The 57,671-nt window shown below is 61.1% G+C and carries 42 protein-coding genes (2 of these 42 only partly in view); 37 read left to right on the top strand and 5 right to left on the bottom strand.

Annotation, left to right across the window (positions count from 1 at the left end):
- Both IHQ71_RS23145 and IHQ71_RS23140 read right to left on the bottom strand, forming a co-directional pair.
- Positions 1 to 695: the 5' portion of a MurR/RpiR family transcriptional regulator gene (locus IHQ71_RS23145; RefSeq protein ID WP_258158764.1), read on the bottom strand. Its footprint begins 163 nt before the window's first position; 695 of the gene's 858 nt are visible here — the first part of the coding sequence; the start codon lies at positions 693 to 695; its stop codon lies off the left edge, out of view.
- A 58-nt stretch (positions 696 to 753) separates the two neighbouring features.
- Entirely contained in the window at positions 754 to 1,803 is a 1,050-nt protein-coding gene (locus IHQ71_RS23140; RefSeq protein ID WP_258158763.1) for a spermidine/putrescine ABC transporter substrate-binding protein, read from the bottom strand.
- Positions 1,804 to 1,968: 165 nt separating this feature from the next.
- On the opposite strand from IHQ71_RS23140, the gene IHQ71_RS23135 reads away from it, so the two are divergent.
- Genes IHQ71_RS23135 through IHQ71_RS23120 form a run of 4 tightly spaced genes read left to right on the top strand, consistent with a single transcriptional unit; the run spans position 1,969 to position 5,923 of the window.
- Entirely contained in the window at positions 1,969 to 3,060 is a 1,092-nt protein-coding gene (locus IHQ71_RS23135) for an ABC transporter ATP-binding protein (protein WP_258158762.1), read from the top strand.
- Positions 3,060 to 3,959 carry an ABC transporter permease gene (locus IHQ71_RS23130; RefSeq protein WP_258158761.1) on the top strand — a complete coding sequence of 300 codons (900 nt, stop codon included), beginning with the start codon at positions 3,060 to 3,062 and terminating at the stop codon, positions 3,957 to 3,959. Before IHQ71_RS23135 ends, IHQ71_RS23130 begins: the two co-directional genes overlap by 1 nt.
- A 10-nt stretch (positions 3,960 to 3,969) precedes the next feature.
- Positions 3,970 to 4,800 (top strand): ABC transporter permease, encoded by an 831-nt coding sequence (locus IHQ71_RS23125; protein ID WP_258158760.1) that lies wholly within the window; start codon positions 3,970 to 3,972, stop codon positions 4,798 to 4,800.
- Position 4,801: 1 nt separating this feature from the next.
- The gene (locus IHQ71_RS23120) at positions 4,802 to 5,923 is read left to right on the top strand and encodes a P1 family peptidase (protein ID WP_258158759.1); all 1,122 of its coding nucleotides are present in this window, start codon (positions 4,802 to 4,804) and stop codon (positions 5,921 to 5,923) included.
- Here IHQ71_RS23120 and IHQ71_RS23115 read toward each other — a convergent pair.
- Positions 5,865 to 6,800, bottom strand: a complete 936-nt coding sequence (locus tag IHQ71_RS23115; RefSeq protein WP_258158758.1) for an AraC family transcriptional regulator — start codon at positions 6,798 to 6,800, stop codon at positions 5,865 to 5,867. The genes IHQ71_RS23120 and IHQ71_RS23115 overlap by 59 nt on opposite strands.
- A gap of 95 nt (positions 6,801 to 6,895) precedes the next feature.
- Between IHQ71_RS23115 and IHQ71_RS23110 the strand changes: the two genes are divergently transcribed.
- From IHQ71_RS23110 to IHQ71_RS23100, 3 genes are all read left to right on the top strand, one after another.
- On the top strand, positions 6,896 to 8,458 hold the full coding sequence (locus IHQ71_RS23110; RefSeq protein ID WP_258158757.1) for a 4-hydroxyphenylacetate 3-hydroxylase family protein: 1,563 nt from the start codon (positions 6,896 to 6,898) through the stop codon (positions 8,456 to 8,458).
- Between the two features lie 10 nt (positions 8,459 to 8,468).
- Positions 8,469 to 8,981, top strand: a complete 513-nt coding sequence (locus IHQ71_RS23105) for a flavin reductase (RefSeq protein ID WP_258158756.1) — start codon at positions 8,469 to 8,471, stop codon at positions 8,979 to 8,981.
- An 81-nt stretch (positions 8,982 to 9,062) separates the two neighbouring features.
- The gene (locus tag IHQ71_RS23100) at positions 9,063 to 9,851 is read left to right on the top strand and encodes an SDR family NAD(P)-dependent oxidoreductase (RefSeq protein ID WP_258158755.1); all 789 of its coding nucleotides are present in this window, start codon (positions 9,063 to 9,065) and stop codon (positions 9,849 to 9,851) included.
- Here IHQ71_RS23100 and IHQ71_RS23095 read toward each other — a convergent pair.
- On the bottom strand, positions 9,842 to 11,320 hold the full coding sequence (locus IHQ71_RS23095) for an aldehyde dehydrogenase (protein ID WP_258158754.1): 1,479 nt from the start codon (positions 11,318 to 11,320) through the stop codon (positions 9,842 to 9,844). The genes IHQ71_RS23100 and IHQ71_RS23095 overlap by 10 nt on opposite strands.
- A gap of 237 nt (positions 11,321 to 11,557) precedes the next feature.
- Between IHQ71_RS23095 and IHQ71_RS23090 the strand changes: the two genes are divergently transcribed.
- From IHQ71_RS23090 to IHQ71_RS23065, 6 genes are read left to right on the top strand one after another with little or no spacing between them, the layout of a single operon-like run.
- Complete coding sequence (locus tag IHQ71_RS23090) at positions 11,558 to 12,343, top strand: IclR family transcriptional regulator (RefSeq protein WP_258162929.1); 786 nt, start codon at positions 11,558 to 11,560, stop codon at positions 12,341 to 12,343.
- Positions 12,343 to 13,608 carry a Tm-1-like ATP-binding domain-containing protein gene (locus tag IHQ71_RS23085; protein WP_258158753.1) on the top strand — a complete coding sequence of 422 codons (1,266 nt, stop codon included), beginning with the start codon at positions 12,343 to 12,345 and terminating at the stop codon, positions 13,606 to 13,608. Before IHQ71_RS23090 ends, IHQ71_RS23085 begins: the two co-directional genes overlap by 1 nt.
- 2 nt (positions 13,609 to 13,610) lie before the next feature.
- The gene (locus tag IHQ71_RS23080) at positions 13,611 to 14,255 is read left to right on the top strand and encodes an HAD family hydrolase (RefSeq protein ID WP_258162928.1); all 645 of its coding nucleotides are present in this window, start codon (positions 13,611 to 13,613) and stop codon (positions 14,253 to 14,255) included.
- 12 nt (positions 14,256 to 14,267) lie between these two features.
- Complete coding sequence (locus tag IHQ71_RS23075; protein ID WP_258158752.1) at positions 14,268 to 15,626, top strand: aspartate aminotransferase family protein; 1,359 nt, start codon at positions 14,268 to 14,270, stop codon at positions 15,624 to 15,626.
- 1 nt (position 15,627) lies between these two features.
- Positions 15,628 to 16,911, top strand: coding sequence for an aspartate aminotransferase family protein (locus tag IHQ71_RS23070; RefSeq protein ID WP_258158751.1), 1,284 nt, complete (start codon positions 15,628 to 15,630; stop codon positions 16,909 to 16,911).
- A 3-nt stretch (positions 16,912 to 16,914) separates the two neighbouring features.
- Complete coding sequence (locus tag IHQ71_RS23065; RefSeq protein WP_258158750.1) at positions 16,915 to 17,904, top strand: phosphotransferase enzyme family protein; 990 nt, start codon at positions 16,915 to 16,917, stop codon at positions 17,902 to 17,904.
- Positions 17,905 to 17,909: 5 nt separating this feature from the next.
- On the opposite strand, the gene hpaR is transcribed toward IHQ71_RS23065, so the two are convergent.
- Positions 17,910 to 18,401: a homoprotocatechuate degradation operon regulator HpaR gene (hpaR, locus tag IHQ71_RS23060; protein WP_374989907.1), complete on the bottom strand. Its 492-nt coding sequence runs from the start codon at positions 18,399 to 18,401 to the stop codon at positions 17,910 to 17,912.
- Positions 18,402 to 18,514: 113 nt separating this feature from the next.
- Here hpaR and IHQ71_RS23055 point away from each other — a divergent pair, with 113 nt between their 5' ends.
- From IHQ71_RS23055 to IHQ71_RS22940, 24 genes are all read left to right on the top strand, one after another.
- Positions 18,515 to 18,907 carry a 5-carboxymethyl-2-hydroxymuconate Delta-isomerase gene (locus tag IHQ71_RS23055; RefSeq protein WP_258158749.1) on the top strand — a complete coding sequence of 131 codons (393 nt, stop codon included), beginning with the start codon at positions 18,515 to 18,517 and terminating at the stop codon, positions 18,905 to 18,907.
- 69 nt (positions 18,908 to 18,976) lie between these two features.
- A complete protein-coding gene (gene hpaE, locus IHQ71_RS23050; RefSeq protein ID WP_258158748.1) occupies positions 18,977 to 20,491 on the top strand; it encodes a 5-carboxymethyl-2-hydroxymuconate semialdehyde dehydrogenase in 1,515 nt (504 codons plus the stop codon).
- A 50-nt stretch (positions 20,492 to 20,541) separates the two neighbouring features.
- The gene (gene hpaD, locus IHQ71_RS23045; RefSeq protein ID WP_258158747.1) at positions 20,542 to 21,522 is read left to right on the top strand and encodes a 3,4-dihydroxyphenylacetate 2,3-dioxygenase; all 981 of its coding nucleotides are present in this window, start codon (positions 20,542 to 20,544) and stop codon (positions 21,520 to 21,522) included.
- Positions 21,523 to 21,533: 11 nt separating this feature from the next.
- Positions 21,534 to 22,403 carry a fumarylacetoacetate hydrolase family protein gene (locus tag IHQ71_RS23040; protein ID WP_258158746.1) on the top strand — a complete coding sequence of 290 codons (870 nt, stop codon included), beginning with the start codon at positions 21,534 to 21,536 and terminating at the stop codon, positions 22,401 to 22,403.
- Positions 22,400 to 23,209, top strand: a complete 810-nt coding sequence (hpaH, locus tag IHQ71_RS23035; protein WP_258158745.1) for a 2-oxo-hept-4-ene-1,7-dioate hydratase — start codon at positions 22,400 to 22,402, stop codon at positions 23,207 to 23,209. Before IHQ71_RS23040 ends, hpaH begins: the two co-directional genes overlap by 4 nt.
- Positions 23,210 to 23,216: 7 nt before the next feature.
- Entirely contained in the window at positions 23,217 to 24,029 is an 813-nt protein-coding gene (hpaI, locus tag IHQ71_RS23030) for a 4-hydroxy-2-oxoheptanedioate aldolase (RefSeq protein WP_258158744.1), read from the top strand.
- A 195-nt stretch (positions 24,030 to 24,224) separates the two neighbouring features.
- Positions 24,225 to 25,274, top strand: a complete 1,050-nt coding sequence (locus IHQ71_RS23025) for a peptidase M29 (protein ID WP_258158743.1) — start codon at positions 24,225 to 24,227, stop codon at positions 25,272 to 25,274.
- 23 nt (positions 25,275 to 25,297) lie between these two features.
- Positions 25,298 to 26,608 (top strand): acyl-CoA dehydrogenase family protein, encoded by a 1,311-nt coding sequence (locus tag IHQ71_RS23020; protein WP_258158742.1) that lies wholly within the window; start codon positions 25,298 to 25,300, stop codon positions 26,606 to 26,608.
- Positions 26,609 to 26,612: 4 nt separating this feature from the next.
- Positions 26,613 to 27,908 carry an alpha/beta fold hydrolase gene (locus tag IHQ71_RS23015; protein ID WP_258158741.1) on the top strand — a complete coding sequence of 432 codons (1,296 nt, stop codon included), beginning with the start codon at positions 26,613 to 26,615 and terminating at the stop codon, positions 27,906 to 27,908.
- Entirely contained in the window at positions 27,905 to 28,582 is a 678-nt protein-coding gene (locus IHQ71_RS23010; RefSeq protein ID WP_258158740.1) for a TetR/AcrR family transcriptional regulator, read from the top strand. The genes IHQ71_RS23015 and IHQ71_RS23010 overlap by 4 nt, the downstream gene beginning before the upstream one ends.
- A gap of 2 nt (positions 28,583 to 28,584) precedes the next feature.
- Complete coding sequence (locus IHQ71_RS23005; protein ID WP_258158739.1) at positions 28,585 to 29,928, top strand: glutamine synthetase family protein; 1,344 nt, start codon at positions 28,585 to 28,587, stop codon at positions 29,926 to 29,928.
- A gap of 4 nt (positions 29,929 to 29,932) precedes the next feature.
- Positions 29,933 to 30,448, top strand: a complete 516-nt coding sequence (locus tag IHQ71_RS23000) for a flavin reductase family protein (protein WP_258158738.1) — start codon at positions 29,933 to 29,935, stop codon at positions 30,446 to 30,448.
- A 128-nt stretch (positions 30,449 to 30,576) separates the two neighbouring features.
- On the top strand, positions 30,577 to 32,019 hold the full coding sequence (locus IHQ71_RS22995; protein ID WP_258158737.1) for an APC family permease: 1,443 nt from the start codon (positions 30,577 to 30,579) through the stop codon (positions 32,017 to 32,019).
- A 668-nt stretch (positions 32,020 to 32,687) separates the two neighbouring features.
- Entirely contained in the window at positions 32,688 to 33,662 is a 975-nt protein-coding gene (locus tag IHQ71_RS22990) for a helix-turn-helix domain-containing protein (protein WP_258158736.1), read from the top strand.
- A 148-nt stretch (positions 33,663 to 33,810) separates the two neighbouring features.
- Positions 33,811 to 35,217 (top strand): aldehyde dehydrogenase family protein, encoded by a 1,407-nt coding sequence (locus IHQ71_RS22985; protein WP_258162926.1) that lies wholly within the window; start codon positions 33,811 to 33,813, stop codon positions 35,215 to 35,217.
- 3 nt (positions 35,218 to 35,220) lie between these two features.
- The gene (locus IHQ71_RS22980; RefSeq protein ID WP_258158735.1) at positions 35,221 to 36,816 is read left to right on the top strand and encodes a GMC family oxidoreductase; all 1,596 of its coding nucleotides are present in this window, start codon (positions 35,221 to 35,223) and stop codon (positions 36,814 to 36,816) included.
- A gap of 91 nt (positions 36,817 to 36,907) precedes the next feature.
- On the top strand, positions 36,908 to 38,164 hold the full coding sequence (locus IHQ71_RS22975; protein ID WP_258158734.1) for an ABC transporter substrate-binding protein: 1,257 nt from the start codon (positions 36,908 to 36,910) through the stop codon (positions 38,162 to 38,164).
- A 12-nt stretch (positions 38,165 to 38,176) separates the two neighbouring features.
- Positions 38,177 to 39,049, top strand: coding sequence for a branched-chain amino acid ABC transporter permease (locus IHQ71_RS22970; RefSeq protein WP_258158733.1), 873 nt, complete (start codon positions 38,177 to 38,179; stop codon positions 39,047 to 39,049).
- Entirely contained in the window at positions 39,049 to 40,068 is a 1,020-nt protein-coding gene (locus tag IHQ71_RS22965; RefSeq protein WP_258158732.1) for a branched-chain amino acid ABC transporter permease, read from the top strand. Before IHQ71_RS22970 ends, IHQ71_RS22965 begins: the two co-directional genes overlap by 1 nt.
- A complete protein-coding gene (locus tag IHQ71_RS22960) occupies positions 40,065 to 40,781 on the top strand; it encodes an ABC transporter ATP-binding protein (protein WP_258158731.1) in 717 nt (238 codons plus the stop codon). The genes IHQ71_RS22965 and IHQ71_RS22960 overlap by 4 nt, the downstream gene beginning before the upstream one ends.
- The gene (locus IHQ71_RS22955) at positions 40,778 to 41,485 is read left to right on the top strand and encodes an ABC transporter ATP-binding protein (protein WP_258158730.1); all 708 of its coding nucleotides are present in this window, start codon (positions 40,778 to 40,780) and stop codon (positions 41,483 to 41,485) included. The genes IHQ71_RS22960 and IHQ71_RS22955 overlap by 4 nt, the downstream gene beginning before the upstream one ends.
- 8 nt (positions 41,486 to 41,493) lie before the next feature.
- On the top strand, positions 41,494 to 41,949 hold the full coding sequence (locus IHQ71_RS22950) for a hypothetical protein (RefSeq protein ID WP_258158729.1): 456 nt from the start codon (positions 41,494 to 41,496) through the stop codon (positions 41,947 to 41,949).
- 497 nt (positions 41,950 to 42,446) lie between these two features.
- Positions 42,447 to 53,888, top strand: coding sequence for a hypothetical protein (locus IHQ71_RS22945; protein WP_258158728.1), 11,442 nt, complete (start codon positions 42,447 to 42,449; stop codon positions 53,886 to 53,888).
- Positions 53,885 to 57,671 carry the 5' portion of a hypothetical protein gene (locus tag IHQ71_RS22940; RefSeq protein ID WP_258158727.1) on the top strand. Its footprint extends 3,533 nt past the window's final position, so only the first 3,787 of its 7,320 coding nucleotides appear in the window; its start codon is at positions 53,885 to 53,887; its stop codon lies off the right edge, out of view. The genes IHQ71_RS22945 and IHQ71_RS22940 overlap by 4 nt, the downstream gene beginning before the upstream one ends.

Genomic DNA, 57,671 nt, shown 5'->3' with positions numbered 1-57,671 from the left:
ACGAGGGCGATGTCGGAGGCTTCTTCGGCCCAGGGGCAGAATTCGTCGGTGAGCAGGATGACCTTGACGCCGGCGCGGCGCGCTTCTTCAGCCAGTGGGCGAGCCTTGGCGGCGAAGCGGCGGACGTCGTGCAGGAAGAGGACGCGGCCTTCGACCGAGCCGTCGAGCAGTTCGGCATAGGTGCCGTTCAAGCCATCCATGAACTGGACGCGCGACCTCGTGTAGGAAAGCTGAGACGCGAAATATTGGGCGATGCCGCGGACATTCTGGTAGGCGGCGACATAGATCTCGCTGGCGGAAATCAGAGCTTCGATCGTTTTCTGCCATTCGGGCGAGGTCGTCAGCTCATAGATGCGGCCGAGGTTTTCGACCTGCTGCTGCAGGAGGCCGGCGAGGAACTTGCCGTCTCGGAGGTCCTGCTGGAACCGGTCCATCGATCCCTTGACCTGCCAGGCAGGATTGGAACGGTTACCGCGGCGGAGTGCCGCCTTCATCTCGTCGAGGCCATCGAAGCCGAGGCGGCGGAGATAACGCCCGACCGTCATCTGGGAGATTTCCAGCCGCGCTGCGATGGACTTGGCGGTCTCGAAGGGAAGCTCGGCGAGGTTGCGTTCGAAATAATTGGCGATCAGCTTGTCGGATTTCGACTTGCGCATATCCGCGTCTTGCAGGCGCTTGTGAAGTTCCTTCGACAATCTGGTTCTCCGGGAAACTCTCCGCCCGGTGGCGCGGGCAGAGAGGCCATGATTTTGCTTACTGTGCGGTCTTGACCTTGGTCCAAGCGCGGTCGACCTGACGGAGGCCGGCGCCGATATCCTCGAATATCTGCAGCCGCTTCATCGTGTCGTCCGTCGGATTGATTTCCTTGCTATTCTTGATGTTATCGGGCGTCAATTGGCGTCCCGGCACATTGGCTGTGCCATTGGTCTGCTGCGAGACATTGAGCGCTGCGATTTCCGGCTTGGTGTAGAATTGCATGAACTTGATCGCATTCTCCTTGTTCGGCGCGGTCTTCAGAACGCACATGTCCTCCTGATACATGGTGGCGCCTTCCTCGGGGATCACATAGCCGAGATCCTTGGGGTTGCCGAATACATCGACCATCGCACCAACGAAGAAGTGGGCTGCGGCAACATCCCCGGATTGCACCATCGGCCGCGAATCATAGGTGAACGCCGCGACATAGGGTTTCATGGCGATGACGGTATCGGCCGCCTGCTGCAATTCGGCCGGATCGGTGGAATTGACCTTGTGGCCGTTGAGCATCAGGCCGACGCCCAGCACTTCGCGCATGTCGTCGAGCAGGGTGAATTTCAGATTCTTCGCCTTGACCGTCTCGATCAGGTCCTTCCAGCCTGTGATGTCCTTGCCGAGCACCTTGCGGTTATAGAGAATGCCGACCGTGCCGAAGGCGTAGGGCAGGCAATATTCGCCATTAGGGTCGCTTTTCGCGCGCAGGAATGTCGGGTCGATATTCCTGAAGCCTTCATAGGTGTTGATATCGGTCTTCTCGAGCAGCTCGAGCTTGGCCATGATGTCCTGCATATGCACCGACGGGAAGACGATATCGTATCCCGTCGCGCCGCCCTGGATCTTGGCCAGCATCTCCTCGTTGGAGGAGTAGGTCGAGAGGTTGACCTTGATCTTGGTCTCTTCCTCGAATTTCTTGAGCACCGCGGGATTGATGTATTCGCCCCAGTTATAAATGTTGAGTTCCTGGGCGACCACGCTGCCGGCGGGCAGGATCAGTGCGCTGATCGCAAGAATGCGGAGGCGCCTGATGGCGCCTTGAAAAATCGTCATGTCGGTTCCCCTTGTCGGAATTTTCGTCCCGTCGGGTCCTCGCCATCCAGCGTCTTGGAACACTGAAACAGCGTGCCGTCCGGGCGTTGACTTGTACGAAAAAATGATATCAACATATCCAAATCGCGCAAGAGTTAATTTAATAACATTTTTGGGGAACGACTTATGCGAGATGCGATCGTGCGGCTGGTCTCGGCCGCCAAAGCTTTTTCGACGCCCGAAGGACGGCAGGTTACAGCGCTTGACGGCGTCGACCTCGATATCGGCCGCAATGAATTCATCACGCTGCTTGGGCCTTCAGGATGCGGTAAAACCACGCTTCTGCAGGCGATCAGCGGCTTTGTCGATCTCGACGCCGGCAGAATCGAGATCGACGGCGAGGACATGACTGACCGGCCGCCCTATCGCCGCCCGGTCAATACGGTGTTCCAGAACTACGCGCTGTTTCCGCATCTCACGGTGGGCGAGAACGCGGCCTATGCGCTGGATGTGGCCGGCGTCGCAAAGGCCGAACGGACCGAGCGAGTGCGCGCGGTTCTCCAAATGGTGGGTCTCGACGGTATGGAGGGACGACTGCCGCGACAACTCTCCGGCGGCCAACAGCAGCGCGTGGCGCTCGCCCGCGCCATCGTCGCGCGGCCGAAAGTGCTATTGCTCGACGAGCCGTTGTCGGCGCTCGACAAGAATCTGCGCGAGGCGATGCAGCTCGAACTCAAAACGCTGCAGCACGAACTCGGCATCACCTTCATCTTTGTGACACATGACCAGCAGGAAGCGCTGACTATGTCGGACCGCGTCGCGGTGTTGGCCGATGGACGTATCCAGCAACTCGACGCGCCGCGTCATGTCTATGACAAGCCGGTCAGCACCTTCGTCGCGAGCTTCATCGGGGCTAGCAATCTTTTCGAGGGACAGGTGGATGGACAGGATTTCAGAACCGCCGAGGGCGTGACCATACGGCACTGGCCCGCTACCGCAGGCGCCGCAACCGGGGCCACGGCATTGATCCGGCCCGAGCAGTTCTCCCTGGCGTCACCTACCGACGATGCGCCGTCGCTCGATGTTACCGTCGAGCAGGTGGTCTTCGTTGGCTCAGCCTTTGAGCTTTTCGGTCGCACAACAGGCGGGCGCAGGCTGATGGCGCAGGTGCCGGCGTCGCAAAGCAATGCTGTCGGCGCCATCGAAACCGGCCAGTCGGCGCGCTGGTATTACGATCCCGCGACCGTCCACATCATCACTGAGAGGAAGGCTGCCTGATGGGTATCGCCAGCCAAAGGCGTCTGCAGCTCGGAATCCTGCTCGGCCCGGTTTCGCTGTTCCTTCTCGTCTTCTTCGCCGTGCCGCTCGGCATCATGGTGGTCACCAGCTTCCTGGCGCCAGGCCTCTATGGCGGCGTCGAATGGACCTGGTATCCGCACAATTACGGCCGCATCCTCGGTTTCGCCGATCCGGCCTTCGAGGAATTCGATCCGGTCTATATCGCGATCTTCCTGCGTTCGGTGAAGATCGCGGTCCTGACGGTGATCTGCACGCTGCTGGTCTGCTACCCCGCGGCTTTCCATATCAGCCGGTTGCCCGAGAAATGGAAAAATTTCTGCCTGTTCCTGATCACACTGCCCTTCTTCTCGAGCCTGATCGTGCGCCTCTTCGTCTGGGTGATGATCCTGCGTCCCACCGGCCTGGTCAACGAGACGCTGATGTCGGCTGGTGCGATCTCGCGGCCGCTGGAGATGATCTATACAGACGGCGCAATCATCCTCGGCATGGTCTATGTCTTCATCCCCTTCATGTTCATGCCTGTTTATGCCAGCATCGAGAAGCTCGATTGGCGGCTGGTGCAGGCCTCGCTCGATCTCGGCGCCGGCCCGATTCGCACGTTCTCTCGCATCGTGCTGCCGTTGACGACGCCAGGCATTGTCGGCGGTTCGATTATCGTCTTCATTCCTGCACTCGGAAACTTCGTCGTGCCAGCCGTGCTCGGGGGCGCCAAGGTGATGATGCTCGGCAATCTCATCGAGGCGCAGTTTCTGTCGGCGCGAAACTGGCCCTTCGGCTCGGCGCTGGCCATGATGGTCATGGCTGTCATGCTGGTACTGCTCTTCGCCCATGTCATCCTTTCCGGCCGGCGAAATGCCACCGCGGCGCTTGCGCGATAGGGGGGTGGGGATGAAATTTTCACGTGGCCTCTTCAAGGCGGGTCTCAACCTTTACACAATGCTGTTTTTTGCCTTCATCTACATTCCGCTGGCACTGATCGCGCTCTATTCCTTCAATGCCAATCCGGTGAACATGATGGTGTGGAGCGGGTTCACGACGGAGTGGTATGCGCAGGTGCTGGGCCTTAAGACGACTGTGTCGGAGAGTGCGCTCTATATAGAATCCACCGACCAGCTCATCGCCGCAGTCCTCAACAGCCTGAAGATCGCGCTTTTCACCACGGTCATTTCGACGGTGCTCGGCACCGCGATCGCGCTGGCGCTGCATCGCTACAATTTCCTCGGCAAGCGCTTCTACCAAGTGGTGATGTTCATGCCGATGCTGATGCCTGACATCGTGCTCGGCATAGCGCTCTTGATCTTCTTCGTCAGTGCCGGGATCAGGCTTGGCGTCACGACCATCGTGATCGGCCAGTGTACCTTCCTGATCTCCTATGTCTTCATCGTGGTCGCGGCCCGGCTCTCTGGCATGGACAGGACGCTTGAAAATGCCTCGGCCGACCTCGGCGCCAATGAGTGGGTCACCTTGCGTAGGGTGGTACTGCCGCAGCTCATGCCGGGGATTCTCGGCGGCGCGTTGCTCGCCTTCATCATCTCGATGGATGATCTCGTCATCACCTATTTCATCGCCGGCGTCGATGTGACCACGCTGCCGATGTTCATCTTCGCCATGCTCCGGCGCGGTATCAAACCGGAGATCAACGCGATCGCGGTGATGATGCTGACCTTCTCCTTCCTCGTGGCCTCGCTCGGCCTCTACCTTCGATCCCGGCAGAAATGACATGACAATCAATATCACGACCAAGCCGCGCGGCCGCGACCTTGGACTACCCTTTGCCGGCCGCACGGGCACACACAATGCGATCACCGACGTGTCGGGGGTCGGCGTCGGCTTCCGCACCATCATTGAGGATGTACCCCGATCGGGACGGAAGCGGCCCGTGCGGACGGGCGTCACCGCGATCCTGCCGCACATGCATTCAGAGACGCCGATCCCCGTCTATGCCGGCACGCATCGTTTCAACGGCAATGGCGAGATGACCGGCACCCACTGGATCGAGGATGGCGGCTATTTTCTCGGGCCGGTCGTCATCACCAACACGCACGGCGTCGGCATGGCACATCACGCGACCGTCAAATGGATGATCGACCGCTATGCCTCAACCTACCAGACAGACGATTTTCTCTGGATCATGCCTGTCATCGCCGAGACCTATGACGGCGTGCTTAACGACATCAATGGTCTGCACCTTACCGAAGCAGATGTCCGTGCTGCGCTCGACAGTGTCGCGACCGGTCCGGTCGAGGAGGGCAACTGCGGCGGCGGCACGGGCATGATCGCCTATGGTTTCAAGGGCGGCACCGGGACCTCGTCTCGTACAATCGAATTCGACGACCGGCCCTATACGGTCGGGGTCCTGGTGCAGGCAAACCACGGCCAGCGCGACTGGCTGACCATAGCGGGCGTGCCCGTCGGCAAGCATATGCAGGATGGCACGCCGCAGAGTCAGATGCTCGAGCGTGGCTCGATCATCGTCGTCATCGCCACAGACCTGCCGATGATGCCGCACCAGCTGAAGCGGCTCGCGCGCCGGGCCACGATCGGCATCGGCCGCAACGGCACGCCGGGCGGCAACAACTCGGGCGACATCTTCCTGGCCTTTTCCACCGCCAATGCACATCCGATGCTGTACGGGTCCGGTGGTCATCTCGCTGTCGAGATGGTCAATGACGAGTTGCTGGATCCGGTCTATCTCGCGACGGTCGACTGTGTCGAGGAGGCAGTGGTGAACGCGATGCTGGCGGCCGAGGACATGGGCGGCACGGCTTATGACCGCTTCAAGATCAGCGCGATCGAGCACGACCGGCTGGCGGCATTGCTGCGAGAGTTGCGTCCGAGCTAGAGGACGCGCTCCCCGCCTTCGGGTAGTCTTGCCGCCATTCGCTCGGCGGACGGTCGACATGGTGCTTGAAGAAGCGCGAGAAATAGGCCGCGTCCTTGAGGCCGATTTCGTAGGCGATGTCTTCGACCGAGCGCACCGTGAACAGCAGCAGCCGCTTCGCTTCCAGCAGCCGGCGCTCGTTGATGAATTCCTTGACAGAAAGTCCAAAGGCCTCCCGGCAGGCCTTGGCCAGCAGATGCGGCGTCGTGCCAAGCGTATCGACATAGGCTTGGATCGCCCAATTCTCCCGGAAATGCCGGTCGACGAGACGTCTCAGCTCGGTTGAGAGTGCCAGTCGCCCCGACCGGGAAACCGAGGGGCGCTCATGGGCGAGGCGGGCGATGTCGGTGAGCGTCGCCGCGGCCAGAGAGGCCAGCATCTTTTCCATACCCGGCCGGCCTTCGCGATATTCGTCCGCCATACGGTTCATGATATCGGAAATCCGAAACCAGAGGGGGTTATCCGGAGCCTCGGTGACGATGACCGGCAGATCGAGCGGCAGCAGGGAGAGGGTTTGAATGGGGGGAAGAGCGCTATCGGCGATCGACACCACGATGGCGTCGGTCTTTGCCGGTTCGACCTCGAAACCGTGAACGACACCGCTCGGCACGAAGCTGATCGCCGGCGAGGAAAAATCCAAGACGGACTCCTCCAGAAAGTAGCGCCCGCGCCCTTTCGTCCAGAAGGTGACCTGGGCCATCCGGTCGTGCTTATGCGCCCAGACATGGCCCAGATGCACATTCTTGCGCTCCATGACAGTCTCGACATGGATGAAGCCGACGTCGAGCGGTCTGTCCGGTTCGCCATAGACGAAGAAGCTTGGAATGGTATCCGGCATCAGAAGCCCGAAAAAGTGCAAGTCATTTTACCATTCTGTCCATGGCGAAGAGGCTGCGCAAGGACTATTCCTGACGACAGCAAATGGAGGAGTTGATGACGGTCCACGACCAACACACTTTCGCCCGCCCCGAGGATGTGCGCGCCGACAAGACGCGGCCTTTCACCGGCGCCGAATATCTCGCCTCGCTGCGCGATGGCCGCGAGGTCTATATCAATGGCGAGCGCGTCACCGACGTCACCGCTCATCCTTCAATGCGCAACTCCGTCCGTTCGCTCGCGCGGATGTATGACGCGCTGCATGCCGAGAAGACCAAGGAGCGCCTGACTTCGCCGACCGATACCGGCAACGGCGGCTACACCCACAAATATTTCCGCGTCGCCAAATCCTCCGCCGAACTGGTCGCCCAGCAGGGCGCGATCGCCGACTGGGCGCGGATGTCCTATGGCTGGATGGGCCGCACCGCCGACTACAAGGCCGCGTTGATGAACACGCTCGGCGCCAATGCCGACTGGTACGGGCAATTCAAGGACAATGCGCTGGCCTGGCACAAGCGCTCGCAGGAATCCGTGCTGTTCATGAATCATGCGATCGTCAATCCGCCTATCGATCGCCATAAGCCGGCAGACCAGGTCAAGGATGTCTTCGTCCATATCACCAAGGAAACCGATGCCGGCATCTATGTCTCGGGCGCCAAGGTGGTGGCGACCTCGTCGGCGCTGACGCATTACAATTTCCTCGCCCAGAGCTCGGCGACCGTCACAGAAGATCCGTCGCTCTCGGTCATGTTCATCGTGCCGATGAATGCGCCCGGCATCAAGATGTTCTGCCGCGTCTCCTACGAGCAGACGGCCAACACGGTCGGCACGCCCTTCGACTATCCGCTGTCGTCGCGCTTTGACGAGAACGATGCGATCCTGGTGCTCGACAATGTCTTCATCCCCTGGGAGGACGTGCTGGTCCTACGGGATGCCCCGAAGATCCTGTCCTTCCATCCGGCCTCTGGTTTCATGCATGGCTATTGCTTCCAGGGTTGCACCCGCTTCGCGGTGAAGCTCGATTTCCTTGCCGGCCTGCTGGCCAAAGCACTGCGCGCCACCGGTGGTGACGCCTTCCGTGGCAACCAGGCAGCACTCGGCGAAGTGATCGCGCTTCGGCACATGTTCTGGAGCTTCTCCAATGCCATGGCCTACAATCCGCAGCCCTGGGCCAGTGGCGCGGTGTTGCCCAACCTGGAGGCCGCGCTCTCTTATCGCACCTTTATGTCGGAGGCATATCCGCGGGTGATCGACACCGTGCGCCGGGTCATCGCCTCGGGCCTCATCTATCTGCCGTCCTCTGTCAAGGACTTCAACAATCCCGAGATCGACCGCTATCTTGCCCAATATGTCCGCGGCTCCAACGACATGGGCCATGTCGAGCGCATCAAGATCATGAAGCTGCTCTGGGACGCCACGGGCACCGAATTCGGTGGTCGGCATGCACTCTATGAGCTCAACTATGCCGGCGCGCCCGAGGAGGTGCGGCTACAGGTGCTCAAGGGCGCCGAACGTGGCGGCAGGCTCCGCGAAATGGAAGCGTTGGTCGACCAATGCATGAGCGATTATGACGAAAACGGCTGGACCGGCGAGACCTGGCTGCCGCCCCTGAACGGTTGAGGAGGCGATTATGGAGGAGGCCATATCCAAGACCGAGTTCCGCAATGCCATGGCACGTGTCTGCGCCCCGGTGAATGTCATCACGACCAATGGCCCGGCAGGAAAAGGCGGCTTCACCGCCACGGCGATGTGCAGCGTCACGGATGAGCCGCCGACGCTGCTGGTCTGCATGAACGGCCGCTCTGCGCAATGCGGCCTTTTCCTCGAAAACAGACGCTTCTGCGTCAACGTGTTGGCCGACGATCATCAGGAACTGGCCGGCTATTTCGCCGGCAAGCAATCCGACATGTCGGCGCGATATGCGGCGGCCAAATGGCTCGACATGCCGTCGGGCAGTCAGGCGCTGGCCGATGCGATGGTTTCCTTCGATTGCCGGCTCGCCGAGGCACGGCTGGTGGGGACGCATCACGTCTTCATCGGTCAGGTGTTGGGCATCCGATCGCGTGTCGACGGCAATGCGCTCGTCTATTTCGACCGCAACTACATAAACGTGCCGAGCCAGGTCGGTAGCTTTGGAGGGTAAGAGCCCCTCCACCTCCAGCCCTGTCATTCTCATGTTAATTAAGCGACACTTTGCGAGGCGGCCGTTCGAGGCGGGGGATGTATGCGTTACAGGGACAAAACCGCAGTGATCACTGGTGGCGGCACCGGCATCGGCGCAGCAGTTGCGCGTCGGTTGGCGAGTGAGGGTGCCAACCTTGTGCTGGTCGGTCGGCGGCGTGAACCGCTGGAGGTCATCGCTGGCGAAACAGGCGCGGCGATCGTTCAGGCCGACGCCGCTGACGGCGCTGTCATGGGCAAGGCGACGGCAGGCATCATAGAGCGCTTTGGCGGGATCGACGTACTGGTCGCCAATGCCGGTGGACACGGGGCAGGCGCGACCACCGAGATGTCAGATGAGACTTGGGCGCTCGCCACGCGTCTTAATCTCGATACGGCATTCGTCAGCGCGCGTGCCTGCCTGCCGTCGCTCATCGAACGCAAGGGCGCGATTGTTGTCGTATCCTCGATCGCCGGGCTCTTCGCTGCGCCCGAGGCCATCGGCTATATCACGATGAAGCACGCGTTGATCGGCCTGGCCAAGTCGCTCGCCCGTGACTATGGTCGCAAGGGTGTCAGGACCAATACGGTCTGCCCGGGCTGGGTACGGACGCCGATGGCGGACGACGAAATGCAGATGATTATCGAGATGCATGGCCTCAAATCGCTCGATGAGGCCTATGTGCTGGTCACCAAGGACGTGCCGCTCGGGCGTGCGGCGTTGCCCGAGGAAGTGGCCAATGCCATCGCCTTCCTCGCATCGGCCGAGGCATCGATGATCAACGGCGCGGTGCTGGCGATCGATGGCGGTGCCGGCACGGTGGATCTACCGACGCTGGCTTTTCAGAGCTGAATCCAGGCCGTTTTCAGATCGACGTATTTGTCCAGGGCATGCAGCGACTTGTCGTGGCCGTTGCCGGATTGCTTGACACCGCCGAGCGGCACGGTGTTGTCGGCGCCGCCATAGGTGTTGACGTGGACAACCCCGGCCTTGATGTCGCGCACCATGCGGTGGGCACGCGAGAGGTTGGCGGTCCAGACGGCGGAGGCGAGGCCGTACTCCGTCGCGTTTGCGATGCGGAGCGCGTCATCCTCGGTGTTGAAGGGGATGACTGAGAGGATTGGGCCGAACGCCTCTTCCTTCGCCAGCGTCATGTCGGGCGTGACGTCGAAGACTGTCGGCTGCATATAGAAGCCGCCGGTTTCCTGTAGGATGCGCTCGCCGCCCGTCCGGAGCGTAGCGCCCTCCGCGAGCGCCTGTTCGGCGAAGCCGAGATCTTTCTTGAGCTGAATCTCGCTGGAGATCGCGCCGGCTTCGGTGGTGAGTTGGAGCGGATCGCCGAGTTTCATTCCGGCGGCGATCTTGGCGACTTTCTCGGAGAATTCCTCATGGATCGATCGCTCGACGAGCAGGCGCGAGCCGGCGATGCAGACCTGGCCGGAATTGCGGAAGATGCCATAGGCCGAAACTTTTGCCGCCTGGTCGATGCTGGGCGCATCGGCGAAGACCACGTTGGGCGACTTGCCGCCGAGTTCGAGATAGACGCGCTTGAGATTGGAGCGGGCGGAATATTCGAGCAGGCGCCGCCCAACCGGGCCGGAGCCAGTAAACGCGAGGACGTCGATGTCCATATGCAGGCCGAGCGCCTCGCCGGAGACGGCGCCGCGGCCGGTGACGACATTGAACACGCCTTCGGGCAGGCCGGCCTCGGCACAGAGTTCGGCGAGCCTTAGCAGGGTCAGCGACGCGCCCTCGGCGGGCTTCAGAACCACCGAATTGCCTGCCGCAAGTGCTGGCGCGACCTTCCAGGCTCCGATCATCATCGGGAAATTCCACGGCACGATCGCGGCGACTACGCCGATCGGCGCGCGGTGGATAAGGCCGAGCACATTTTCGGCCGTCGGCGCGATCTCGCCATAGACCTTATCGATGGCCTCGGCGTAATAGCGGAAGGTGCCGGCCGCGCTGCCGGGTTCTGCCTTCAGCGCCATCGAGATTTCGGTGCCGTTGTCGCGCACGCCGAGGACTGCAAGTTCCAGTGCGTGCTTGTCGATCAGGTCGGCGATCCTGAGCAGGATCTTCTTGCGCTCGGCCGGCGCGGCTTTCGACCACGCGCCCTTCTCGAAGGCGGCGCGTGCGGCCGCGACGGCGAGGTCGACGTCATCGGCACCCGCATCGGCGATCGTGGTCAGGACAGTGCCGTCGATCGGCGAGATGACTTCCATCGTCGCGCCATTCCTGGAGGCCTGCCATGCGCCGCCGATGAACAGCGATTGCGCCGGGATCGGCAGCGTACGGAGGTGATCGATCTTGTCCTGCATGTCTTGTCCTCGAAGGGAGATGACGGTGAAAGCCACCCGTTATGGCGTCACGAATAAATCAGTCTTGAAGGCGGATCGCCATCGTTGTTTCCAGTTCCGAAATCGTTCGTATGAGGTTCAATATTTGAACCGTCGCTTTAAATATAGACTTGCAAAACGCTTTGCTTCCTGTCAAGTTAATTCGCATGTTAAGTATCTCGGCGAACGCCAATGCGCGGACACGAGGGCGAGGAAAACATGGGCACTATCGGCAAGGCACTGACACTGCTCGATATTCTCTCCGGGATGGAGAAGGAATGCGGTCTCACCGAGATCGCGTTGGCCTGTGGCTATGACAAGGCGACGACGCGTCGCTTCCTCGTCGAACTGGAAAAGCAGGGCTTCGTCGAGCAGACAAGCGAATCCCGGAAATATCGGTTGGGCGCGGCGCTGCTGCGGCTCGCGCGGATACGCGAACAGCGCTATCCGTTCCTCCGGACGGCGATGGAATTCGTCAGGGAACTCGCAGATCTGACGGGCGAGACGGTCCATCTTTCGGAATTCTCGAATGGAAGGCTTTCAAACGTTCATGTCGAGGAATCGACGAGGGCGCACCGCGTCTTCGTGCGTATCGGAACCATATTGCCGTTCCATGCGACCGCTTCGGGGCTTGCGTTTCTTGCGGCTTCTTCCTCCGACGTGATCGAAGCGGAGCTCGCAAAACCGCTCCAGTCCTTCACCGATCATACCTTGACCGATGCCGATGAGGTGCGGAGGCGCATCGAAGAGACGAGGGCTCTGGGTTACTCCATCAGCAGGCAGGGCATGGAGGCGGGCGTGATCAGCGTCTCGGCCGCGATCTGCCCCCCGGGCGGACGACCTGTCGGAAGCATCACGGTCGCTGCACCCTTTGTCCGCACCGATGACGGCAGGATCACGGAACATGGCATTGCGGTTTCCGCCGCCGCTCAACGAATTTCAGACGCACTTTTCGGGGCCGACCGGCAGGTTCGCCCCATGATGCAATCGAGGAGGACCGGTTGATGAGCGCAAGCGCCCGCCCATCTGCTACTTTGCCCAATATTCTGGTGATCGGCACCGGCGACACCAAGAGCGACGAATTGCTGTTCATGGCCGATATTATCGGCAAGGCCGGCGGATTGCCCGTGATGGTCGATGTCAGCGTGCTGGGCGATCCGCCCTACATGCCGGACTATTCCAGGCATGACATTGCCAAGGCGGCTGATGTCACGATGCAGCAGATCATCGACAGCGGTGACGAAAACAGCGCCATGGCGCTGATGGCGCAGGGTGCGTCCAACCTGGTGCGCATGCTTTACGATGCCGGGCAGGTCGATGGCATGATCGCGCTCGGCGGTTCGATGGGCACCGATCTGGCGCTCGATGCCGCGGCCGTGCTGCCGCTCGGCGTGCCAAAATTCGTCGTCTCGACCATTGCCTATTCGCATCTCCTGCCGCCGGAGCGGATCTCGCCGGATCTTATGATGATCCTCTGGGCCGGTGGGCTCTATGGGCTGAACCCGATCTGCCGTGCGGTGCTGTCGCAAGCCTGCGGCGCGGTTGTGGGCGCCGCAAAGGTCGGGATAAAGCCGGAGAATGACCGTCCGCTGATCGGCATGACCTCGCTCGGCTCGTCCTGCCTCAAATATATGAAATATCTCAAGCCCGAGCTCGAGAAGCGCGGCTATGACGTAGCGGTGTTCCATTCAACCGGCATGGGCGGTCGGGCGTATGAGGCGATCGCGGCGCAGAAGGGTTTTGCTGCGGTTTTCGATCTCTGCATTCAGGAAGTGACCAATCATCACAACGGTTCGGTGGTGACGTCAGGCCCGGACCGGATGGAAAATGCCGGCCGTGCGGGCATACCACAGATCGTAGCACCTGGCGCGGTCGACATGGTCGATATCCAGGCTTGGCAGACCTTGCCCCTGCAATTCGTCGACCGGCCGTATCATGCACATAATCGATTGATCGGCTCGGTCACCACATCACCCGATGGCCGCCGCGAGGTTGCCCGCGTCATCGGCCTGAAGCTCGAAAGCGCAACCGCCCCGGTCGCCTTCATCCTGCCCTCGGGCGGCATCCAGGAATGGGACCAGGCGGGTGAGCCGCTGTATGAGCCGGAAGCGCTCGACGCCTTCCTCGACGAGATGCGCAAGACCGTTCCCGCCTCGGCGCAGTTCGAAGAGATGGATGCGCATATCAACTCACCGGAATTCGCCGTAAAGGCGCTTGAAGTCTTCGACCGCTGGGTCGCCGAAGGCGTCGTGCCGAGGGGCCGGACATGAGTGTGTACAAAGCCCTGATCCTCGATTTCGGCGGCGTCGTCACGCGTACGATGTTCGAGACGCATAACATAACCGAACGCGCGCTTGGCTTGCCTGAGGGGACGCTGACATGGCGTGGGCCCTTCGACACGGCGACCGATCCGCTCTGGCGCGCCATGCAGGCGCGCGAGATTTCCGAGCGCGATTACTGGATGACTCGGACGCGCGAGGTTGGGCAATTGCTCGGCGAGGACTGGTCGGACATGAAGACTTTCATCCAAAGAGCGCGGGGCGCGGACGCGGAGTTGGTCATGCGCCCGGAAGCGCGGGATGCGATACTGAAAGTCAAACAAGCGGGGCTGAAGCTTGCCATCCTGTCCAATGAGCTTGACCTGTTCTACGGCGTCGAATTCCGCCAGCGCTTCCCGCTGATCGAGCTGTTCGACGTCATCGTCGATGCGACCTACACTGGTATCCTGAAGCCGGACCCGCGCGCCTATGAGCAGGTGCTGGCTGAGCTCGGGCTCGATCGTGAAAACTGCGTCTTCGTCGACGACCAGAAGAAGAATATCGAGGGTGCGGAGGCCGTGAACCTCCCTCACGTCCATTTCGACGTCACCCGCCCTGCCGAAAGCTATGCCCAAGCGATTGAGATGCTTGGCGTTTGAAAGGATTGACCGATGCGTGATTCCAATTTCCTGATCGAGAACAATGCCCGCCATCTCTGGCATCCGATGGCGCATCCGGCGGAGATGCAGGCCAAACCACCGAAGATCATCAATGCGGCGGAGGGCGTCGAGGTGATCGACATCCATGGCAAAAAGGTACTCGATGCCGTGGGCGGACTGTGGAACGTCAATCTCGGCTATTCCTGCGAGCCGGTGAAACAGGCGATCCGCGACCAGCTTGAAGAACTGCCCTATTACTCGACCTTTCGCGGCACGACCAATTCGCCGTTGATCGAGCTGTCCTGGGAACTGGCGCAGTTCTTCAAGGAGGACGGCATGACGCGTTCCTTCTTCACCTCGGGCGGCTCGGATTCGGTGGAGACGGCGCTGCGCCTGGCGCGGCAGTTCCACAAGATCAACGGTCAGCCGGAGCGCACCAAATTCGTGGCGCTTAAGAAGGGCTATCACGGCACCCATTTCGGCGCCGCGTCCGTGAACGGCAACGCCAATTTTCGTCGAAACTACGAACCGCTGCTGCCGGGCGTCATCCACCTCGCGGCTCCCTTTCCTTATCGCAATCCCTTCAATACGAATGATCCGGCCGAGATCGCAGCGGCAATCGGCCGCCAGTTCGAGGATGAAGTCGCCTTCCAGGGCGCCGATACGATCGCGGCCTTCATCATGGAGCCGGTGCTGGGTGCCGGTGGCGTGATCGTGCCGCATGAGACGTTCATGCCGCTGATGCGCGAGATCTGCGACCGCCACGGCATTCTGCTCATCGCCGACGAGGTGATCTGCGCCTTCGGCCGCACCGGCGCCTGGACCGGCTCACGCGGCTGGGGTGTGAAGCCCGACATGATGACCACGGCCAAGGCCATCACCAACGGCTATTTCCCCTTCGGCGCGGTGATGATTTCCGACAAGGTCGCCCAGGTGTTCGAGGCCGACAAGACGACATTCGGTTCGATCGGCCATGGCTATACCTATTCCGGCCATCCGGTCGGGGCGGCTGCGGCGCTCGCGACGCTCAAGGAGACAGCGCGTTTCAACGTCGCCGCCAACGCGGCTGCGCGCGGCGCCGAACTGAATGCAGGCCTTGCACAACTCAAGGAAAAGCACGAACTGGTTGGCGATGTCAGAGGCAAGGGGCTGATGGCGGCGCTGGAGTTGGTTTCCGATCGCGCCAAGAAAAGCGGGGCCTCGAAGGACGCCGTCGCGAAGGTCTATGAGACGGCCTATGATGAAGGCGTGATGGTGCGGACCTCGGGCACCAATGTCATCATCTCGCCGCCGCTGGTGATCACAGCTGCTGATGTGCAGCGGATTATCTCGGCGCTCGACGCCGGCCTGTCGGCCGCGGAAGGCAAGTGAGATGAGCGACAACGGCGCATTGCTGGCGCGGCGCGAGAAGCTGCTCGGCCGCAACATGTCGACCTTTTACAACGACCCGGTCCATCTGGTGAAAGGCGAGGGCGTCTGGGTCTGGGATGCGGACGGCCGAAAGTATCTCGACTGCTACAACAACGTGCCGCATGTCGGCCATTGCCATCCGCGCGTGGTCGAGGCGATCTGCCGGCAGGCTTCGACGCTGAACACCCATACGCGCTACCTGCACGAGGGCATTCTGGATTATGTCGAGCGGCTGACGGCGACATTCGATCCAAGTCTCGATACCGCGATCCTGACCTGCACCGGTAGCGAAGCCAACGACATTGCGCTGCGCATGGCGCAGGCGGTGACCGGCAATACCGGGGTGATCGCAACGGATCATACCTATCACGGCAATACCGCGGCCGTGTCGCAGCTCTCGACCCGCATGCCGCCGGTCGGCGGTTATGGAGGCCATGTGCGGCATGTACCGGCACCGGATGGCTATCGGCCACTGGGTGGGATTCCGGGCGAGGCCTTCACCGATGCCTGGGCGGCGGCGTTGGAGGAGGCGATCACGTCGCTTAAGGCCAGCCCGTTCGGTTTTTCAGCGCTCATCATTGATCCATTCTTCGCCAATGAGGGTTTTCCTGATCTTCCGGTTGGCTTCCTCAACAAGGCCGCCGAGATCGTGAAGCGGGAAGGCGGCCTGATGATCGCCGACGAGGTGCAGCCCGGATTCGGCCGCACAGGCACGCATATGTGGGGGCACCAGCGCGCCGGGATCGTTCCCGATGTCGTCACACTCGGCAAGCCGATGGGCAATGGGCATCCGATCGGGGGCGTCGTGGCTAACTCCGAGACGCTCAATGCCTTCCGCAAGGCGTTTCGTTATTTCAATACGTTCGGCGGCAACCCGGTCTCCTGTGCGGCGGCCATGGCCGTGCTTGATGTGCTCGAGGATGAGAAGCTGCAGGAGAATGCGCGGGACGTCGGCGCTTACGCGGTTGGCGGGCTCGCTCATCTGGCTGGGAAGCATGCGATCATCGGCAATGTGCGCGGCTCTGGCCTGTTCTTCGGCGCGGAGCTGGTGCTGGACCGAGCGGAGAAGACACCGGCGGCGGATATCGCAACGCGGGTGATCAACGAGATGCGCGAGCGCGGCGTGCTGATGGGCAAGCTCGGCGTCAAGCAGAATGCCACCAAGATCCGCCCGCCCATGCCCTTCACCAAGGTCAATGCGGATTTCATGCTATCCACGCTTGATGACGTACTGTCCGGTCTCTGAGCGATGAGTAGCCTCGAAGAAGACCTTACGAAGCGGGCCAAGCGGGCGCTCGGGCACTGGGGTCTGCCGGACCAGGTGCCACAACTCCTGAAATATCGTGAGAACGCGGTGTTCCGAGTCACATTCGCCGATGGCGGCAAGGCGGCGCTCCGGCTGCATCGACCGGGCTATCATTCGCGGGCGGCATTGATGTCTGAACTCACATGGATGGCGGATCTGCGGCGGCAGGGCGTTCTCGTGCCGGAGCCGATTCCGTATCGCGACGGCGGGCTTCTCGTCGCGATCGATACGGGCAGCGACATCACGCAATATGCGGACATGATCGGCTGGGTCGAAGGCGATCCACTGGGCGAGAGCGGGCGGCCGCTTGGCCGATCGCGTCCAGAACTCGGGGCGGTCTTTGGTGCAATCGGCGAACAGATGGCGCGCATGCATGTCGCGGCTGATGGCTTTCACGTGCCCGCAGATTTCGAGCGCCCATCATGGAACGAGGCAGGCCTTCTGGGTGACAAACCCTTCTGGGGGCGGTTCTGGGATTGCGATGGCCTCGATGCCGACGATCGGGCGTTTCTCGTCAGGCTTCGCCACGCTCTGACGCGTCGGCTAGATGCCGTGTCCCCGTCGCTGGACAAAGGCCTGATCCATGCCGATCTGGTTCGCGAGAATGTGTTCGTGAACGACGGTGCCGTTGCCTTCATCGATTTTGATGACTGCGGTTTTGGGTTCCGGCTGTTCGATGTCGCGACGGCGCTGTTGCGCAACCGCCGGGAGCCCGATTACCCAGCAATGCGCGATGCGTTGCTGCGAAGTTATGCTGCCGTGCGGCCGGCGATGGAGGAGGAATTCAAATATCTGCCGCTTTTCCTGCTGCTCAGGAGCCTGACCTATATCGGCTGGGCGGGCGCGCGGTCGGACTTGCCTGATAGCGAGGAAAGGCTGAAGCGATATGTTGCGGAAGCGCGGGATCTCGCCGCCCGGCTGGAAAATGCCTGACCGGCTTAGTCGTTGATCGAGGCCAGTTCGTCCAGCATGTCGAGAAGCTGGTCGATCCGCTCGCGACCAAAACTCTTTTCGAGCCTGTCATAGATCAGCCGGCTCTCGGGAGCGACCTCGTTGATGATCGCAAGGCCCGCCGGTGTGATCTGCAGCAGCACGCGCCGCCCGTCATTGTCGTCCTTGGCCTTGGTGATGATACCGCGCTCCTCGAGCGAGCGGATGATACGGGTCAGGCTCGGTGCGAGGATGAAGGCGCGGTCGGCCATCTCGGAGGCATCGACCGTCCCAGCTTCGGCGAGGATGCGGATCACACGCCATTGCTGTTCGGTGATGTCGTGCTCGGCCAGCATCGGCCGGAAATGCGTCATCACGGCTTCGCGGGCGCGAAGCAGCGCGATCGGCAGCGAGCGGCGGGTGTTTCGCGGCAGGAGCGCGTCCTGCACCAGTTTGGACTTGCGGGGAGACTGATCGTTCATGGCGGTTCTATCGTCCATTTCGAGCCTCTTTGCAATCGCATGACCAAGCTGCCAGTAGAACAAGGCACTTGACACTATCAGCACCTATGATTAACATGTTAAATATAAAAGGAAGCAAGACGGGAGGACAGATGCCCCATTTCACGATGGAATATTCGGCCAATCTGGACGATGCCGTCGACTTTCAGGCGCTCTGCAAGGCGGTTCATGAGACCATCATCGCATCAGGCCTGTTTGAACTGGGTGCCCTTCGCGTCCGCGCGCTGCGGGCCGAGGCCTATGCGGTCGCCGATATGCTGCCGGAGAATGGCTTTATCGACATGTCCTTCCGCATCGGCAAAGGCCGCAGCGAGGCGGAGAAACGTGAGACCGGCGAGGCGATCTTCGCTACCGTAACGCGATTCTTGACGCCTCTGTTCGAGACGCCGCACTTCGCGCTCACCCTTGAAATTCGAGAGATCGACCCGGATCTCAGCTGGAAGAAGAACGCCATTCACCCGCGGATCCGCCAGAAATCCGGGTGAATCCAAATCCCTCTCAGGATGCCGCGCCGTTCCCACCGCGTTGGCGACCGTCCCCTCACGGAGCATAGAATGTCGAAGCTCGACGAAAACATCGCCAAGGCCAAAACCTATCTCACCAAATTCGATGGCGGTGTCATGAATCGCATCGGTGGTGAGGATGTCTGGGCCGCCGATGGCGCGACCTATGAGACGATCTCGCCGGTTGATCTCAAGCCGCTCGCCAAGGTGGCGCTAGGCAAGAGCGCGGATATCGACCGCGCGGCGAAGGCGGCGAAGGCTGCGTTTCCGGCATGGGCGGGGATGGATGGCGCGGCACGCAAGAAGCTCTTGCACAAGATCGCCGACGCGATCGTCGCGCGCGCTGAAGAGATTGCTTTCGTCGAATGCATGGATACCGGACAGTCGCTGAAATTCATGGCCAAGGCTGCACTGCGGGGCGCTGAGAATTTCCGCTTCTTCGCCGATCGGGCTCCTGAAGCCCGCGACGGCAAGGCATTGCGCGGCCCCGGCCAGGTCAACATCACGACCCGTGTGCCGATCGGGCCCGTCGGCGTAATCACGCCGTGGAACACGCCCTTCATGCTGTCGACCTGGAAGATCGCGCCCGCGCTGGCCTCGGGCTGCACGGTCGTCCACAAGCCAGCGGAATTTTCACCGCTGACGGCGCGACTATTGGTCGAGATCGCAGAGGAAGCCGGCCTGCCCAAGGGCGTCTGGAATCTCGTCAACGGTTTCGGCGAGGACGCCGGCAAAGCGCTGACGGAACACCCCGATATCAAGGCGATCGGCTTTGTCGGCGAGAGCCGCACCGGCTCGATGATCATGAAGCAGGGCGCGGATACGCTGAAGCGCGTGCATTTCGAACTTGGTGGCAAGAACCCGGTGGTGGTTTTCGCCGATGCCGATCTCGAACGCGCTGCCGATGCCGCCGTCTTCATGATCTATTCGTTGAACGGCGAGCGCTGCACCTCGTCATCGCGCCTGCTCGTAGAGGACAGCGTCTACGACAAGTTCACCATGCTCGTGGCGGAGAAGGCCAAGCGCATCAAAGTCGGCCATCCGCTCGATCCCGAAACTGTTATCGGGCCACTGATACACCCGGTTCATGAGAAGAAGGTGCTGGAATATATCGAGATCGGCCGGGGTGAGGGCGCCACCGTCGCGGCCGGCGGCACCAAGTTCAATGGTCCAGGCGGCGGCTGCTATGTCTCGCCGACGCTTTTCACCGGCGCCAACAACCAGATGCGGATCGCCCAGGAAGAAATCTTCGGGCCGGTGTTGACTGCCATTTCGTTCAAGGACGAGGCCGAGGCGCTGGCGCTCGCCAACGACGTGCAGTACGGCCTGACCGGCTATCTCTGGACCAATGACGTCACCCGCGCCTTCCGATTCACCGACGCGCTGGAAGCCGGCATGATCTGGGTCAATTCCGAGAATGTCCGCCACCTGCCGGCGCCATTCGGTGGCGTCAAGAGCTCCGGCATCGGCCGCGACGGCGGTGACTGGTCCTTCGATTTCTACATGGAAACCAAGAACGTCGCCTTCGCCAGCATGGCGCATGCGATCCAGAAACTCGGTGGCTGAGGCGGGCTTCGACGCTCGCATCGCCGCCAAATCAGCATGAGGAGGAAACAATGCCCCTGCCGAAACCCAATCTCCATCCGCCCTTCAACATCGTGCGGCTCAGCCATGTCGAACTGGCCGTCACCGATCTCGTCAAATCGCGCGCCTTCTATGTCGATACGCTCGGACTGCAGGTGACCGACGAGACCGCGGATACGATCTATCTCAGGGCGATGGAAGAGCGCGGGCATCATTGCATCGTTCTCAAGAAGGCTGGCAAGGCGGAAGCGCAGGATCTCGGCTTCAAGGTCTTTTCCGAGGAGGATCTTGATAAGGCCGAGCATTTTTTCAAGGGCAAGGACCTGCCGGTCGAATGGATCGAGCGACCCTACCAGTCGCGCACTTTCCGCACCCGAGACCCGCATGGCATTCCGCTCGAATTCTATTCGAAGATGGACCGCCTGCCGCCGATCCACCAGAAATACGCGCTCTACAAGGGCGTGAAGCCGCTGCGCATCGATCACTTCAACTGCTTCTCGCCGAATGTCGACGAGAGCGTCGCCTTCTATAACGAGATCGGCTTCCGGGTGACTGAATATACCGAAGATGCCGAGACCGGGCGGCTCTGGGCGGCGTGGACGCATCGCAAAGGTGGCGTGCACGACATCGCCTTCACCAATGGCCGCGGCCCGCGCCTGCATCACACCGCCTTCTGGGTGCCGACGCCGCTCAACATCATCGATCTGCTCGACCTGATGTCGACCACGGGCTGGCTTGCCAATATCGAGCGCGGCCCCGGTCGGCACGGCATTTCCAACGCCTTCTTCCTTTATATCCGCGACCCCGACGGCCACCGTATCGAGATCTATTGCTCGGATTACCAGACCGTCGATCCCGATCTCGAGCCGATCAAGTGGGATCTCAAGGATCCGCAGCGCCAGACGCTCTGGGGATCGCCGGCACCGAAATCCTGGTTTGAGGAGGGCAGTCTCTTCCGGGGTACCGAGGTCAGGGATTCGATCCTCAAAGCAACGCCGATCGTGGCGCCGTAAGGAGAGAGCGGATGGCACATCCTCGCTTTGCAAGCTTTTCGGTAGATGGGAAGCCCGGCTATGGACTGGTGAAGGGCGAGGCGATCGTCGATCTGTCGTCGCGGCATGACGCGAAATGGCCGACCCTGCGCGAGGTCATCGAGGCGGGCGCCCTTGGCGAACTGGCCGACGAGGCCGCGAGCCTCAGGCCGGATGTCTTGCCGGGCACATTCCACTTCGAGATCCCGATCTCGGCGCCGGAGAAGCTGATCTGCGTCGGCGTCAATTTTCCCGACCGCAACGAGGAATACAAGGATGGGCAGGCGGCTCCGTCCAACCCATCGCTGTTTATCCGTTTCCCGCGTTCCTTCACCGGTCACGGCCAACCGCTGATCCGGCCGCCGGAAAGTGCGCAGCTCGATTACGAGGGCGAGATCGTCATTGTCATCGGCAAGGGCGGGCGGCGCATCCCCGAGGCAGAAGCACTCGACCATATCGCGGCGCTGTCGCTTTGCAACGAAGGCACGATCCGCGACTGGGTGCGGCATGCCAAGTTCAACGTCACCCAGGGCAAGAATTTCGACCGCACCGGATCGATCGGGCCCTGGCTGGTGCCCTTCACCGACGAGGCGCAACTGGCCGATATCCAGCTCACGACCCGCGTCAATGGCGAGGTCCGCCAGCAGGATCGAACCAGCCGAATGATCTTTTCCTTCCGCAAGATCATCAACTATATCTCGACTTTTACGACATTGACGCCGGGCGACGTCATCGTCACGGGCACGCCGACCGGGGCCGGCGCGCGCTTCGATCCGCCGATCTGGTTGAAGCCGGGCGATGTCGTCGAGGTGGAGGCGGAAGGTATCGGTACACTGCGCAACACAATCGAGGACGAGGCATGACGACGCTTACGCAAGGTCAAATCTCCGAAGCCGCGTCCACGCTCCATGCCGCCGAAAGAGATCGCAAGCAGATTGGTCTCCTTTCCCTAAAGCATCCCAACGCCACTATGGATGACGCCTATGCGATCCAGGCGGACTGGGTGAAGAAGAAGATCGCTGCCGGCCGCAAGGTGATCGGCTGGAAGATAGGGCTCACCTCCAAGGCCATGCAATATGCCCTCAACATCTCGACGCCGGATTCGGGCGTGCTGTTCGACGACATGTTGTTCGAAGATGGCGCGATAATACCCGGCGACCGCTTCATCCAGCCGCGTATCGAAGCCGAGATCGCCTTCGTGATGAAGGCGCCGCTCAAGGGCCCCGGCATCAGCGTCTTCGATGTGCTCAACGCGACGGATTATGTGACGCCTGCGCTCGAAATCCTCGATACGCGCGTCCAGCGCGTCGATCCTGAGACGAAGAAGGCGCGCACTATCGTCGATACGATTGCCGACAATGCCGCCAATGCTGGCATCGTCATCGGCGGCCGTCAAATACGGCCTGACGCGGTTGATATGCGCTGGATGGGCGCCATCGTTTCGCGCAATGCCGAGGTCGAGGAGACCGGACTGGGCGCAGGCGTGCTCAATCACCCGGCGCGCGGCATCGCCTGGCTGGCGAATCGGTTGGCGCAATATGGCGCGGGCATCGAGACGGGACAGATCGTGCTCGCCGGCTCGTTCATCCGCCCGATCGAGGCGCGGCATGGCGATACGATCACGGCTGACTTCGGCGCCTACGGTACCATTTCCTGTTTCTTCCAGTGAGACCTCCATGCCGGCACCGACGAACACTTTCAAAGCGGCGCTGAAACAAGGCCGCACGCAGATCGGCTTGTGGGTTGCGCTGACCAGTGCCTATACCGCCGAGATCTGCGGCGGCGCCGGATACGACTGGCTGCTTGTCGATGCCGAACATGCGCCGAATGATATCCAGACGCTCGTCGCTCAATTGCAGGGCCTGTCGAAATACCCCGTCCACCCGATCATCCGCCCGCCGATCGGCGAGGCCTGGATCATCAAGCAGATCCTCGATATCGGTGCACAGACGATCCTTGTGCCCATGGTCGAGACCAAGGAGCAGGCCGAGGCGATGGTTCGCGCCGTTCGCTATCCGCCGCACGGCATCCGTGGCGTCGGCGCATCGCTGGCGCGCGCCTCGAATTTCAACCGCATCCCGGATTATCTCCAGACCGCCAATGACGAGGTTTGCCTGCTGCTGCAGATAGAAAGCCGGGCCGGGCTTGCCAACCTCGACGCAATCGCCTCCGTCGAGGGTGTCGATGGCGTCTTTGTCGGCCCTGCCGATCTTGCGGCGGATATGGGCTTTCTCGGCAAGCCGGGGGCGCCTGAGGTCCAGGCTGCGGTCGAGGATGCGTTGAAGCGCATTCAGGGCCACGGCAAGGCGGCGGGAATCCTCACCGCCGACCAGACACTCGCCCGACGCTATCTCGAACTAGGCGCGACCTTCGTCGGTATCGGCAGCGACGTTGGTCTGCTCGTCAATGCGACGACCAAGCTGTTGGCTGATTTCAAGGCCGGCGGATCGTCCGAACAAGTGCCGCGAAACTCCGGTCAAGTCTATTAATCAGCTTATCTTCCGCAAAAATTGTGCAGCGTTCCCAGCTCCTTACACAGGATTTCGACGCACGCGCGCCGGAGCGTCAACACAAGTTTGCTGAACATGTGAGTTTACCTCTTGACAGTTTTGTGAACTTCGACAAAACTTAACTCACAAGTAAAGAAATCGCTGGAGGGCGATTCAAACAGTTGGGAGAGGTCAATGCTGCAAGAGCGCATTGAGGGGAAGTGGCTTGCCTGCTTCCGACGGGTTTTCACGCTCAACGGCATCGCCCGCGGCACGCGGGTGGCGATCGTTTCTGAGACGCAGTCGCGTCCGGTTCTCGTCCAGCTTGCGGATCTCGCCTGCCACGATCTCGGCGCCGATTATTGCATGATCACGATGCCGACGCCGCGCCAGACCGCGCCGGTGCCGGTCAAGTCGACGGGCACGTCACTGGCGATCCAGGGCAACCGCGCCGCGATCGAGGCGATGAAACAATGTGAGATCATCGTCGATTGCACCGTGGAGGGCATGATCCATGCCGCCGAATGGCCTGAGGTCGAGGAATCAGGTGCCCGCATCCTCATGGTCTGCAACGAGCATCCCGAAATTCTGGAACGCTGCGAGCCGACGGCCGAACTCGGCCCCAAGGTGGCGCTCGGCATCCAGATGTTGCGCGAGGCCAAGGAGATGCGGGTGACGTCTGCTGCCGGCACCGATCTGGTGATCGATCTGACCGATGCGCCTTGTGGCGGCACGCCGGGTTTTGGCACCACGCCGGGCGCGGTCGCGCATTGGCCGGGCGGCCTCTGCCTGGCATTTCCCGGTTCGAACACCGTCAACGGCCGCATCGTCATGGATGTGGGCGACATGAACCTCACCTTCAAGAGCTACCTGACCAGCCGCATCGACTTCACCGTCGAGAATGATTTCGTCAAGGAAATCAAGGGTGACGGTTTGGATGCGGAGCTCTTCCGCGATTATATGGAAGCCTGGGAAGATCCGCTTGCCTATGGTTTCAGCCACGTCGGCTGGGGCATGAACCCTGCCGCTCGCTGGGTCTCCGGCGCGCTCTATGACAAGCGCGACATGCAGGCCGTCGAGTTCCGCGCCTGGGCCGGCAATTTCCTCTGGTCCACCGGCGCCAACCAATATGCCGGCCGCTTCACCGAGGGTCATTTCGACCTGCCGATGCGCAAATGCACGGTCGCGCTCGATGGCCGCGTGGTGGTGAAGGAAGGCCGTCTCCAGGGCGATCTCGTGCTCTGAGCGAATTCTACGAAGGACAGATGATGAGCGAACCTGCAGATTACTACGACCTCTCCCGCATCCGGCCCGAAGTGCTCGATGTGCTCAATCGCATCAACGAACTCGGCCGCGAGCGCTTCGCGCCGCGCGCAAAGGCCATCGACGACGAGGCGTCCTTCCCGGTCGAGAACTACAAGGACCTGGCCGCCGAAGGCTTGCTGACGCTTACCGTACCGAAGGAATTCGGCGGGCACGGCTTCAGCCTTGGCGAATATGCCATGGCCGGTGCTGAGATCGGCAAATATTGCGGCGCCACGGCGCTCACCTTCAACATGCACAATTCCTCGATGATGTGGTCGCGCTTCATGTATGAGCTGCCCAACCTCACCGACGAGGACCGCGCCGCCTTCGCGCCGCTGCGCGAACGCCAGTTCCGCCGGGCGGTGAAGGAACAGGGCATCTATTCGCAGCCGATCTCCGAGGCCGGGCAGAACTGGACCTCGAAACCGGCCCAGACGTCCTGCCGAAAGGTCGAGGGCGGCTGGAGGATCAACGGCTTCAAGAAATTCGCCTCGCTCGCCGGCTATTGCGACTATTACTCCATCGTCTGCACGGAGCATTTCGAAGGCATCGAGCCGCGCCACGAGGACACGATGATCTTCGTGATCCACAAGGATGCGCCGGGCCTGTCGGTGACCGGCAGCTGGGACCCGCTCGGCATGCGCGGCACCAACAGCCGCGACCTCGTGCTCAAGGATGTCTTCGTCACCGAGGACGACCTGATGATGCCGCGCGGCATCTTCATCAAGACGCTGCCGCACTGGCCGCACATGATGGCAACGCTGTCGCCGACCTATATGGGCGTGGCGCAGGGCGCGTTCGATTTCACCTGCGCCTATCTGCGTGGCGAGGTTCCCGGCCAACCGCCGGCGGACCGCCGCATGTTCGGCACAAAGCGCATCACCGTCGGCAAGATGTACACCCAGCTCGCGGCGATGCGGGCGCTGTGGTGGCAGGCCTTCATGGAAGCGCAGGGCTATCCGTCCAAGGCGCAAGTCATGCGGATGTACGCCGCGCAATACAATGTCATGGAAGGCGTGCAGGAAATCGCGGCTCAGGCGATCCGTACCTGCGGCGGCCAGTCGATGCTGAAATCGCTGCCGCTGGAACGCATGTATCGCGACAGCCGCTGCGGCGCGCTGATGCTGCCCTATACGTCGGAGATCATGGAGGACTATCTCTCCGTACTCACGCTCTACGACATGGATGAGCTCGACAAGGCGCCAGGAGACGAGGGCGGTGCGCGCTCCTCGCTGTGGCGCGGCGATGCGGGAACGCTGAAGGGGCTGCGCTAGAGACATGCGGGAGGAGCGGGTTCAGGTCAGCGGGCATTCGACGGCAGATCCTGCTGTTGTCTGGGCCGTCGCCGGCGATTTCTGCGGGGCCTGGCATCCGGCCGTCGCGGAAATCCGGGCCGAACGCGATGCGCGCGGTGCCCTGATCCGCGCCTTTACCGCCAAGGGTGACGATACGCTTTATCGTGAGCGGCTGGTTTATTGGTCGGATAGCGATCGGGTGCTGGTCTATACACATCTGGAAGGGATTGCCGGGGCGGAGAGCTATGTGGCGCGGCTGGAGGTCGTGCCGGGCGAGGACGGCGGTAGCCGGATTGAGTGGTCAGCGCGGTTGACGGCTGAGGATGAGCGGGCCGGGGTGATTGCGGCGGGGACCAGGGCGATCTTTGAGATGGGGATCGAGGTACTTGCGGAGCTGACGGCGAGCGCCGCTGCCGGCGAGGCCTCGGCCATTCACAACGATTTCGACGCAGAGCTTGAGACTGTCTTCATCGGCGGCGATCCGCGCCTGGCAATCACCGCCACGCCGCCTAAGTCCGGGCCGCTCGTGCTCTTCCTGCACGGCATCGGCGGTGGCCGGACCAACTGGCGGCGCCAGCTTCATGCGGTCGCGCCCCGATTGCATGCCGCAGCGCTCGACCTGCGCGGCTACGGCGACAGCCAGCTCGGGCCATCACAAAGCATGGTCGACGACTATTGCCTCGACATTCTACGCATCATGGAGAACTTGGGTGCGAGCCGCGTCGTCCTCTGCGGCCTTTCCTATGGCTCCTGGATTGCCACATCCTTCGCCATGCGCCATCCGGACAAGCTCGTCGGCCTTGTTCTGTCCGGCGGCTGCACCGGCATGTCGGAGGCCGGCGTCGAGGAACGCGAGGCCTTTCGCCGGTCGCGCGAGGTTCCGCTGAACGAAGGCAAGACACCGGCGGATTTCGCGCCTGCCGTTGTCAATGTGCTGGCCGGTCCCTATGCCGGGGAGGATGTCCGCCAGAAGCTCTTCGACTCGATGGCCGCCATTCCTTCGGCGACCTATCGCGATGCGCTCACCTGCTTCACCAACCCGCCCGAGCGGTTTGACTTCTCGAAGCTCATCATGCCCGTCCTGATGATGACCGGCGAGTTCGACCGCCTGGCACCGCACACTGAAATCCGTGGCGTCGCCAACCGAATCGTCGAGGCTGCGCCGAATGCCTCTGTACGATTCGAAGTCATCGCCGGTGCGGGCCATGTCTGTAATGTCGAGCGTCCCGATGCATATAATGCGATCCTGACCGAGTTCCTCTCGGAGGTGATCACATGACCGCTCTGCCCAAGCGCCAGCAGAACCGCATTCTTCGCGAGCAGCGCATTCTCGATGCTGCCCTGACCGTCTTTTCCGATAAGGGTTTTGTCGGCGCTTCCATGGACGATATCGCCGCCGAGGCCGGAATCAGCAAGCCGACGCTCTACCAGTATTTCCCCTCCAAGGACGAGCTCTTCACCGCGATGATGAGCCAGGAGCGGGACCATATGCTCGAATCCTTCGAGTATCCTTCTGCGTCGGGGATGGTCGCCGAACTCCATGCCTTCTCCTGGCACTATGCGGAGATCGTGCTGCGGCCAGACATGCTCAATCTCGCCCGGCTGATCATCTCCGAAGCGCAGCGGCTGCCTGAAATCGGCCGTGCCTATCAGGCCTCCGGCCCGGACCAGGCACTGGCCGGTATGATGCGTTATCTCGAACGCCAGCGCGATGCCGGTCGCCTTGTCTTCGACGATACGGAACTGGCAGCCGAGGATCTCTGGGGTCTCATCCTCTCGGCGCCGCGCAATAAGGTGCTGCATATTCCCGACGCGATGCCCGACCGGGCGACGCTCGAACGCTACATCCGCAACGGCCTCCGCGTCTTCCTGCGTGCCTATTCGACTGCGCCGGACGCGGATCTCGCCAGCCTTGCTACCCTTCAGCCGCCGACATCAGCCGAAACGGAGTGATCATGACTCTCGACGCATACCTCGCCGACCCCGCAAGCCGTTTCGCAACGGTAGCGATGACCGATACGAACGGGCTGCTGCGCGGCCAGATGGTCTCGGTCAAATCGCTGGCCGGCATCGCCCGGAGCGGCATGGGCATGTCGCCCGTGACCTACGCGCTTGATCCGACCGATGTGGTCCTCAACATTCCCGGCGTCTCCGACGAGACCTCGGATTTTCACGACGATCCGCTGGTGCTCGACCCGTCCACCGTGCGGCGACTGCCGTGGTCGAAGCCGGGGCACGACCTGCTGGTCCTCTCCAACCATAGCGGCCCGACAGCGGCGCTCTGCCCGCGCTCGCTGCTGACCCGAGTGCTTGGTCGCGGCGCTGATGCCGGCTTCGTGCCGAAATACGGCATGGAGCTCGAATATACGCTGTTCGACGAGACGCCGGAAAGCGCCCACGAAAAGGGCTACCGTAACCTCAAGACCGCGACGATGCACAAGAGCCACGACCTCGTGCTCTATCAGGTGCAGCAGACCGAGTGGTACGAGGCACTTGCCGAGATCTGCGAGCCGCTGAAGATCAATCTTGCCAAGATGCATGAGGAAATCGGCGGCGGTTTCCTCGAGGCCTGCATCGCGGCAGGCACGGGTCTCGAACCGGCCGACCAACTCGTGCTGCTCAAGAATTTCGTCCGCGCGCTGGCGCAGCGGCAAGGCAAATGCGTCACCTTCATGCCGCGCTGGACCGAGGATGCCGACAGCCAGTCGATCCATCTCCATGTCAGCCTTGCCGACAAGGCGGGCACGTCCGTGTTCCACGATGCTGCTGGCAAGAACAACGTCTCCGAACGCTTCCGGCACTTCCTCGGCGGGCTGCAGCGCTATATCGGCGACATGACGCTGATCTTCCAGCCGACGGTTAATTCCTACCGCCGCTTCGCGCCCGGCACATTTGCGCCGCCCGGCCTGACCTGGGGTTTCGAGAACCGCACAACCTGCTTCCGCATCGTCGGCCACGATGCCGGCTCGCTCAGGGTCGAGAACCGCCTGCCGGGTGCCGACACCAACCCTTATCTCACGGTCGCCGCCACGGTCGCGGCCGGTATCGCCGGCATCGTCGAAGGCATCGAGCCGGAGCCCGAGGTGATCGGCAACGGCTATGTCCAGGATAATGCTGGACCGGATTTTGCCCGCTCCATGCCCGAGGCGATCGAGCGGCTGCGCGGTTCGGCCTTTGCCAAGGACTGGCTGGGCGAGCGCTTCGTCGATGCGTTCACGGCCAGCCGCCAGAGCCAGTACGATGAATTCCGCAAGAAAATACCCGATGTAGAACTGCAACGTTTCTTTGACCTGGGGTAGTGCCATGAAGCCAGAACTTCGCATGCAATTCCTCGAAGCCATGAGCCGTGCGGCCACCTTCGTGGCTGTGGTCACGACCGATGGCGAGGCGGGCCGCTTTGGCGTCACCATCAGTTCGCTGACCTCGGTTTCGGCCGATGGCGCGCATCCCTCGCTGCTTGCCTGCCTGCATCACCAGAGCCCGGCCGCCGCGGCCATTCTGAGAAACCGTGCCTTCTGCGCCAATCTACTGCAGGAGGACCAGCACGAAGTTTCCGATCTCTTCGCGGGCCGGATGACGGTGGGGGAGCATTCCGGGCGTTTCGACCACACGGCCTGGTCGCGCGGCGAGCTCGGCCAGCCCATTCTTGGAGGCGCCACGGCGAGCTTCCAGTGCCGGGTCGCGACCTCGGTGCTTTGGGAGACGCATCACATCATCGTCGGCAATGTCGTGTCGGTCGAACTCTCCGACAATGCGGGAGCGCTCCTCTACGGCCAACGCGCCTATCGCCGGGCAGTCCAATTGTCGGCCGCCAAATGATAGCTTGCAGTCGAGGAGTTACTTAACATATAAATTAGTTTCGCGGCTTCGGGGACGGAGGCGCGGAAACACCCACAGCGGAGAACCGGCAGCAAGATCGGCCTTCGTGCAACAACCGAGAGGGAACTATGGTTGATATTACTCAGGGCGGAGCGAACCAGCTCCGGAAGAATTCACTGGGGTTGATAGCGGTGACCTTCATGGTCATCTCGGCGGCCGCGCCGCTGACCGGCGTGGCGGGCGCCATGCCGCTGGCCTTCCTCCTGGGCAATGGCACCGGCATCCCGGCGACCTTCGTCCTCATGACGCTGATCATGCTGGCCTTCTCGGCCGGCTATGTCGCGATGTCGCGCGACGTCAAGAATGCCGGCGCCTTTTACGCCTATGCTGCCCGCGGCCTGGGTGGCCGCACCGCAGGGGCCGTCGCCATCATCGCTGTCGTCGCCTATAACGCGATGCAATTCGGCCTGATCGGCCTGCTCGGCGGCGTTGCCAGCGGGGTCTTCGGCGGGTTCGGGCTGACGCTCCCCTGGTATGTCTGGAGCCTGATCGCCATCGCGCTCGTCGGCATCCTCGGCTATCGACAAGTCGAACTGTCGGCCAAGATCATGGTCTTCCTCGTGCTGCTTGAATATATCATCGTGCTGATCGTCGACTTCGCCATTCTCGGCAAGGGCGGCGCGCATGGCCTTTCGCTCAACATCTTCGACAGCTCCGCCTTCTTCTCCGGTTCGCTGACGGCTGCAGTCCTGTTCTGCCTGGGTTCGTTCATCGGCTTCGAGGCGACCACGATCTATGCCGAGGAAGCGCGTGACCCCGAAAAGACCATCCCGCGCGCAACCTATCTCTCGGTGCTCATGATCGGCCTGTTCTTCATCTTCACGACCTGGCTGATGATCGTCGGTATCGGTGCCGACAAGCTCCTGCCGACGCTCGGCGCCCTGGCCGACCCGACCGCATTCTTCTTCGACCTCGCCGGGACATATGTCGGTGGTCCGGTTCCTGCTATTGCCGGCGTGCTGCTGGTCTCGAGCCTGTTTGCGGCGCTAAGCGCCTTCCACAACTATATCGCCCGCTACACCTATGTGGCCGGCCGCGAAGGCCTGCTGCCGGCTGTCTTCGGCCGTACCCATGATGCACATCAGAGCCCGCATGTCGGCTCGATCGTGCAGACGATCGGCGCACTGATCGTCCTCGCCGTCTTCGCGGGCCTCGGTCTCGATCCGGTGCTGAACATGTTCACCTGGGTCAGCCAGGTCGGTACGCTCGGCGTGCTCGGCATCATGGCGATCACCTCGCTTGCGGTCATCGCCTTCTTCCGCAAGAAGGGCGGCCAGAATTCGCCGATCTCGACACTGGTCCTGCCGGCGATCTCGGGCTTGGTTATGGCGGCGCTGTTCGTCTACATCTTCATCAACTTCGGTGACCTGACCGGAACGACGGGTGGTGCGCTCGGCATTATCCTGCCGGCGCTGATTCCGATTGCGGGTATCATCGGCTTCCTGATGGCGAGCCGCCTCAAGGCCACCGATCCGGCCGCCTATGCCCGCATGGGCCAGAACAAGGTCTAGCGAAGGATTCTCCATCGGCGTCCGCAGGGGCGCCGGTGGATCTACTTCGGACGAGTCCCAGCGAAGCGCTTGATCAAAGAGCGATCCTAAGCGCTAGACCCTCTTGCATTGAATTTGACCCGGTTCTGCCGGAGCAGGTTTTCGTCTGGGCAGAGGCGATTGGCGAAGGGCATATCCAGATATACGTCCGAGCCGATCGCCTCTGATCCAGGCGGAAAGATGCCCGGCCCACCGGGTTGGCTGAAGCGGGCCGCCTATTCGTTCGGCCGGCTTGGCCGTAGAGCTGGGCTACGACGCGCGCCGGCCGAACGAATATCCGACTCCGCCTCAGCCAACAGAACCGGGTCAAATTCAATGCAAGAGGGTCTAAGGCCGTCTTGGATGGCAAGGTGGCCAAGGGCAGCGACAAGAACGGGAAGCTCAGCGGCGGCCTTCCCATGGCAATGTAAAGCCAAGCAAATTTTGCCGCTTGTTCCAGATCGTTCACCCACAAGCGTCGGATATCAGCCACAACGGTCGTCGTCGGAGGGTTAGAGAATTGGCACGCCGGAGAGCGCGTCTCGCATCAATCCAATTGACACCACGGCCCTAACATTGGATGCTTCATACGTTAACTAATGAATGTCCCATGAGGGCTATCTTATTCAACTTGTGGCTGGGAGGCCGAGTTGGAACTGCTGCACAGCGAAAATCTCATTCCGGTCCAGTGGTCACTCGTCGCCTACGAACAATGGCGGCATGACCTGCACTCGATTTGTGGCAGTTTCGACCCGCGGGCAACGGACAAGGGCAGAGCGGTCCGGGGCGCGGCTCGCGGCATAGACGTCTGCGGCATGCAATTCGCCCATGTATCGAACGACCTCGATTTCGTCCATCGCAACTGGGATGACATCCGGCGTGACACTGCGGAACACCTGTTCCTGATCGTCCAGCTCGAGGGGTCGTGCGGTGTGGATCATAGCGGCCAGCAGAATACGCTCGATGTGGGCGACTGCATTCTCGTTGATTCCACCAAGCCGACGACCTTTCATTTCGGCGGCCAGTTCTCCAATCATCTCTCCATGCATTTGCCGCGACAGATCATGTATTCGGAGAGGCGCGACACGTTCGAGATCGCTCGTAAGCTGGCAGGTTTCGATCCGATGGCGATCATGCTGCGTGCTCTGATCGCCAAGATCATGTCGACACCGGACACCGACCCTAGCGCCGGCAATCTGCGGGAACTGATGTTTAACGCGACGCGCCAGGCCTTTGTCGCCGAGGCGGCAACGATCGAGCACATGCAGTCGCTGCATGACAGCGCGGCGCGGCGTCTGCAGATGGTCGATATCCTGATCGATCGGCATCTCACGGAAAGTGATCTTTCCGCGAAGTGGCTGGCGACGCGGATCGGGGTTTCGATCCGGACGCTGCAGCAGGATTTCCAGGGCATGGGCGTGACATGCACCACCATTATTCGCGACAAGCGGCTGCGCCTGGCCCGCGAGAAGATCGAACAGATCAAGGATGCGCGCTGCGGACAGACCATCGCCGAGGTGGCCTATGCGGCCGGCTTCAACGACATTTCCTATTTCAATCGCAGTTTCCGGGAACTGTTCGACTGCGCCCCCACCGATCTGCTGAAACCTGCTGGTCGCGCTTGATGCGCATCCTGTTGGACGATTGCGCATAATCTGCGCTTTTCTCCAATTTCCGCCGCGCGGCAGCCCAAGACGCGTGGCAACGAAGAGCACATGATCCTTCCGAAGGCTGGACCGATCCCTACCACGGGGTCGCTCCCGGGGAGGATTGATAATGGATTATACGCTGTTCATCGGCGGGCAGAAGGTTGCCGCCGCCAACCACCACGACATCAGGAACCCATCGACCGGCGATATTGTCGGCCGCATGCCATTGGCGACGGCGGAGCAGCTCGATCAGGCGGTAGACGCCGCGGCGGCCGCATTTCGCGACTGGCGCCAAAAGCGAGAGGAAGAGCGTGCGCAGGCCTGCCGTGACGTGGCGACTGCGATCGAGGCCCATGCCGAGGAACTGGCGACGCTGCTGACACTCGAGCAGGGCAAGCCGATGAACGGGCTTGGCTCGCGATTTGAGATCGGCGGCGCGCTCGCCTGGACCCGCTACACGGCGGAACTTTCACTGCCGGTCGAAATATTGCAAGACAACAACGAGGGCCGGGTCGAGTTGCACCGCAAGCCAATTGGCGTCGTCGGTTCGATCACGCCTTGGAACTGGCCTGTGATGATTGCCTGCTGGCACATCATTCCGGCGATCCGCGCTGGCAATACCGTCGTCATCAAGCCTTCGCCGATGACGCCGCTCTCGACCATCCGGCTCGTCGAGATCATCAACGAGGTTCTGCCGCCCGGTGTCGTCAATGTCATCACCGGCGAGAACGCGATTGGCGGAGCGCTCTCCGCTCACCCCGGCGTCGCCAAGATGACGTTTACCGGCTCGACCGCGACCGGCAAGAAGATCATGGCCTCGGCGGTAGAGACGTTGAAGCGCCTGACGCTGGAACTCGGTGGCAATGATGCCGGTATCGTGCTGCCGGACGCCGAACCCAAGCGGATCGCGGAGGGCCTGTTCTGGGGCGCCTTTATCAACAACGGTCAGACCTGCGCGGCGCTCAAGCGACTCTATGTCCATGACAGCATCTATGACGAGGTCTGCACGGCGCTCGCCGACTATGCCGGCAAGATCGTCATTGGCGACGGCATGGATGAGAAGAGCGTACTCGGCCCGATCCAGAACGAGATGCAGTACAATAAGGTGCGCGACCTCGTGGAAGACGCGAGGGCAAAGGGCGGGCGGGTGCTCACTGGTGGCGAGCCCATCGACCGACCGGGCTATTTCTACCCGATCACGCTGGTGGCCGATGTCGCAGACGGTGTCCGTCTTGTCGATGAAGAGCAGTTCGGCCCGGCCCTGCCGATCATCCGCTACAGCGACGTCGATGAGGTGATCGAACGCGCCAATCGCAACCCGGCCGGCCTCGGCGGCTCGGTCTGGTCGTCCGACCCGGAAAAGGCCAAGCACTATGCGCTGAAGCTCGAATGCGGTTCCGTCTGGATCAACAAGCATGGCGCGATCCAGCCGAATGCGCCCTTCGGGGGCGTCAAGCAGTCGGGTATCGGCATCGAATTCGGTGCGGAGGGCCTCAAGGAATTCACCACCATCCAGACAGTATTGAGCTGAGCCATGACGAGTTACGACTATATCATCGTCGGTGGCGGCTCCTCGGGTTGCGTGCTTGCCAACCGTCTCACGGAAAATCCTGCTCACAAGGTGCTGCTGATCGAATCCGGCCGCCGCGACGCCGATCCGTACATCCATATCCCGGCGACTTTCTTCAAGGTTCTGGAGAAGGGGATCGACGTTCACGGCTATGTCTCCGAAGCGGAGGAGGGTCTCAATGGCCGGCCGCAGATCGTACCGCAGGGCAATGTCATCGGTGGCGGCAGCTCGATCAACGCCATGATCTACATCCGCGGCCATCGCAACGACTACGACACCTGGTCGCAGATGGGATGCCAGGGTTGGTCTTACGAGGATGTGCTGCCGGTCTTCCGGTCGCTGGAGAACAACAGCAACCTGAACGGCAAGTATCACGGCCGGTCCGGCGCGCTCCATGTGTCCAATGCGCGCCACCGCCATCCGCTGAGCCAGGCCTTCGTCAACGCAGCGGTTGAGGCGGGGCTGCCGGCGAATGAAGACTTTAACGGCGAGAACCAGGAAGGCGTCGGCTTCTACCAATCGACGACCTATAACGGCCGCCGCTGGAGTTCGGCGCAGGCCTTCCTGCGGGAGGCGGAGAAGCGGCCGAACCTGACGATCATGACGGAGACCAAGGTCGCCCGCGTGCTGTTCGATGGCAGGCGTGCCTCGGGTGTCGAGCTGTTCGATGGCACCAGGATTTCCGCAGCCAAGGAAATCGTGCTGACTGCTGGCGCGCTCGCCACGCCAAAGATTCTGCAACTATCCGGCATTGGCGATGCTGCTCATCTGAACGAGCTCGGTATTCCAGTCGTGGCAGACCTGCCAGGCGTCGGCGCGAATTTTCAGGACCATCTCGAAGTGCCGGTGCAGGGCGAGACGCGTGATCCGATCTCGATCCTCGGCGAGGACAAGGGCATAAAGGCCGCACTGCACATGGCGCGATACATGCTGACGCGGGGCGGCTTGCTCGCCTCCAACGTAGTGGAGAGCGGCGGCTTCGTCGACACTGCCGGCACCGGCCAGCCGGATATACAGTTCCATGTCCTGCCCGTGCTGGTCGGTTTTGCCGACCGCGAGCCGGAGCCGGGCCATGGCCTCAGCATCGGCCCGTGTTTCCTCAGGCCGCGGTCGCGGGGCTCAATCCGGGTGAAGTCGGCGGACCCGAAGGAGAGCGCGATCTTCAACGCGAACGCGCTCTCCGACCCGGCCGACATCGAGACTTTGGTGCGCGGCGTCGAGGCGGCGATCCGCATCCTTGAGGCCCCGGCACTGGCAAGGCTCGTCAAACGGCGCGTGATGCCCAAGCCGGGGATCGAGAAGGATCCGCAAGCGTTGCGCGACTACATCCGCTCGACTGCCAAGACGGTGTTTCATCCGTCAGGCACAGCGAAGATGGGTCGCGCCGACGATCGCATGTCGGTCGTCGGTCCCGATCTCAAGGTTCATGGCATCGAAGGGCTGCGCGTCAGCGACGCCTCGGTCATGCCGACGCTCGTCTCGGGCAATACCAATGCGCCGACCATGATGATCGCCGCGCGCGCTGCGGCATTCATGTCAGGCAGACAGATCTCGGCCTGAGAAGGCTCTGAGGCACGGCGCCGGGGAGGGTGCCGCATTCCCGCAGGCCGCGGAAGCGGCCAGCAACGAAACAACACGGAGGAGAACAATAATGAAACGCATCGCTTATCTCATGGGCGCTACCGCGGCCCTATTCGTCCTCGCCGGTACAAGCGCGTTTGGCGCGCCGACCTGCGGATTGAACAATGGCAAGAAGGCGGAAGGCGAGCCGATCCTCGTCGGCGCCCTGGTCGGCCAGACGGGCCCTGACGACTTTTCATCCTCCGCGGATGCTGCGGCGGCGTTTTTCAAATGCGTCAACGACAACGGCGGCATCAACGGCCGGCCGATCGAATATCTCGTCGAGGATGATCAGTGGAACCCGGAAGTCGCCGCCCAGGTCGCGACCAAGCTGGTCAAGGACAGACAAGTCGTTGCTCTCGTTGCCAGCGGTTCCTTCGTCGAAATGGGGGTCAACGCCAAGCTTTATTCCGACGAGGGCGTAATGTCGATGGCGGCTGCCTGCGCCGTGTCGGAATGCTTCGAGTCGCCCAACATCGTCTCGACCAATGAAGGTCCGTTGCCTTCGACCGTGGGTGCCGCGCAATGGGCGGTCGCCAATCTCGGCTCCAAAAATGTCGTCTGCATCGGCCTGACCATCCCCTCGGTCGGGCAATATTCCTGCGGCTGGATGGAAAAATACATGCAGGCCAAGGGGCTCACGGGTTCGAGTGTGCTACTCGATCCTGGCGCAGCCGACATGAATGCAGGCTTCCTCGAAGCTGTCGGTTCAAACCCCGACACGATCCTCGTCAACCTGCCAGCTGGCATGGCGGCGGCCTTCCTGCAAGTGGTGACCGAATCCGGCTCTCGCGACCAGTACAAGTGGGTCTCTTCAACCCCGCTCTATGACAAGGACGTGCCCGGCCTGCTCGGTGAGGCGTGGTGGGACGTGATGTATGTCAATGCCGAACTGACCCCGATTGACGGCACCGGGCCGGATGCCACCAACTGGCGCGAAGTCATGGACAAGTATGCCTCGGAGAGCGATCCGCGCGACACGTTCAGCCAGTCGGGTTATCTCTCGGCCCGCTTCTTCGTCGATGCGATGTTGAAGCTCGATCCCGCCAAGATCGATCGGGCTACCGTGACCGAGGCAATTCGCGCCATCAAGAACGAGAAATCCGACTTGCTGTGCGGCCCTTACTATGTCGGCAATGGCGATCGGCACATGCCGAACCATGCCAATATCATGATGCAGCTGGTCAAGGATGGCTTCAAGCAGGTCAGCCAATGCGCCGATGTCGATAGTGCTTATCTCGATCCGATCCGTGCTCAGGAAAAAGAGCTCGGCATCACCTCGAACTGACGGGACCTGCTGATGGGTGCCTATGGCCTCTTCCTGGTTTCCGGCCTCGCCGTGGGCTCGCTCTATGCGCTCGGCGGGGTCGGGCTGGTCATGCTCAATCGTGCGACGGGCGTCCTGAATTTCGCCTATGGCGCGATCGGGGCGCTCGGAGCCATGTGTGCCTGGCAGGTTCTGCAGTGGGGTTATCCCGAGCCGGTGGCCTGGCTGGCCTGCCTGGCCATCGGCGTTTTTCTCTCGACGGGTTACGGCATGCTGATCGCACCGGGCCTCAGCCATCGCGAGCCAGTGGTGAAGGCGGTGGCGACACTTGGTTTCGGCATCGCCATCCTCGGTGCCATGAACCTGCTTTGGGTAGTCAATCCGCGCAAGCTCACCCTGGCGCTCGATGGTATTTCGCTCAACACTCTCGGCCTCAGGATGACGGCAACGCGCCTGCTGGCGCTTGCGACGGGCATCGCCGTGACTGTGGGCATGAGCATCTTCCTTGTCCGCACCCGACTGGGGCTGATGATGCGAACGCTGGCCGAGGATCGCCAGCTCGCGGCGGTGCTGGGTACGCCGATCCGCAGGGTCGAGACGATTGCCTGGGGCTTCTCCGGTCTGCTCGCCGGGTTCACCGGCATGCTGTTCGGTGACCTGGTTCGGCTCGACCCGGCGGTGCTGACCTTCATCGTTATCCCGATCATCGCGACGACCGTGGTCGGGCGGCTGACCTCGATCCGCACCGCCTTTTTCGCCGGCCTCGCGATCGGCATCATCGAAAGCTTCATCACGCTCTACAAGCCGCTCGCGCCGTTCCGCGTTGCCTCGCCCTTCATCGTCGCGATCCTGGCGCTGATGTGGTTGCAGCGCGGACGCAGGCTGACATTCGCAGGGCAGGATTGATGGCAGTAGTCAACGAAATCTCTTCCGCCGAGCCAGAGTCGAAGGCACGTCCCAGCCTCGGTCTGGTCTGGCCGTTTGCCGCAGCCATATTGCTGGCGATTGCCATTCCGCTCCTGGTCGCGGCACTCTGGCTCAAGGTGTTGACCTCGGTCGTCATCTATGCGCTGACGGCGGCGAGCATCGCCCTGCTCTATCGCAAGCTCGGCCAGGTCTCGCTCGCACAGGTCGTGTTCATGGGCTGCGGCGGCTGGATGGCGCTCAGGCTATCCTACGGCACCGGCTTGCCGTTCGAGGTCAATATTCTCGTCGGGGGCTTCTTTGCTGCCATCGTTGGCATGATCTTCGCCTACCCGGCGCTCCGCATGCGCGGACTCTATCTGGCATTGGTGACGCTGATGGCAGCGGGCGGCTTCGGTATCCTGATCAATGTCATCCAGTTCCCGAACGGCGGCGCGGGCTTTCTCGGATTCGCCGTCAAGGCGGTTTCCTACATGCCGCGGCCATGGATAGCGCAAACCGATGAGGCGTATTTCCGCTATTGCTGCGGCGTCGTGGCGCTCGGTTTCCTGCTGATCCATCTGCATGAGCGCGGCAAGCCGGGCCGTGCGTGGTCGCTGATCCGCCGGAGCGAAGCGGCCGCCATGGCCGTCGGCATCAATGTCACCGGCTACAAGATCTGGGGGTTTGGTCTGTCCGGATTCCTCGCTGGCGTCGCGGGCGGACTGCTCGCCGGCAATCTCCAGCTTCTCGATGCGCGCTCCTTTCCGCCAGCGGAATCGGTGATGATCTTCGCGCTCACCATCGTCGGAGGCGCTTGGCATTGGTATGGCGCGATCATCGCTGCGATGCTCTACCGCTTCCTTCCGGCACTCCTGAACGATGTCGGCGTCAGCGGTGACGCGGCCTATATCATCTTCGGCGCGGCGCTGATCCACGCGCTGATGACGGCACCGCGCGGCATTGCCGGTCAGCTCACCGATCTGTTCAATCGCCTCACGGCGCGGGGAAGGCAGCGATGATTGCGATCCGTGACATCACCGTCACTTTCGGTGGCGTGATCGCCCTTAACAAGGTCACGGTCGATCTGACCGATCCCGTCGTCGGCATCATCGGCCCGAACGGCGCCGGCAAGACCACCGTGCTCAACGTGCTCTCCGGCTTCCTCACGCCCAAAACCGGTTCGATCAACGCCTTCGGCACCGAGCTCCTGTCCCTGAAGCCGCATATGCGCAGCCGCTGGGGCCTGCGCCGTTCCTTCCAGAAAGAGCAGGTGGTGGACGAACTGACGGTGGCAGACAATGTCGGTGTGGTGCTCGACAGCCTGCCGCTGAGCGCGGCCGAGCGCGAGCGTCATCTTTCGGCCGCGCTGGAATTCGCCGGGCTGGCCTCCGTCCGGCGGGAGCGTGCTGCGGGCCTTAATGCCTTCCAGCGACGGATGACGGAGATTGCGCGCTGCTCCGCCGGGCCGGCAAAAGTGCTGTTGCTCGACGAACCGGGCGCCGGCCTGTCACAGAACGAGGTCGAGATCCTGCGGCGGACGATCTCGGATGTCCACGCCTTCAACGGCGCTATGACGTTGCTGATCGACCACGATGTCGATCTCATCCAGGCTGTCTGCTCCTCGACGATGGTGCTCGATTTCGGCTCGCTGGTGACGAGCGGCCCGACCCGCACCGTGCTCAGCGATCCCCGCGTGCGAGCGGTGTATCTCGGCGTGGAGGAAGTGGCATGAGCGTGATGATCTCCGATCTCTTCGTCCGGCGGGGCAGCAAGCTCGTGGTCGACGGCCTGTCGCTGACGCTGGAGCCGGGAAAGATCACGGCGCTGCTCGGTCCCAACGGCGCTGGCAAGAGTTCGCTCGTGCTGGCGCTCGCCGGGGTTCTGCCGATCGAGAAGGGTGTTGTCGAGATCGGCGGCCGGCCGATGGGCGGGCAGGCGCCTGAGGCGATCCGCGCGGCGGGCCTTGCCGCAGTGCCCGAGGGCCATCGCGTTTTGTCCGGCATGAGCGTGAACGACAACCTTCTCGCGGCGGGCTTCGGCCACACGGCACGCGTGGCGGCCGATGCGGTCGAGGATGTCTATGGCATCTTCCCGGAGCTTGCCGAACGCAAGGGACAAAAGGCGGGCTCGATGTCCGGCGGGCAGCAACAGATGCTGGCGCTCGGCCAGGCGCTGGTGGCGCGGCCGAAATTCATCCTCGCCGACGAGATGTCGCTCGGCCTGTCGCCGCTGATCGTCAAGCGGCTGATGGGCGTAGTGGTCAAGCTCGCCGAACAGGGCACCGGCATCCTGTTGATCGAGCAGTTCACCCATATCGCACTGAAGATTGCACATCATGCCAATGTGATGTCGCGCGGGCGTGTGACCTTTTCGGGCGCGCCGCAGCGGTTGGTCGATGAGCCGGACATCCTGCACCGCGCCTATCTGGCGCAATAGGGGGTGTGATGGATGCACTGCAATCGGCAGTGGGCGAACAATTTCCACAGCTCGCGCGACAGCTTTTTGGCAATGTCCGTCTCGAATTCGCGGAGGATTCTATCGATCGCCGCCGGCTGCGATCCGTCATGCTGGGTGGCTGCCGTGTCTCCGAGCTCGAGGCCGGTACGCATTCCGTGTTCGGCGATCGTGTCGCCTCTGCGAGCCACGATCCCGATGCCCTGAAGCTGCTGATCCAGACCAGGGGCTCGTCCCTGATCCAGCAATCCCGGCGCGTGATCGATTTCGGCGATGGGACGCCTGTGTTTTGCGACCCGACAAAGCCTTATGCGCTCGAATCCCGGCTGGCACGATCGGTGCCGCAATCGCGGCAAGAACCTGCGGTGGCAAGAGGTGCCGTGGCACCTGCAGCATCCCAACCGCACCGGCGTGCGATTGACGAGTATCTCGAAGTAATCGAATAAATCCTGTCTGGCATTGTCACTCCTCGGTCATCCGAGCCAGCACCTTCTTGAGCCGTCTGACCACTTCAGCATGGGCGCTGCCTAGGCTACCGGACGCAGAAGAGAACTTCTTCTTCAATTCGCAGGGTTCCATTTTTCCGATCCCGGAATAGGAAGCATCGCCCAGCCGTCTATCGGCGCGGAATATTGACTGGAGAAGTTGTCGAGGCCGATTGGGTTGGAAAACTTCAATGCGAAGACTTGCAACCGACCGCGTTGTTCAAGCTTAGTTCGGTAGATTTGGCGAATATTGCAAATTACGATGTTGCAAGCGCAATTATCAATTGATTTTTTCTTGCATTGAAACCATGATTGAGTTTCTGCGCAAAGTTGAAAGCTGGGGGAAGCTTCCGACAAATTTGCAGCTTGAGGTGGGGGATGTCAATGACTGGTATCCAACTGTTCGCATGCCCGGCGGGTGACGCCGGTTGCGCGACCGATCGGGTGGGCTTCGAGCCATGAGCACCCAGGTCAGGTTGATCAGGCTGGAAGACGGCGGCTCTCATGTTGAGTTGCGCCTGACCGGAGAAATTTCCGAGCAGGACAAGCTCTCCTTCTTCAAGGTCGCCGGCGTTACGCTCGATCTCGATATCAAGACCGTGCAGAAGTCGGCCGAATTTGTGCTTTCAGCCCAGAGCGCCGCCAGGTTCTCCATCCCGATGGATCTCCTGGAGGAAAAAGAAGGTTTCCTTGTCATCAAGCCCTGGGCTGAGTTGAAGGACGAGGCGGATGAGGCAAAACGCACGCTGCTGGAGACCGCTCGGCGGAACCTGCGCCAACTGCTAGCCGAACCGCTCCAGCTCGAGATAGACGACAAGGGTGAAGTAAAGGGTCCGAATTTTCTGGGCCTCAGGAACGCCGCGTCATATAAATGGAGTGCCTCCGTCCGCGTGCTCCCCGACATCCTCGACGGGCCGGACGCGATTGCAAAAGACGAAATTGTACTACAGGCCGATGCACGTGCAGGCATCAATGTGACAGCGAACGGTGCTGCGATTGGCGCTGCCTCGGCGGTCTTGTCGCTCGTCGTAAGGAAATCGGATCTCACGGCCCTCGCGAAATCCGTTGCATGTGCTCTACGGATCGAGGACGGCTTCTCCTTGCCGTTGCCCGAATTCGAGCTTCCGGAAATCAGCATCGGCTCGCCAAACTGGTCCCTGGATTGGGCTATTCCCACATGGGTTCCATCCTTCAACGGTTTTTCGTTCCTTCCAATCGGGCTTCCCGGCGCGGCCGATTGGGAGACCAGCATAGACTGGAACGGCAATGACCCGAAGCTTACCGTCGATGTGGCGGATGGTGAGTTTTCCGCGGTCCTTTCAGCATCCGACAAGGCCAAGACCTTCGAAGGACTGGTTAAGGGACGTTTTAGCGGCGCGGCGGTTGAGATCGGCAAGATTACAGCTCTCTCGGCGTCGTTTGCAAAGGACACGCAGTTTCAATACGCCGTTGCAATCGAGGCGGGTCAGAAATTCAGCCTGCCGAACCGTCGGATCGACCTGGAAACACTGCCCTTTGTTTTCGATCTCCAGGACGTGACAATCACGCCCGCCGTCAAGTTCGCCACGGATTCCGGATCTGGCGGCAATTTTCAGGCGGAAACGACGATCGAGATCGGCAGGTTGCTGGTCATCGCTCGCGACAATCCCGCCATTTTCATCGCATTCGCTGCGCAAGTGGTCACCACCATGTCGCAGGACGGTCACCTGAAAACTAAAGTGACCAGCCTCAGGATCGTTGAACCCTATTCGATCGAGCTTGTGAAGTCTGCCGCCGATGTGGTGGGACGACTGCTGCGCATCGTAACCGCTATCCCGCTTCCGGGTGCTCCCGGGGTCGATCTGAATGGTATCTGGAGTGTCATACGGCGCCTTGCGGAATTACTCGGGGCGGCGGCCAGGTGGCTGGCACGCCAAGCCGGCCAGGCAGCCGGTCTTCTCGCGGGTCTAGCGGAGGCAATCGGCGAGGCGCTGATTTCGATCGTCAACGCCCTGGCCGAACTGGCAAAGAAATTGATGGATAAGGCTGATATGGTGCTCACCCACATATCGGTTGAGATCCGGCTCGATGCGGATACATACCAGATCCGCCAGATCGTCATCGCACCGGCCACGACGAAGGGCCTGGCATTGCCACTCGATCCTCCGCTGCAGGTCAGTGCGCTGGGCTTCGATCTTACCGCGAGCCTTGCACTCCGACCGTCATTGTTTTTCGATTTCGGTCCGGAAAAATGGTTTGGTCTGGTCGTCCAGCCCGATGACAAGAGTTTCGTGAAGCTGGGTACCGACCTCTGGCTTGAAAAGGTAAGCGGTCCGCCGCAAGCGACGGGTACTGCCGGGACTGAAACGGCGCCACCTCGATTGGTCGAGATCGAAGCGAGACCCGCCAAGCCGGCGCAGGAGATCGTCGTTGTGGCGCTCCGTCGAGGCAAGCTCGAATTGTTCCAGGCTCTGTCGGGGCAAAAAGGAGACGTGATACAGCTCGATAACAATCTGGAGGTGACGTCAATCGGCGCGTCGGGCGGCGCGTTAGGCAAACTCCCACTCGACGTTGGATATTACAAAAAGAACGACGATGGTTCGTTCGGAGATCCGTTCTACGAGCCAGATGATCCTGATTTAAAAGTAGGCCTGGGTCTTGAGAAGGAGAAGTTGGACAAGTTGAGGAAGCGTCTTCTGGCCTTGCTTCCGAAGGTGGAGCAGGGATCAGCGAGCGGCGGCGGTCTCCTGGATAAACTAAAGCAAAAAATACAGATCGACGACGTCACTTATGGTTTCAGCGGTGGCGCCAAGGCTCCAGTGCTCAGCGCAACCTTCGGCGTGATCGTCCAGTTGGAGAAAGACTTCGCGCCATCCACCAAGCTCGGGGTGAATGTCAGTCTTCGTGATTTGTCGATGAAAATCACCGGTGGCGACAGAATCTCTGTTTACGGAACAGCGGGCGACAAGAAAACCTACCATCCCTTGGGATTGGACCTCGTCATCGACGACGACCCGGAGGAGAAAATCAAGGATGGCGATCCTTACGAACAGTTCTATATAGACCTTTCCAATGGTGGCGAGACGTTCGGCCTCGGCAAGCAGGCCAAGGCGGAACTGTCATTCGGCGCGGTTTCGAATTCGGGCAAGGGTCTGCAGTTCGAGATCACGGAGTTCACGGCTGGCCGCGGCGGGTTCGATTTCGATGCCAAGGTCAAGCCCGACCCCGTCAATCTTGGCGGTGTAGATGTTCCCTTCCGGTTCACGTCAGGTCATTTGTCGATCAAGGGTTCGCGTTTCGGCGGTGCATCGCTGATCGGCAGTGGACAGCTGCCGCAAAATCTCGTCGGCGAGGCAAATGCGAGCATTGCACTGCAGCTGGGTGCGGATTCGAACGGCTCGATCGTCGTCGAAAGCGCGACAGCGCGGCTCGACAAGAGCGGCGACCCCATAAAATGCAACGCAATCCGCTTCGAATTGACGATTACCGAACTCGGCTTCAATTTCGTGCGCGAAGGCAGCTACCATTTCTATTTCGAGCTGACCGGCAGCGCGGTGTTCAAGCCGGCGGACGGCGAGTTCGCATCGGGCATGCTCAAGAGTTTCAAAGACGTTGAGATCAGGCTCAACAAGGCGCCGCTTGCCAATGATCCGCGCGTGCTCATGCGGTCGATTTCGTTTCATGTGAAGGTGGACCCGCCGAAGCGGACCAATTTCTTCAGCCTCTTCGATTTCGAGCTGCGCGGCGTCGGCTTCTATCCTTCGGCAGAGGCTTTCGGTGGCGATCCGGCGCTGGCGATCTCCGGGCAGGTCAAGTTCATCGAGGGTGGCGACATGATTTCGCCGCGCATCGATTTCCACAATATGTGGATCGCGCCGCCGGGCGAAAACCGCGTCCTGCCCCGGATACGCTTCGACGGCCTGACTGTGGGACTCAACAAAGGGCCGCTCAAAATCGAAGCCACCGCGATTGCCGTTGATGGCTCGCTACCAAAAGATCTATTCCGGCCCGACATCCTTCCGGCCAATGTCACCGCCGAGGGCTTCCTCGCCGGAGGCAGGATGGAGCTTTCGGGCTGGGCGCCGATGTCCGCCAAGATGGGATTCCTCGAGCTGCGCGACAAAACGGGTTCCAGCAAGCCGAAGCATTCGTTCTTCGTCTACGGCCAGTTCGAAAAGCAAACCGTGCCGATTCCCACGCCGATCGGTGAAATCTATCTGCGCGAATATGGCTTCGGCTTCGGTTACAGGTACACGCTCGCCGGCATAGCCCAGGCGGAAATGGCGCAGTCCCCGAGGCAGTTGGTCAAGATCCTCGACGAGGTCTCGAAATACCAGGGTAACCTCGATTCGTTTGAAGCCTGGGAGCCGACCTACAGCAATGACGATCTGACGCTGGCGCTCAGGGGCATGTTCTCCGTTGCCCGGTCCCCGAAATCTCAAGACAACGTGTACGACGAGGAGGGCGAGGCGGAGCTTCCGAACCCCGTCTTGTTCGACATCGTGGCGGCACTGCGAACCGACCTGACCTTCATGATAAACCTGAGGGGCTGGATCTCGGTCAACTACAATGACTGGGCAAAAGCGGGCAAGGGAGAAGACTGGAAATCCAAGCCGACAATGCGAGGCTACCTTTATCTCTCGGTGCCACGCAAGGAGTTCCTGGGTCGCTTCATCGCCGATGGCCAGGGACACATCGGCACTCACCCAAGGCTGCCTCCGGCGCTGGAAACCGCGATCAAGGCGTCGCAGTTTTCGGCGACGCTATACATCCGCCCCGGTCTTTTCCATTTCGAGCTGGGCTGGCCATATGAACTCAAGTTCACGCTCGGCGAACCGAATGGCCAGTTTTATCTCAGCCTGAGCGGCGGCATGATTCAGCGGATCGAGGATAATTCGCTCCTGACCGGCATCGCATTCAAGGCAATCGGCAAGGTGCATCTCGAGGGGCGTATCGGCTCCGACAGTTTCGGCGCGGCGGCCGTGGCCCATGCCGATTTCGCCCTCGAAGCGAGAGTAATCTCCTATCTGTCACTGCGGCGTTTTGGAGATTCCTTTTATTACGGCTTCTTCCGGTTCGATGCCACGTTGGGCATCCGGGTGGAGGCGTGGATCAGTTTCCGTGTCTTCGGACACCGCATTCGTATCGCGGTCGGCTTCTCCCTCCATCTGTCCGTTTCCGTGGCACTCGAGGGTGTCATTACGGGCGAAGGCAGGCTCGGGGGGCGCGCCTTCGCGTCGATCGGGATCAGCGCCTTCGGCCGCTCCCTGTCGCTTGGCATCGGCTTCGCTTTCAACGATGGTGAACTCGAAAAGGCTCGCGCCCGTGTCGTCCGCTTTATGACGCTCGGCCTCGGCACGGATATTCCCGACAAGGCACTCGACGGCCAAAAGGTCGAGACCAATCCAAAACCGCAGCGACCGGCCGACGAAACATCGGCGAACGGCGACAATGCCGTGGACCAGGATCTTGGCAAAACCCCGGCGCCCGTCGAGCAGCCCAAAGAAGACGAGGTGGTGAGCCTCCACGGTGATCCGATCGTCCAGACCGATTTCTGGGCGTTTTTGTTTCCGATCGGAAAGACAAAAGGCTCGGATAGCGAGCGATATGTCATGCAGCTCATTCCGCGAGACCATACGTTCATAGGGGTCGAAGGGATCGATAGTGACAAACCTAGATCGACGTTCTACGCAGGCCCCGGCTCCTCGGCGGATACGGCCACCGTATGGCACAAGTTGGTGGCACCGGAGGCGGCCGGAGAAATAAAACGTCTCTTCGTGGGGGCGGCCGGGAATTCGCCAAGCCTTGCTCCCGTGAAAATAGGTGCGACCGCCGAAACGGCGGACGCTCTCGGCCTCGCGGTCGATGTCGTCGTCGGACGTGACGACCTCCAAGGCGTGGATTTCAAGTTCAAGAGCTATCTCCTTTCACAATTCCTTCTCAGATGGAGCGGCAGCCCCGAGATTGCCGTGGCCACCGAACCAAAACCCCGCTTGTCGAAGAAACTCGATACCCGTCTGCCCGCGGATTCCGACGCTGCGGCACTCGAACTCAGCCGCGCCGGGCGCAGCCGAGTCAACCTCACGATACAGCAGAAGCGAGAGGCGGAGATTGCCGAGGCTCGTTCCGCCGCGGTTGCCGCGGTCTGCGAGTCTGCCGCACAGATTGCCGCCACGCTCGGGCAGTATGAAAACGGTCCACCAAGGTTTGGCAATATCGACGCACGCGACTTCGGACTAACCTTTGTGGTTTCCGCCGAGGAACTCCAGGCACTTTTCGACGACTTGGACGACGATGATATCCGGCCGCCTGCAGCGAAATTCTGTGTCATAAAAAGCGATGCATTCAAGGCTGGGGAAAAAGACTGCGATGTCGCGGGCAGGGTACATCTCTTCAACCACCCCGATCGGATGTTCCGTAAAGCGCAGCCAAATTTCAGCCCGACGCATGAGATCACCACCGAAGGGATCAAGCTTGACTGGGATCTCGAACCCGCTTGGGGCGATTCGCTGGGCGCCTATCACGATCCGGAATTCCACCTGAAGCACTATCGAATCCGCCGCTATATCCGTGGTCTCGGCGAGAACGAGTATCGCGCGGAGTTCACCGTCAAGGCCGGCTCGCCCGAACGGCTGTCCCAGGAACCCGACGGATCGGTCCGTCTTGAGCGGGTTCGCCCGCCGTATCAGTTCATCGACGACCTGCTTTCCAGGGGCGAAAACGGGCAAGGCGCCATACCGGATGCAATTCGTGACGTCCTGCTGGGCAAGGCTACGAATCTGGTCGATTGGAAAAAGGCAAATGGTGGCGATGTAGCGTCGGTCAATATCGTCTATGAAATCACTCCGATCGACATAGCCGGCACGTCCGATTCGGGCGAACCCTACGTGGTTCGGGATTTCAGGGCGCCGGAAGTCCTGCCGGTGTCGCCACGTGAAGCGGCGTTGCAGATCGCCTATGACGGCATTCTATCCGCGGGCTTTGCTGCGGATGGCAGTCCAACTTTCCCGACCAAGTCCACGGTTCCCGGCCTGCGCTTCCTGATGACGGCCGGCGTTCGTGCCAGCGAGCCGGCCGACGCTACGGGCGCCACCATCCCGGTCATTCCCGAGCCGGACAGCAAGACCGATGCTCTGCAATTGCGCATTCTCGAGGAGCGCGCGATCCCGTCCGGCTCTTTCGGATCGGATGCGCTCGACGAAGCGCGTACCCGCCTCGACGAGGCGGCGATCGAGAAGCTTGCCGGTCAGAAAGGCGTATCCAGTTTCATCCTGAAGCGGGTGACGGATACATCGAACGCGATCATGGCGGAATTCGAATATCTCAAGTTGCAGGGCACGGAGAACTCGAACATCCCGAACGATCAAAAATACGGGCGGCAGTCGGTTTCATTCAAGGTGTTCAAACTCAAAGAGGGCAAAGAGGAAGCTTCCAGCCCTGAAGAATTGCGCAAGGCGCTCGGCGCAACGGGATCGAACAATGCGGGGGACGCGCCCGGCCTTGTGCGCCGCGCCTATCTGCGTGCCGAAAGCCGGACGAAGACCGACGTCAAGGCAGGGGAATGGCGGAGTGTCAGCTTCAACATTGTGCTGAAGAACTGGCGGATCGAGCAAAAGTCCGGCTCAACTCCGCAGGGCCTTCTTGAAGAAGGCGTGTCCGTCAACACGCGGATCGAGGCCTTCGAACAACCCGTGAACCTCGCTCTCAAGCCGCTGACGCGTACGGACTTTACCGGCGAAAGCGGAAACATCCATCTTTATTATCCGAGAGCCGGCAGCAGCCTGGATGATTTGCTCAGGCATCGAGGCCTGAACCTGATGGCCGACAGCGAAGGACGAACCGGCGTCAGACTTCGCTGGAACGCTCGTCCCCGCGATCTGCAGATTGTCGGTGATGCCGCAGGTGCGGTTGCGCCGGACCTTTTCCGGTGGATAGGCGGCTACGAGATCCATGCCGTCGATCCGGATACGTACGTGAACGACGGGAAAGACGAGGCGGCGGCATTGGCCGCTCAAGCCTTGCCGGTCGGCAAGCTCAAGCTGTCGCCGCCCAGCCTGCGGGGGCTTGAACCGCCGGAGTTTGGCGATCTGAGCCGGATTGAAGCGTACTATCCCTCCGACGCCCTGCGCATCGCACGCGCGTCCCGGCTCAACGGCGCAAAATCCACCAGCAAGGCGGCGTGGTTTTCGAGTGCGGAATCGACCGCGATCTTTCCCGAACTCTGCATCCGTCGCTCGATCATGCCGGAGCCAGACGATGCCGATCTGGCGCTGCTTTTTGCCGGCGGCACACCGGATCAGTTGCGCATTTCGTTCCCCGACTGGGCGGATGAAAAATCCGATCCTCTGCCGGACTGGCTTCCTCGCCTGATGGTGAAGGATGTTCTCGTGAAGGAGGGCTCGAACAAGAAGGAAGTGTTCGTTGTTCCCCTTGGAAAGAGCGTGCTGAATGCCGGCCGGGTCCGCGCCATCATGCGAGCGCTCCAGCTGCAACCAAAGGCGAAGGCCCTGGATGCGGCTCGTGCGTCGGAACAGGTTGTCCTTGCACAACGGCTCAAGGAATCGAAATATCTGGGTGCCGTGAAGGTCCGGATCGAGGCGGTGCGCGCCAAAGTCAGTGCGGACGGGAAGCCGTTGATGCAGGACGGGAGCGTCGTCTATACGCCGACGGCGAGCATAATGCACGACTTCGACATCCTGCCGCGGTTGCACCCGGTTCTTGCGGATGCGCTTTCATTTGTCCAGTTCGGCGAGCGGGTGACAGGCGACGAGACGTCGCTCTTCAAACGATATTCGATTGTCAGCGATCCGGACCCGAAGGTCGATGCGAAGTCCTTCGAAGAGTATGTCGCCGCTTCGCCTCCGCAGAAGGATAAGAATGGCTGGGGTGCCCTCCGGCTACTCGGCCTGGCAACAGGTTTCCGGCTTTACGACAAGTTGAGGGGGAACTACGCCCCTCGCGACGAAGCCCTCAAGGCGATCCACGGCGCTATGCGGCAGGCCTTGAATGTTTACGCCGGTCGCGATTGCGGCCAGGCTTTCGTCGACGTCGTCACGCGTCCATGGGGCAATTCGAAACTGTTCTGGTTCGATGGGGGTATCAGGAATCCGTCGAAAGACGAGGTGGCGGGCCTGATTGGCAACGAGGCACTTTCAGTCATGCAGATCGCGCTCAGGCCGCGACCTGACCGCTCGGATATCTGGCCGCAACCCGACGTGAGCGACGATGCGCGATTGGCGGTTCGGTACGCAATCGTGCGAGCCATGGCCCCCGGTCCGGAAAAGCGGCTCAAAGCCGCGAACTTCACGATCGAATTGAGGACCGAAGATGATGCAGGTAATCCTATCGACATCGCCGGCAATGGCGCTCTTATCGATGTGTTGCCGGTCCATTCCGGGATAGCCTCGGTGCACCCCGTCAGGCTGTCGGCAGAGGCGCGCAAACTGATCATTGCCGGCAACTATCTCATGAAGCCCCGCGAGCCGGTCGCTGTGCTCCGGGTCATCGTTCGGAATTCGGAGTTCGACCCCAAGGCAGATCTCGCCAAGATCGTGAAACTGTCTGTCGAGGCGGTGGAAAAGGACCTGACGCCACCGACACTGGAGGCAGATTGGGTGGGTGGGAATCTGCCGAATGCACTGAAGGGCGGCAAGGAAACGACCGAACATGCATTTGGCAAGTTTGCCGAATTAACGGATGCAGACTGGGCCGAGGCACTTTTCAGGCCGACTCTGGTCGACAACGTCGTCCAGTTGAACCATGTCGAGGCCGTCTCTCGCTTCGCAGCGTATATCGGTATGCGTTTTGGTTCATTGGCTGTGCCGGTTGGCAATGTGATGGACAATTCAGAGGAGCCCGGCGCAATCGAGGCACGCAAGCTTCTCGCGGGGTGTATTACTCGGTTCTGGACGCCCTTCCTGCAGCATTGCTGGGTACCTGGACTTCCCTCAACCGAATCCGACGCCAATGAGCCGCAAGTTTATTTTTCGCTTGGCACGGTCGCCGATCCCGGCACCTGGCAGCAGGCACCGGATGCGTCGGGCCGGCTATCCATTCTGATCCCGCAAACGGACCGAGGGGGCAAACGCTACAAATTTGCGGTCCGCCCCGTCGGCCGCTATGCAGAATGGGCGGAGGCATCGCCGTGGATGCTTGTCGGCGACAAAACGCTGGAGCGTCAGAAAATCTCGGGACTTGCGGGAGCGCTGAGCCCTGGCGATGCACTCGGACGCTTCAAGGACATTACGATCCCGCGATCCGAGCCGCTGGAAAAGCCGGTCGTCCTGCTCTCGCGGCGCACAATGCCGCCTGGACCAGGCAGATCCGGGGGACGGTTCGAATTGGTGATCGCGCATTCCACGGACATGGTGCTTGCGCAGGCAAACCGCCGCAATGACGCTGTATTGGCGCCGCAAGAGCTCGCGGTGGGCTTCTGGCGCGAGTTTCCGCATCTCGGCTGGTTGAACGCAATTGAGGCTCTGGAAGAAGAGCACAAGTTCAAGGCCGACCCGGGCGGTGAATTTGGCGAACTCGATCCCAAGCTCGTCAATGCCAAACTCCTGGCGCTTGATCGTGACGAAGCCCGCAAGATGCTCGAGGATCTGCGTCCGTTTGTGCCGGATGCGTGGTTGGGATCAACGGCAATATCGGCATTGCTGCCGCCCTATTTCTTCCGCACACATGCACTCGTCCACATGGCGGCTGGGATTGTCGTGTCGGAGCAATCCGCCGCGGTCAACGAGCAGGGTTACTTCGAACTGAGATGGGCCGAGGATGGCACGTCGGGCGACCTCCGGCGCACGATGGCGAAGAATGGCCCCCAATACTCCGTCAGTCGAAAGCTCCTGTCCGAGGACGGTGGGGTGCCCTGCTTCAAGACGCTGATCACGATCGATCTTGCCGCCATGCGCTTCATAGACTGCATGGCATCCAACGATGCGGCTGTCTGGTTTCCTGGCAGCCCGGCCGAATGTTTCGGCGAGATCGGAAACCTGGTTCATCTACCGGAACCGGCAGTCAACTACCGTATTTCATTGGAGGCCATCAAGAGTAACGGCGAAGTCATCCAGCGCGTGCCCGAAATCGACGTGCTTCCCGCCCCGCCGCCAGCGACCAAAGCCAAAAAAGAGGATGTCAGCCTTTATCTGCTGCAAAAGTCCGGTTCGCGGTTGGAGCCCATGTCCGGCAACGTCAACCCGAGCCTGACGGCCGACGGGACGCATGAATGGCGCATCCGGCCAACAATGACATTGCTGCCCAAAGCCAGTACGGGCAATCAGCCGAGCGCCCAGGCAGCCTATCAGCCTGTGATCCATGAGAGCGCCGATCCCGAGATTCAGGCGGCCATGCTGGCGGCACTCAAGAAGCCTGCGCTCGATGGTGTATCCGGCGAGGAGGCGATTGCAGGTCTTGCTCCCGTCACCTTGACGTTCTCCGGCACGTCGTTGCCGACGCAGGGATGGGAAGATCTCGAAGACTACCTGACGCTGTATCAGGCGCATGAGGCTCGCGAGACCGTCCAGAACTGGAAGCGGAGATGGACGGGCGATCCAAGTGCGACACCCCCTGTTCCCGCCGAATTGCCACCGGATGGAACCGTGCTCACAGTGTGGCTCAACCGGAGCGCCATCGACGTCGACGAACTGAAGAAGGCGTTGTGGGAGATAACGGGTTCGCATGCGAACAAGCCTTCCGTGGGGGCGATCAGCCGCCTCATCCTGCGCGCACCGCCGAACGAAGCAGAGCTTCTTGCTTTTCACGATACCGAACTTCCCAAAACGCAGGAACTTGAGGCAAAGGTTCATGAGATTGCGGAAGAGCAACTGTTCGGAAAAGGCCGCAAGCTTTCCGTGATGGCCATGATGGGAGACAGGACACCACTGTCGCGCATGATCGAACGCAGCCGGGGAGACGCATCATGACGCCCAAATTCGATCGCAAGTGGCTGGGTCGCGTGTTCCTCGGGGCTGGTGCCGACACACCGTTCTGCTATGCGGAAGTCAGGGCGTATTGGGGCGAGCCGCCGGTCTTCGGCGATAACAGTCTTGTCATCGACAACACCGTCGGAATCCGTGCCTTGGACATGGGAAGTCCCGCGTCCACCAAACCCGAACGGTACCCGCGTATGCTGCGGGTTTATCCCTGGCCGAGGAATTTCGGCGGCCACCCGGCGAACAATCTCTATTTCGACTTTGGCAACGGCCTGGAAGTCGAAGCTAAATTGCTGGATCAGCCCTCACCATCGGATATTCTGATCGTTCCCGAGAAGCCCTGGGAAAAGATGGCTGCGGATACGACGACGGATAGTGAGACGGATATCTCCGTTCCCGTGTTTCGCGTTGCCGAAGGCCGGCTGACATTGTCGATCGACATGACGATCAAGGCAAACGCAGCGTTGGCGGTGGCCCTGAAGTTCGACAAGAAGAATTCGACTATCCTCGGCGGCCTGAAGATTGATCTCAAGAGCGGAAAGTATTTTGAGATCGAACTCGTTCCTGACGGCATCGAGTTCCTTGGCAGTCTCGCCGATTTCACGCGCAACACATCCGGTACCACAATGGATGGCAGATTCCGGCTTGAGCGACAGGCCGATGGCAAGGATCGCCGCAATATTCTGCGCCTTGTCGGTGCAGGCAAGAGCGGTGCAGCCGAACTCGACGCCCTTGAGGGGCGCATCGCCGCAATCCTTGCCATACTTGGTCCGAAGGGCGCGCCTGCGCAAATCCGCTTTGACAAGCGACCCGCGGCACCGCCGCTCATCTGGCCGATGGTCGTTACTGGCAAGGTTTGCTCACTGGATTCGAGCGGTTGCCAGCAGAACCATTTTCGCGTCGAGATCGATCCTTCGGCAACCGATCTCCGAATGAGCACAAGCAGCCGCTTTCCTGGCGAGCCCGCTGCCTTGGCCACCATAAACCAGGCGCGGATGACGCTGTTGCGCCAGGCTCCGGACAAGTTCACGATCGAGGCCCGGTCGGGCAGGCGCAATGGCAACAGCACGATTTCGATGGCATACACGCCGGCCGAACCGGCGTGGGACAGCAATATTACAGGGTTGAATAAAGCCATCCCCGTCACTGTGCCGTTGTCGGCGCATCTCGACCGGCTGCTCGGCATATATCGGGCCGCTGGAGCGTTGCCAGTCGAAGCGACCGAGGTCCCCTATCTGTTTTTGGCTGTCGATCAGGGCTGGCTGCAGCTTGCTGTTCCCGAGGCCCAGAAAGCTGCAGGCGAGCCTCCAAAGCAAGAAGGGGGTTCCACGATCACCGGCCGGATCGTTGCATCGCATGGCAGCGGCAACCGGCTGCGAAGCGTCACCATTGAGCAGGCCGCAGGTCTCAAGCTCACCCTTGCATTCACCCAAGGGGACAACGGGTTTGAGCCGGTTGGTGCGACCCTTGAGGCGTGGACGCCGCAAATGCGCTTTGCCGGCTTCCTATTCGCCGCGGAGACCTCGCCCACCGGCCAGGAAGCCCTGCCGACGCTGCGAGGTGGCCCGGCTGCGACCCGGGACCTGCCAATGATCTCGCCGCGCAATGGCCCAGGCATAGAGGCGGAATTCGAGTGGATCATCACGACGGACGCAGACAATAAGGCCATCGATCACTGGAATCTGAAGATTTCGGATGTGACCGCGGATCATGCCGGCGCCGTTGAAGCGACCGCACTGGACGGACTGACCGGCCAGCACTTGGCTTGGTTGCCGCCGTCGCATAATCCCTTCATCACCAATTATCCCATAACCCGTGGACTGCCATCATCAACGGAGCCGTCGGTCTCGCGCGGGCTCGTGCCTTGGCGGGTCGGGCAGAAAAAACTCCTCACACTGGTTATGGAGGTGGATGGCGCCGATGCGCCGAAGGTGAGCGGCGACCTGACATGGGCGCTACCCTATCCAGAGCCGAAAGCCTTGGAAAACAAGAGTTTCCTCCCCGACACACTGATACTGCCAACACTCGCGGGTATCGAACTCCTGCCACCGAGGATCTATGATCCACAGAAGGCCTTGCGAGCCGCATTGCGCTACGACCTGCCCATTCTGGACGAACTGTTTGCCTGGTCTGATCCGCCGCCGCCGAAGAACGCGAAGCCGGACGTGACGTCTGAAAATCGTGGCCCTGAGGAGCGGGCGCCGACGGCCGTCGAACCTGATCGGCTCATGCAGGTGTGGGATAAGAGCCGCAAGCGCATGGCTCTGACGCGTACCCAGGCGGCCTTCGCGACCCCGTGGCTGGAGACGGGCGGCAAGCCTGCTCCCATCAAGATCGATAATCTCGTCGAGCCGCTGACTTGGAACTCGAAGAGTTTCGTGGTTACACTTGACGAGCCCTATGGCAAATTCGAACTCGACGGGGTGCTCTACAGCCTGAAGGAGGCCGTCGAGGGAAGGGTCCTGACGTTCAAGATCGCCGGCAGCACGATCGCCCCGCCGGGAGAAGATGAGACGGCCGAGATTCAGATCGAAGGCTTCGCGGCCAACATCTACAATCACAGCAATTATCTATGGGATTCCCGCGGCTTCGGCATGGGGGCGGCGCAATCGATGCTTGATCATGCCGCGGTTCGAGCGATAAAAATCACACCGCTGGTTCCGAAAGATACGTCCGAAACACATCTGCTCTCGATGCATTCCGCCCTCGAAATTGCCGTGAGCGGCGATGCGTCCAAGGGATTTCGGACGCCACTGAACTTCCTGGTCCGCGATCTTCCGGTGAAGAAGAACGGCGAGGGATATGCCTTCGACGGAAAGACCAATCCGATCGAGAACTCGCCGGGCGCCGACGGTAGTGCGTTCGATCCCGACGAGTTGCCGCGCTCGCTGCATGAATGGCGTTTTTTTGCGTCCCTTCCGAAAGCTGGTTCAGAGCTCGATGACCGACGTCAGCAATTCTATCTTCGCTATGGACCCTTTGCCTTTACCCCACTTCGACTCCTGGAAGCCAAATTCAATCTAACAGGCGCCATGACCAAACTGACTATCGTCGGCAGGGCAGCGCTCGCGCCGCTTGTTCCGAATCTGGAAGCTGATAGCCCGGCGCACCGCCAGCCGTTCGGACCCGACGAAGTCTACGAACGAGGCGACCTGTTCAAACTTGCGCTGACGCCGGAGGGCGAGACCTGGAAGGCCGAATGGCAGGGCTTGAGCTATGAGGGTGAAAAGCTGGTGGATCGTGACAATGTCGTCCGCGTCGAGACGACCCTGTCGGATCGCTGGGCCGGCAAGACCGAGGTGCCCGCGCAAATCGATATCAACCTCAAGAGCTATGCAGAAGGGGAGAAAAAACTCCCCGCCAAAATGCGGGCCAGGCTCTTCGGATGCGACTGGAGTCTGGACCTCGAGGGCGCGATCGCCGATGACCTCCTCACGCTGACGCCGGCACAAAGCGCGACGAAGACGGGGGTCGTCCAAGGGCTGGCCGTCCATTTCAAGGACGTGAAGATAAAACTGTTCCTCAAAGCGGGCAGCGAAAATCCACGGATCGATTATCAACCGATCCTGAAACTCGGGGTCGATGACAAAACATCGCTTTTAGAAATATCGCCGGAACAGCTGGACTGGCTTGATCTGAAACTGACGCCGGCACCGCCCGAGTCAGGCAACGACAAGCTCCATCTAACGGTAGATCATGAAAGCGGTCGCGTCACCGCCGATTGCGCCATCCTTGCCCCCAAGGGTCTTTCGCCGCTCTTCGTGTTGAAGGCCA

This window comes from Rhizobium sp. TH2 (genome assembly GCF_024707525.1).
Taxonomy (GTDB): Bacteria; Pseudomonadota; Alphaproteobacteria; order Rhizobiales; family Rhizobiaceae; genus Rhizobium_E.
This window is presented reverse-complemented; position numbering and strand designations above follow the sequence as displayed.

Coding starts and splice junctions, on each gene's coding strand:
- IHQ71_RS22980 (WP_258158735.1), top strand. CDS start 35,221: ATGACGAGTTACGACTATATCATCGTCGGTGGCGGCTCCTCGGGTTGC.
- IHQ71_RS23115 (WP_258158758.1), bottom strand. CDS start 6,800: ATGCCGGATACCATTCCAAGCTTCTTCGTCTATGGCGAACCGGACAGA.
- IHQ71_RS22960 (WP_258158731.1), top strand. CDS start 40,065: ATGATTGCGATCCGTGACATCACCGTCACTTTCGGTGGCGTGATCGCC.
- hpaR (WP_374989907.1), bottom strand. CDS start 18,401: ATGGACGATAGAACCGCCATGAACGATCAGTCTCCCCGCAAGTCCAAA.
- IHQ71_RS23100 (WP_258158755.1), top strand. CDS start 9,063: ATGCGTTACAGGGACAAAACCGCAGTGATCACTGGTGGCGGCACCGGC.
- IHQ71_RS23010 (WP_258158740.1), top strand. CDS start 27,905: ATGACCGCTCTGCCCAAGCGCCAGCAGAACCGCATTCTTCGCGAGCAG.
- hpaE (WP_258158748.1), top strand. CDS start 18,977: ATGTCGAAGCTCGACGAAAACATCGCCAAGGCCAAAACCTATCTCACC.
- IHQ71_RS22975 (WP_258158734.1), top strand. CDS start 36,908: ATGAAACGCATCGCTTATCTCATGGGCGCTACCGCGGCCCTATTCGTC.
- IHQ71_RS23130 (WP_258158761.1), top strand. CDS start 3,060: ATGGGTATCGCCAGCCAAAGGCGTCTGCAGCTCGGAATCCTGCTCGGC.
- IHQ71_RS23140 (WP_258158763.1), bottom strand. CDS start 1,803: ATGACGATTTTTCAAGGCGCCATCAGGCGCCTCCGCATTCTTGCGATC.
- IHQ71_RS22995 (WP_258158737.1), top strand. CDS start 30,577: ATGGTTGATATTACTCAGGGCGGAGCGAACCAGCTCCGGAAGAATTCA.
- IHQ71_RS23020 (WP_258158742.1), top strand. CDS start 25,298: ATGAGCGAACCTGCAGATTACTACGACCTCTCCCGCATCCGGCCCGAA.
- hpaI (WP_258158744.1), top strand. CDS start 23,217: ATGCCGGCACCGACGAACACTTTCAAAGCGGCGCTGAAACAAGGCCGC.
- IHQ71_RS23065 (WP_258158750.1), top strand. CDS start 16,915: ATGAGTAGCCTCGAAGAAGACCTTACGAAGCGGGCCAAGCGGGCGCTC.
- IHQ71_RS23025 (WP_258158743.1), top strand. CDS start 24,225: ATGCTGCAAGAGCGCATTGAGGGGAAGTGGCTTGCCTGCTTCCGACGG.
- hpaD (WP_258158747.1), top strand. CDS start 20,542: ATGCCCCTGCCGAAACCCAATCTCCATCCGCCCTTCAACATCGTGCGG.
- IHQ71_RS22950 (WP_258158729.1), top strand. CDS start 41,494: ATGGATGCACTGCAATCGGCAGTGGGCGAACAATTTCCACAGCTCGCG.
- IHQ71_RS23110 (WP_258158757.1), top strand. CDS start 6,896: ATGACGGTCCACGACCAACACACTTTCGCCCGCCCCGAGGATGTGCGC.
- IHQ71_RS23135 (WP_258158762.1), top strand. CDS start 1,969: ATGCGAGATGCGATCGTGCGGCTGGTCTCGGCCGCCAAAGCTTTTTCG.
- IHQ71_RS23120 (WP_258158759.1), top strand. CDS start 4,802: ATGACAATCAATATCACGACCAAGCCGCGCGGCCGCGACCTTGGACTA.
- IHQ71_RS22965 (WP_258158732.1), top strand. CDS start 39,049: ATGGCAGTAGTCAACGAAATCTCTTCCGCCGAGCCAGAGTCGAAGGCA.
- IHQ71_RS23105 (WP_258158756.1), top strand. CDS start 8,469: ATGGAGGAGGCCATATCCAAGACCGAGTTCCGCAATGCCATGGCACGT.
- IHQ71_RS23095 (WP_258158754.1), bottom strand. CDS start 11,320: ATGCAGGACAAGATCGATCACCTCCGTACGCTGCCGATCCCGGCGCAA.
- IHQ71_RS23125 (WP_258158760.1), top strand. CDS start 3,970: ATGAAATTTTCACGTGGCCTCTTCAAGGCGGGTCTCAACCTTTACACA.
- IHQ71_RS23085 (WP_258158753.1), top strand. CDS start 12,343: ATGAGCGCAAGCGCCCGCCCATCTGCTACTTTGCCCAATATTCTGGTG.
- IHQ71_RS23000 (WP_258158738.1), top strand. CDS start 29,933: ATGAAGCCAGAACTTCGCATGCAATTCCTCGAAGCCATGAGCCGTGCG.
- IHQ71_RS23005 (WP_258158739.1), top strand. CDS start 28,585: ATGACTCTCGACGCATACCTCGCCGACCCCGCAAGCCGTTTCGCAACG.
- IHQ71_RS23070 (WP_258158751.1), top strand. CDS start 15,628: ATGAGCGACAACGGCGCATTGCTGGCGCGGCGCGAGAAGCTGCTCGGC.
- IHQ71_RS23055 (WP_258158749.1), top strand. CDS start 18,515: ATGCCCCATTTCACGATGGAATATTCGGCCAATCTGGACGATGCCGTC.
- IHQ71_RS23015 (WP_258158741.1), top strand. CDS start 26,613: ATGCGGGAGGAGCGGGTTCAGGTCAGCGGGCATTCGACGGCAGATCCT.
- IHQ71_RS23075 (WP_258158752.1), top strand. CDS start 14,268: ATGCGTGATTCCAATTTCCTGATCGAGAACAATGCCCGCCATCTCTGG.
- IHQ71_RS22955 (WP_258158730.1), top strand. CDS start 40,778: ATGAGCGTGATGATCTCCGATCTCTTCGTCCGGCGGGGCAGCAAGCTC.
- IHQ71_RS22970 (WP_258158733.1), top strand. CDS start 38,177: ATGGGTGCCTATGGCCTCTTCCTGGTTTCCGGCCTCGCCGTGGGCTCG.
- IHQ71_RS23090 (WP_258162929.1), top strand. CDS start 11,558: ATGGGCACTATCGGCAAGGCACTGACACTGCTCGATATTCTCTCCGGG.
- hpaH (WP_258158745.1), top strand. CDS start 22,400: ATGACGACGCTTACGCAAGGTCAAATCTCCGAAGCCGCGTCCACGCTC.
- IHQ71_RS23040 (WP_258158746.1), top strand. CDS start 21,534: ATGGCACATCCTCGCTTTGCAAGCTTTTCGGTAGATGGGAAGCCCGGC.
- IHQ71_RS22945 (WP_258158728.1), top strand. CDS start 42,447: ATGAGCACCCAGGTCAGGTTGATCAGGCTGGAAGACGGCGGCTCTCAT.